The 56380-nt window shown below is 72.5% G+C and carries 56 protein-coding genes and 1 pseudogene (2 of these 57 cut by a window edge); 44 read left to right on the plus strand and 13 right to left on the minus strand.

Annotated features, from left to right (window positions below):
* The 3 genes from AB0B33_RS11785 to AB0B33_RS11795 all read left to right on the plus strand — a co-directional run.
* Nucleotides 1–336: the final stretch of an isocitrate lyase/phosphoenolpyruvate mutase family protein gene (locus AB0B33_RS11785; RefSeq protein WP_360769933.1), read on the plus strand. Its footprint begins 429 nt before the window's first position; only the last 336 of its 765 coding nucleotides appear in the window; its start codon lies off the left edge, out of view; it ends in the stop codon at nt 334–336.
* Nucleotides 337–368: 32 nt separating this feature from the next.
* On the plus strand, nt 369–1382 hold the full coding sequence (locus AB0B33_RS11790; protein ID WP_360769936.1) for an aminotransferase class V-fold PLP-dependent enzyme: 1014 nt from the start codon (nt 369–371) through the stop codon (nt 1380–1382).
* Between the two features lie 88 nt (nt 1383–1470).
* The gene (locus tag AB0B33_RS11795; RefSeq protein WP_360770374.1) at nt 1471–2091 is read left to right on the plus strand and encodes a hypothetical protein; all 621 of its coding nucleotides are present in this window, start codon (nt 1471–1473) and stop codon (nt 2089–2091) included.
* 1 nt (nt 2092) lies between these two features.
* Here AB0B33_RS11795 and AB0B33_RS11800 read toward each other — a convergent pair whose 3' ends face one another.
* Complete coding sequence (locus AB0B33_RS11800) at nt 2093–3022, minus strand: ferritin-like domain-containing protein (RefSeq protein ID WP_360769939.1); 930 nt, start codon at nt 3020–3022, stop codon at nt 2093–2095.
* A gap of 118 nt (nt 3023–3140) precedes the next feature.
* Here AB0B33_RS11800 and rimP point away from each other — a divergent pair, with 118 nt between their 5' ends.
* The 7 genes from rimP (at nt 3141) to AB0B33_RS11835 (ending at nt 9872) form a co-directional block, all read left to right on the plus strand.
* On the plus strand, nt 3141–3674 hold the full coding sequence (gene rimP, locus AB0B33_RS11805) for a ribosome maturation factor RimP (RefSeq protein WP_247021058.1): 534 nt from the start codon (nt 3141–3143) through the stop codon (nt 3672–3674).
* Nucleotides 3671–4717: a transcription termination factor NusA gene (nusA, locus tag AB0B33_RS11810; protein WP_247021060.1), complete on the plus strand. Its 1047-nt coding sequence runs from the start codon at nt 3671–3673 to the stop codon at nt 4715–4717. The genes rimP and nusA overlap by 4 nt, the downstream gene beginning before the upstream one ends.
* 110 nt (nt 4718–4827) lie before the next feature.
* Nucleotides 4828–5112, plus strand: coding sequence for a YlxR family protein (locus AB0B33_RS11815; RefSeq protein WP_360769942.1), 285 nt, complete (start codon nt 4828–4830; stop codon nt 5110–5112).
* Between the two features lie 77 nt (nt 5113–5189).
* Nucleotides 5190–8180: a translation initiation factor IF-2 gene (gene infB / locus AB0B33_RS11820; RefSeq protein WP_247021064.1), complete on the plus strand. Its 2991-nt coding sequence runs from the start codon at nt 5190–5192 to the stop codon at nt 8178–8180.
* Nucleotides 8181–8261: 81 nt separating this feature from the next.
* Nucleotides 8262–8555: a DUF503 domain-containing protein gene (locus AB0B33_RS11825; protein ID WP_155545954.1), complete on the plus strand. Its 294-nt coding sequence runs from the start codon at nt 8262–8264 to the stop codon at nt 8553–8555.
* A gap of 9 nt (nt 8556–8564) precedes the next feature.
* A complete protein-coding gene (rbfA, locus tag AB0B33_RS11830) occupies nt 8565–9050 on the plus strand; it encodes a 30S ribosome-binding factor RbfA (RefSeq protein WP_247021066.1) in 486 nt (161 codons plus the stop codon).
* 3 nt (nt 9051–9053) lie between these two features.
* The gene (locus AB0B33_RS11835) at nt 9054–9872 is read left to right on the plus strand and encodes an alpha/beta hydrolase-fold protein (protein ID WP_360769947.1); all 819 of its coding nucleotides are present in this window, start codon (nt 9054–9056) and stop codon (nt 9870–9872) included.
* On the opposite strand, the gene AB0B33_RS11840 is transcribed toward AB0B33_RS11835, so the two are convergent.
* Both AB0B33_RS11840 and AB0B33_RS11845 read right to left on the minus strand, forming a co-directional pair.
* Nucleotides 9864–10487, minus strand: a complete 624-nt coding sequence (locus AB0B33_RS11840) for a class I SAM-dependent methyltransferase (protein WP_360769950.1) — start codon at nt 10485–10487, stop codon at nt 9864–9866. The two genes, AB0B33_RS11835 and AB0B33_RS11840, sit on opposite strands and share 9 nt — an antisense overlap.
* On the minus strand, nt 10484–11026 hold the full coding sequence (locus AB0B33_RS11845) for a TetR/AcrR family transcriptional regulator (RefSeq protein ID WP_247021073.1): 543 nt from the start codon (nt 11024–11026) through the stop codon (nt 10484–10486). The genes AB0B33_RS11840 and AB0B33_RS11845 overlap by 4 nt, the downstream gene beginning before the upstream one ends.
* Before the next feature lie 167 nt (nt 11027–11193).
* On the opposite strand from AB0B33_RS11845, the gene AB0B33_RS11850 reads away from it, so the two are divergent.
* Nucleotides 11194–11424 carry a hypothetical protein gene (locus tag AB0B33_RS11850; RefSeq protein WP_247021075.1) on the plus strand — a complete coding sequence of 77 codons (231 nt, stop codon included), beginning with the start codon at nt 11194–11196 and terminating at the stop codon, nt 11422–11424.
* A 52-nt stretch (nt 11425–11476) separates the two neighbouring features.
* Nucleotides 11477–12589: an SPFH domain-containing protein gene (locus tag AB0B33_RS11855; RefSeq protein WP_360769955.1), complete on the plus strand. Its 1113-nt coding sequence runs from the start codon at nt 11477–11479 to the stop codon at nt 12587–12589.
* A 201-nt stretch (nt 12590–12790) separates the two neighbouring features.
* Here the strand turns inward: AB0B33_RS11855 and AB0B33_RS11860 are convergent, their stop codons facing one another.
* The gene (locus AB0B33_RS11860) at nt 12791–13822 is read right to left on the minus strand and encodes an SAM-dependent methyltransferase (protein ID WP_247021081.1); all 1032 of its coding nucleotides are present in this window, start codon (nt 13820–13822) and stop codon (nt 12791–12793) included.
* Between the two features lie 25 nt (nt 13823–13847).
* On the opposite strand from AB0B33_RS11860, the gene AB0B33_RS11865 reads away from it, so the two are divergent.
* The 19 genes from AB0B33_RS11865 to AB0B33_RS11955 all read left to right on the plus strand — a co-directional run bounded on the left by AB0B33_RS11865 (nt 13848) and on the right by AB0B33_RS11955 (nt 34778).
* Nucleotides 13848–14837 (plus strand): bifunctional oligoribonuclease/PAP phosphatase NrnA, encoded by a 990-nt coding sequence (locus AB0B33_RS11865; protein ID WP_360769958.1) that lies wholly within the window; start codon nt 13848–13850, stop codon nt 14835–14837.
* Nucleotides 14838–14998: 161 nt separating this feature from the next.
* Complete coding sequence (locus AB0B33_RS11870; protein ID WP_360769961.1) at nt 14999–15856, plus strand: hypothetical protein; 858 nt, start codon at nt 14999–15001, stop codon at nt 15854–15856.
* Nucleotides 15853–16497: an isoprenylcysteine carboxylmethyltransferase family protein gene (locus AB0B33_RS11875; RefSeq protein ID WP_360769964.1), complete on the plus strand. Its 645-nt coding sequence runs from the start codon at nt 15853–15855 to the stop codon at nt 16495–16497. The genes AB0B33_RS11870 and AB0B33_RS11875 overlap by 4 nt, the downstream gene beginning before the upstream one ends.
* A gap of 2 nt (nt 16498–16499) precedes the next feature.
* Nucleotides 16500–19112 carry a PEP/pyruvate-binding domain-containing protein gene (locus tag AB0B33_RS11880; RefSeq protein WP_360769967.1) on the plus strand — a complete coding sequence of 871 codons (2613 nt, stop codon included), beginning with the start codon at nt 16500–16502 and terminating at the stop codon, nt 19110–19112.
* Nucleotides 19109–20299: a cytochrome P450 gene (locus AB0B33_RS11885; RefSeq protein ID WP_360769969.1), complete on the plus strand. Its 1191-nt coding sequence runs from the start codon at nt 19109–19111 to the stop codon at nt 20297–20299. The genes AB0B33_RS11880 and AB0B33_RS11885 overlap by 4 nt, the downstream gene beginning before the upstream one ends.
* Complete coding sequence (locus AB0B33_RS11890) at nt 20296–21423, plus strand: hypothetical protein (RefSeq protein WP_360769972.1); 1128 nt, start codon at nt 20296–20298, stop codon at nt 21421–21423. The genes AB0B33_RS11885 and AB0B33_RS11890 overlap by 4 nt, the downstream gene beginning before the upstream one ends.
* Nucleotides 21420–22085: a thymidylate kinase gene (locus AB0B33_RS11895; RefSeq protein ID WP_360769975.1), complete on the plus strand. Its 666-nt coding sequence runs from the start codon at nt 21420–21422 to the stop codon at nt 22083–22085. Before AB0B33_RS11890 ends, AB0B33_RS11895 begins: the two co-directional genes overlap by 4 nt.
* Nucleotides 22082–22897, plus strand: coding sequence for an LLM class F420-dependent oxidoreductase (locus AB0B33_RS11900; RefSeq protein WP_360769978.1), 816 nt, complete (start codon nt 22082–22084; stop codon nt 22895–22897). Before AB0B33_RS11895 ends, AB0B33_RS11900 begins: the two co-directional genes overlap by 4 nt.
* Before the next feature lie 84 nt (nt 22898–22981).
* On the plus strand, nt 22982–24301 hold the full coding sequence (locus tag AB0B33_RS11905) for an MATE family efflux transporter (RefSeq protein ID WP_247025051.1): 1320 nt from the start codon (nt 22982–22984) through the stop codon (nt 24299–24301).
* A gap of 555 nt (nt 24302–24856) precedes the next feature.
* The gene (locus AB0B33_RS11910; protein ID WP_247021096.1) at nt 24857–26182 is read left to right on the plus strand and encodes an MFS transporter; all 1326 of its coding nucleotides are present in this window, start codon (nt 24857–24859) and stop codon (nt 26180–26182) included.
* Between the two features lie 44 nt (nt 26183–26226).
* The gene (gene truB, locus AB0B33_RS11915) at nt 26227–27132 is read left to right on the plus strand and encodes a tRNA pseudouridine(55) synthase TruB (protein WP_360769982.1); all 906 of its coding nucleotides are present in this window, start codon (nt 26227–26229) and stop codon (nt 27130–27132) included.
* 29 nt (nt 27133–27161) lie between these two features.
* Complete coding sequence (locus tag AB0B33_RS11920) at nt 27162–28145, plus strand: bifunctional riboflavin kinase/FAD synthetase (RefSeq protein ID WP_247021098.1); 984 nt, start codon at nt 27162–27164, stop codon at nt 28143–28145.
* An 86-nt stretch (nt 28146–28231) separates the two neighbouring features.
* On the plus strand, nt 28232–28705 hold the full coding sequence (locus AB0B33_RS11925; RefSeq protein ID WP_086851932.1) for a helix-turn-helix transcriptional regulator: 474 nt from the start codon (nt 28232–28234) through the stop codon (nt 28703–28705).
* Complete coding sequence (thpR, locus tag AB0B33_RS11930) at nt 28705–29208, plus strand: RNA 2',3'-cyclic phosphodiesterase (RefSeq protein ID WP_360769986.1); 504 nt, start codon at nt 28705–28707, stop codon at nt 29206–29208. The genes AB0B33_RS11925 and thpR overlap by 1 nt, the downstream gene beginning before the upstream one ends.
* Before the next feature lie 131 nt (nt 29209–29339).
* Nucleotides 29340–29609, plus strand: a complete 270-nt coding sequence (gene rpsO, locus AB0B33_RS11935; protein WP_003084034.1) for a 30S ribosomal protein S15 — start codon at nt 29340–29342, stop codon at nt 29607–29609.
* Nucleotides 29610–29840: 231 nt separating this feature from the next.
* On the plus strand, nt 29841–32093 hold the full coding sequence (locus tag AB0B33_RS11940; protein ID WP_247021103.1) for a polyribonucleotide nucleotidyltransferase: 2253 nt from the start codon (nt 29841–29843) through the stop codon (nt 32091–32093).
* A 128-nt stretch (nt 32094–32221) separates the two neighbouring features.
* Entirely contained in the window at nt 32222–33586 is a 1365-nt protein-coding gene (locus tag AB0B33_RS11945) for a pitrilysin family protein (RefSeq protein WP_247021105.1), read from the plus strand.
* The gene (gene dapB / locus AB0B33_RS11950; RefSeq protein WP_360769990.1) at nt 33583–34323 is read left to right on the plus strand and encodes a 4-hydroxy-tetrahydrodipicolinate reductase; all 741 of its coding nucleotides are present in this window, start codon (nt 33583–33585) and stop codon (nt 34321–34323) included. The genes AB0B33_RS11945 and dapB overlap by 4 nt, the downstream gene beginning before the upstream one ends.
* Nucleotides 34320–34778, plus strand: coding sequence for a hypothetical protein (locus tag AB0B33_RS11955; protein ID WP_247021108.1), 459 nt, complete (start codon nt 34320–34322; stop codon nt 34776–34778). The genes dapB and AB0B33_RS11955 overlap by 4 nt, the downstream gene beginning before the upstream one ends.
* On the opposite strand, the gene AB0B33_RS11960 is transcribed toward AB0B33_RS11955, so the two are convergent.
* Nucleotides 34764–35729 (minus strand): 4,5-dihydroxyphthalate decarboxylase, encoded by a 966-nt coding sequence (locus tag AB0B33_RS11960; protein WP_360769993.1) that lies wholly within the window; start codon nt 35727–35729, stop codon nt 34764–34766. The two genes, AB0B33_RS11955 and AB0B33_RS11960, sit on opposite strands and share 15 nt — an antisense overlap.
* Before the next feature lie 70 nt (nt 35730–35799).
* Here AB0B33_RS11960 and AB0B33_RS11965 point away from each other — a divergent pair, with 70 nt between their 5' ends.
* Nucleotides 35800–36666, plus strand: coding sequence for a LysR substrate-binding domain-containing protein (locus AB0B33_RS11965; protein ID WP_360769995.1), 867 nt, complete (start codon nt 35800–35802; stop codon nt 36664–36666).
* 413 nt (nt 36667–37079) lie between these two features.
* Here AB0B33_RS11965 and AB0B33_RS11970 read toward each other — a convergent pair whose 3' ends face one another.
* Nucleotides 37080–37598 carry a hypothetical protein gene (locus AB0B33_RS11970; RefSeq protein ID WP_360769998.1) on the minus strand — a complete coding sequence of 173 codons (519 nt, stop codon included), beginning with the start codon at nt 37596–37598 and terminating at the stop codon, nt 37080–37082.
* 245 nt (nt 37599–37843) lie between these two features.
* Between AB0B33_RS11970 and AB0B33_RS11975 the strand changes: the two are divergent.
* Nucleotides 37844–38194 (plus strand): annotated as a pseudogene (locus AB0B33_RS11975) (GtrA family protein); the annotation flags it as partial.
* An 18-nt stretch (nt 38195–38212) separates the two neighbouring features.
* Here the strand turns inward: AB0B33_RS11975 and AB0B33_RS11980 are convergent.
* Nucleotides 38213–38770, minus strand: a complete 558-nt coding sequence (locus AB0B33_RS11980; RefSeq protein WP_247021115.1) for a GNAT family N-acetyltransferase — start codon at nt 38768–38770, stop codon at nt 38213–38215.
* A 59-nt stretch (nt 38771–38829) separates the two neighbouring features.
* Here AB0B33_RS11980 and AB0B33_RS11985 point away from each other — a divergent pair, with 59 nt between their 5' ends.
* Complete coding sequence (locus tag AB0B33_RS11985) at nt 38830–40044, plus strand: crosslink repair DNA glycosylase YcaQ family protein (protein ID WP_360770001.1); 1215 nt, start codon at nt 38830–38832, stop codon at nt 40042–40044.
* A gap of 3 nt (nt 40045–40047) precedes the next feature.
* Here AB0B33_RS11985 and AB0B33_RS11990 read toward each other — a convergent pair whose 3' ends face one another.
* Entirely contained in the window at nt 40048–40728 is a 681-nt protein-coding gene (locus tag AB0B33_RS11990) for a TetR/AcrR family transcriptional regulator (protein ID WP_247021118.1), read from the minus strand.
* A 67-nt stretch (nt 40729–40795) separates the two neighbouring features.
* Here AB0B33_RS11990 and AB0B33_RS11995 point away from each other — a divergent pair, with 67 nt between their 5' ends.
* On the plus strand, nt 40796–41914 hold the full coding sequence (locus AB0B33_RS11995; protein ID WP_360770005.1) for an NAD(P)/FAD-dependent oxidoreductase: 1119 nt from the start codon (nt 40796–40798) through the stop codon (nt 41912–41914).
* Nucleotides 41915–42508: 594 nt separating this feature from the next.
* Here AB0B33_RS11995 and AB0B33_RS12000 read toward each other — a convergent pair.
* Nucleotides 42509–43420: a DUF4097 family beta strand repeat-containing protein gene (locus AB0B33_RS12000; protein WP_360770008.1), complete on the minus strand. Its 912-nt coding sequence runs from the start codon at nt 43418–43420 to the stop codon at nt 42509–42511.
* A gap of 10 nt (nt 43421–43430) precedes the next feature.
* Complete coding sequence (locus tag AB0B33_RS12005) at nt 43431–43934, minus strand: toxin-antitoxin system HicB family antitoxin (RefSeq protein ID WP_247021124.1); 504 nt, start codon at nt 43932–43934, stop codon at nt 43431–43433.
* Nucleotides 43935–44056: 122 nt separating this feature from the next.
* On the opposite strand from AB0B33_RS12005, the gene thyX reads away from it, so the two are divergent.
* The 8 genes from thyX (at nt 44057) to AB0B33_RS12045 (ending at nt 53356) form a co-directional block, all read left to right on the plus strand.
* Complete coding sequence (thyX, locus tag AB0B33_RS12010; protein WP_247021126.1) at nt 44057–44809, plus strand: FAD-dependent thymidylate synthase; 753 nt, start codon at nt 44057–44059, stop codon at nt 44807–44809.
* Nucleotides 44809–45204 (plus strand): ACT domain-containing protein, encoded by a 396-nt coding sequence (locus AB0B33_RS12015; RefSeq protein WP_247021127.1) that lies wholly within the window; start codon nt 44809–44811, stop codon nt 45202–45204. Before thyX ends, AB0B33_RS12015 begins: the two co-directional genes overlap by 1 nt.
* Nucleotides 45205–45332: 128 nt before the next feature.
* Nucleotides 45333–46574, plus strand: coding sequence for an Nramp family divalent metal transporter (locus tag AB0B33_RS12020; protein ID WP_360770013.1), 1242 nt, complete (start codon nt 45333–45335; stop codon nt 46572–46574).
* 4 nt (nt 46575–46578) lie between these two features.
* Nucleotides 46579–47004 (plus strand): hypothetical protein, encoded by a 426-nt coding sequence (locus AB0B33_RS12025; protein WP_360770015.1) that lies wholly within the window; start codon nt 46579–46581, stop codon nt 47002–47004.
* A 78-nt stretch (nt 47005–47082) separates the two neighbouring features.
* The gene (locus tag AB0B33_RS12030) at nt 47083–48576 is read left to right on the plus strand and encodes a serine/threonine-protein kinase (protein ID WP_360770018.1); all 1494 of its coding nucleotides are present in this window, start codon (nt 47083–47085) and stop codon (nt 48574–48576) included.
* Nucleotides 48577–48677: 101 nt separating this feature from the next.
* On the plus strand, nt 48678–49691 hold the full coding sequence (gene dapA, locus AB0B33_RS12035; protein WP_360770021.1) for a 4-hydroxy-tetrahydrodipicolinate synthase: 1014 nt from the start codon (nt 48678–48680) through the stop codon (nt 49689–49691).
* Complete coding sequence (locus AB0B33_RS12040; protein WP_281506255.1) at nt 49688–51385, plus strand: ribonuclease J; 1698 nt, start codon at nt 49688–49690, stop codon at nt 51383–51385. The genes dapA and AB0B33_RS12040 overlap by 4 nt, the downstream gene beginning before the upstream one ends.
* 327 nt (nt 51386–51712) lie before the next feature.
* Nucleotides 51713–53356 carry a substrate-binding domain-containing protein gene (locus AB0B33_RS12045; RefSeq protein ID WP_360770024.1) on the plus strand — a complete coding sequence of 548 codons (1644 nt, stop codon included), beginning with the start codon at nt 51713–51715 and terminating at the stop codon, nt 53354–53356.
* A 7-nt stretch (nt 53357–53363) separates the two neighbouring features.
* Here the strand turns inward: AB0B33_RS12045 and AB0B33_RS12050 are convergent, their stop codons facing one another.
* Complete coding sequence (locus tag AB0B33_RS12050; RefSeq protein ID WP_360770027.1) at nt 53364–55085, minus strand: hypothetical protein; 1722 nt, start codon at nt 55083–55085, stop codon at nt 53364–53366.
* Between the two features lie 144 nt (nt 55086–55229).
* A complete protein-coding gene (locus AB0B33_RS12055; protein WP_360770029.1) occupies nt 55230–55466 on the minus strand; it encodes a hypothetical protein in 237 nt (78 codons plus the stop codon).
* Between the two features lie 132 nt (nt 55467–55598).
* Here AB0B33_RS12055 and AB0B33_RS12060 point away from each other — a divergent pair, with 132 nt between their 5' ends.
* Complete coding sequence (locus AB0B33_RS12060; protein ID WP_360770032.1) at nt 55599–55787, plus strand: hypothetical protein; 189 nt, start codon at nt 55599–55601, stop codon at nt 55785–55787.
* On the opposite strand, the gene AB0B33_RS12065 is transcribed toward AB0B33_RS12060, so the two are convergent.
* On the minus strand, nt 55762–56380 hold the 3' end of the coding sequence (locus tag AB0B33_RS12065; RefSeq protein WP_360770378.1) for an amino acid permease. Its footprint extends 683 nt past the window's final position; the window shows 619 of its 1302 coding nt (coding positions 684–1302); its start codon lies beyond the right edge, outside the window; it ends in the stop codon at nt 55762–55764. The genes AB0B33_RS12060 and AB0B33_RS12065 overlap by 26 nt on opposite strands.

Consider the following 56380-nt stretch of genomic DNA (forward strand, 5'->3'; position numbering starts at 1 on the left):
CACTGGGCGGGCGACCGGTCGATCGCCGAAGCCGAGCGGCGGGTGCGGGCGTACGCGAACGCGGGCGCGGACGGCGTCTTCGTGCCCGGCCTCGCCGAGCCGGCCGACGTCGAGCGGATCGTCGCCGCCGGACTGCCGCTCAACCTGCTGTTCCTGCCCGGGAAGGTCACCGCGGCCGGCTTGGCCGAGCTGGGCGTCGCGCGGATCAGCCTCGGCTCGCTGCCGTACCGGATGGCCCTCGCGGCCGCCGCCGAAACCGCGCTGGCCGTGCGCGACGGCCGTGACCCGCCGCTGAGCCCGCCGTCCTACGCCGAGGTCACCGCGCTGCTGCCGTAATCGGCTTGCCCCGGTCTGCTTGAGTCGGAGGCATGCGTGCCTTCGGAACCGACTTCGCCGTCCCGCCCGGCTACCTGAACACGCCCAGCGTGGGCATCCCGCCCGCGCCGGTGGCCGAAGCCGTCGCGGAGTCGGTCGAGCGGTGGCGGACCGGCGCGACCCGCCCGGGCGAGTTCGACCCGTACGTCACGCGCTCGCGGGCCGGGTTCGCGCGGCTGCTCGGCGTCGACGCCGAGCGGGTCGCGATCGGGGCGTCGGCCTCGCAGCTCGTCGCCAACGTCGCCGCGGCCCTGCCCGCCGGCACCCGCGTCCTCGCCGCCGAGGGCGACTTCACCAGCGTCACGTTCCCGTTCGCGGCGAACCCGGGCGTCACGGTGACCGAAGTGCCGCTGGAGCGGCTGGCCGGGCGGGTCGAGGGTCACGACGTCGTGGCGGTGAGCGTCGTCCAGTCCGCCGACGGCCGGATCGCCGACCTCCCGGCCCTGCGCGCGGCGGCCGAGGCCGCCGGGGCGGCGGTGCTGCTGGACGCCACGCAGGCGGTGGGCTGGCTGCCCCTGGACGTCGCCTGGGCCGACTGGGTGGTCGCGGCGGGGTACAAGTGGCTGCTTTCGCCCCGCGGCAGCGCGTGGCTCTACGTGCGGCCGGACGCGCACGAGCGCACCCGGCCGGTCGCGGCGAACTGGTACGCGGGGGAGGACCCGTGGACGACCGTCTACGGCCTCCCGCTGCGCCTGGCCGGCGACGCGCGGGCGTTCGACCTCTCGCCGGTGTGGCTGGCCCAGGTCGGCGCCGCGGCAGCGCTGGAGTACCTCGATGGGGTGGACTTGGCGCAGGTCCGCGCGCACAACACCGGGCTCGCCGACGCGCTGCTGGAGAAGCTCGGACTGCCCCCGCGCGGCACCGCGATCGTGGCGATCGACGCCGATCCCGGGCGGCTGGCCTCGGCCGGGATCGCGGCGAGCGTCCGCGGCGGCCGGGTGCGGGTCGGCTTCCACCTCTACAACACCGTTGACGACGTCGAACGCGTTTTACACGCATTCGAGTGAACGCCGCGCGGGCGGTGAACTACCGTATGGCCCCGTGGTTGGTGCTCGTTTCACCCCAGGCCCGTCCGACACGGCCCCGCTGGGCGCGGTGCCCCCGCAGCCCCGCCCCCCGGCGCCGGGGCCGCCGGCGCGCGACACCCGGTCCCTGCTGCTCAGGGGCGCCGGGCTGGTCGCGATCGCCGTCGTCGCCGGGCTGCTGTGGTTCCTGATCAGGCACGACTCGACGCCGGACGAGCCGGTCGCGCAGCCGCCGTCCCCGAGCACGGGGGCCTACCAGTTCACCAAGGTCGCCGGCCCGGAGCGCTCGGACGACTGCCCGGCGACCTCCTACGGCAAGACCAAGGAGTTCTTCCAGGACAACCCGTGCCAGTCGCTGGTCCGCGCGCTGTACACGACCGAGACGGGCGGGCAGAAGGCCCTGGTCTCGGTGGTCGTGGTCGGCATGCCGGACTCGTCGAAGGCCAAGGCGCTCAAGGCGCTGACCGAGCAGGACGGTACCGGCAATGTCACGGACCTGGTGCGCGACAAGACCTTCGCCGGCACCGGAACCCCGAGCGTGAGCGGCAAGAACTCGGCGTACGCCTCGAAGGTCGACGGCACGAACACGGTGATCGTGCTCGCCGACTTCTACGAGAAGCACACCGACAAGGCCCTGATCGAGAAGATCGCCGACGACGCCCTGCGCCTGTCGGCCGACCTCCACTCCTGAGCTAGCCGGCCTGGCCCGGCATCGCGATCGCCGTCGGCTTCTCGCCCGCCTCCGAACGCCACGGGGTGCCGCGGCGGGAGGCCGCGACCAGCGCGTGCAGCGCTGTCGTCCGCAAGCCGGCGTCGTCGGTGTGGTTCACCACCGCCAGCCACGCCGACGCGCAGTCCGCCTCGGCTGTCGCGACGACCTGGGACGCCGACTTCGTGTCCGTCACCGGGTTCTTCGGCACGTACGCGGCTTCGGGGGCGACCGGGGTCGCCCCCGAAGCCGCCAGCGTCGTCTGCAGGTAGTCCCGGCGCAGGGCGTGCTCCGCCGCGCCGCTCTTCTCGCCGTCGCCGAAGTCGGCCGGCAGGAACGCGCCGACCAGGCCGTACACCCAGACGGCGGCGTGCTCGGCGGCCAGCGCGGTCTGCAGCGGGTCCACCGCCTCCGCGGGCACCGCGCCCCCGGGTGCGACACCCACCTTCGGCGCGTCCTCGCCCGGGCCCAGCGCGGGGTCGATGCGCTGCAGCGCCGCGCAGCCCGCCGCCACCGCGGCGACCAGCCCGGCGCGGTAGCGCGGCAGGCCACCGACGAGGTCTTCGGCCTGCTTGCGGGCCGCCGCCAGCCGGTCCTTGAGGTCGCCCAGCGCCGCCGGGGCGGGCGGGGCGGCCGACGACGAGGGTTTCGGCCGGTTCAAGCGGTCCACTTCGGACTTGAGCGCGGCCGCGTGCGCCGCACGGGCGGCGGCGAGCTGCCCGGCGGCGTCGTCGCCCTTGGCGAGGGCCTTGGCGGCCGCGGCGTCCGCGTCGGCGGCGGCCAGCAGCGGCTGCAGCGGGTCGGGGGTTTCGTCGTAGCCGGGCCCGCAAGCGGCGAGCGGGACGGCCAGCACGGCCAGCGCCCCCGCGCGGAGGGCGGCACGACGGGTCAGGTCGGTCGGTCTTCCGGTCACGTCGGCCCATCCTGCCAGGCCCCCGGCCGCCCCCGCCGCTCGCGCGGCCCGAGCGGGCGACCGGATAAGCTGGTCCACCACCGACCCGACCACCCAGTCCGAACAAGGAGACCCCCACGTGCCAGGAGAACTCGCCAGCCGGCTCCAGCCGATAGTGGCCGAAGCCGTCACCGCCGCGGGTTTCGACCTCGATTCGTTCGAGGTGCAGCAGGCCGGCCGGCGGCAGCTGGTCAAGGTCGTCGTCGACGCCGACGACGGGGTCGGGCTGGACGAGGTCGCCGAGGTCAGCCGCAAGGTGTCGGCGGCGCTCGACGAAAACGACCACGTGCTGGCGAGCGCCTACACGCTGGAGGTCACTTCACCGGGGCTCGACCGCCCGCTCACCCAGGCCCGGCACTGGCGGCGCGCGCGGTACCGGCTGGTGAAGATCACCCCGGCCGACGGCACGGCCTTCATCGGCCGGGTCGGCCACGCGGGCGCGGACGCCGCCCGCGTCCTCGAAGGGGGCAAGTTCCGCGACGTCCGCTACGCCGACGTGGCGAAGGCGGTCGTGGAGATCGAGTTCAAGCAGCCGCCCGCCGAGGACCTGAAACTGCTCGAAGACGACGCGTCCGGCATGATCGCCGCCGAGACGGAGAAGGGGTCGAAGTGAACGTCGACATCGCCGCGCTGCGGGCGATCGAACGGGACAAGGACATCCCCTTCGAAACGGTGATCGAGGCCATCGAAACGGCCTTGCTCACCGCGTACAAGCACACCGAGGGGCACCAGCCGCACGCCCGCATCGACATCGACAAGAAGAGCGGCCTGGTCCGCGTGCTCGCGCACACGCTGACCCACGACGGCCAGGTCGACGAGGAGTGGGACGACACCCCCGAGGGGTTCGGCCGGATCGCCGCCACCACCGCGCGCCAGGTCATCCTGCAGCGGCTGCGCGACGCCGAGCACGAGAAGACCTTCGGCGAGTTCTCCACCAAGGAGGGCGAGATCGTCGCCGGCGTGATCCAGCGCGACGCCCGCGCCAACGCCCGCGGCATGGTCGTGGTCCAGGTGGGCGACACCGAGGGCGTGCTGCCGTCGGCCGAGCAGGTCGCGGGGGAGTCCTACGAGCACGGCAGCCGGATCAAGGCGTACGTGGTCACCGTTTCGCGCGGCAACCGCGGCCCGCAGATCACGCTCTCGCGCTCGCACCCCAACCTGGTGCGCAAGCTGTTCGCGCTCGAGGTGCCGGAGATCGCCGACGGGACCGTCGAGATCGCCGCCATCGCGCGCGAACCGGGGCACCGCACGAAGATCGCGGTCAAGTCCACCGTGGCGGGCGTCAACGCCAAGGGCGCCTGCATCGGCCCGGTCGGCGCGCGCGTGCGCAACGTGATGAGCGAGCTGGCCGGTGAGAAGATCGACATCATCGACTTCTCGGAGGATCCGGCCCGCTTCGTCGGGAATGCGCTGTCGCCCGCCAAGGTTGTATCGGTCCGAGTGGTGGACGAGCGGGCGAAGACCGCCCGCGTCGTGGTGCCGGACTTCCAGCTGTCGCTGGCGATCGGCAAGGAGGGCCAGAACGCCCGGCTTGCCGCCCGTCTGACCGGCTGGCGGATCGACATCCGCAGCGACGCCGCACCGGCCGACGACGAGGGTGATCAAGACCACGCCGGTCCGACGCGGCCCGCCGCGACAACCGGTTCGGCTGAGTGAAGGTCGAAGCGCTAGACTCAGGAGCGGTTCAACGCCCGCGGCGGGTAGCCGAGCACCAGCCCCACCGGATTTCCCCGGTGCGGACTTGTGTCGGCTGCAAGCGGCGGGCCTTGATCGGTGAGCTGCTGCGCGTGGTCGCGGTGGCCGGGCGGGTGGTCGTCGACGAACGTCGGCGGCTGCCGGGCCGGGGGGCTTGGCTGCACCCCGACCCGGACTGCCTGGCCAAGGCCGAACGGCGGCGGGCCTTCCCCAGAGCCCTGCGGGCGACGGGGGCGCTCGACGCCCGCGAGGTCCGCGAGCACGTCGGGCTCACCACTCCGCACCACGAAACCGGGATGCTCCCGGGTTCGCGAGGAATCAAGGAAGCAGGTCGACCCGTCATGAGTCAGCCGTGAAGCTGAAGCCATGAGCGTCAGACAATAAGGACGAGGTCAGCGGGTATCCGCCTGGCCTCCCCTAGATGAGGAGAGTTGTGCCAGGCAAGGCCCGCGTACACGAGCTCGCGAAAGAGCTCGGCATCACCAGCAAGGACGTTCTCGCGAAGTTGAAGGAACAGGGCGAGTTCGTCAAGTCCGCGTCATCCACGGTCGAGGCGCCCGTCGCCCGCCGTCTCCGCGACGCGTACGCCCCCAAGGGCGCCAAGAAGCCCACCCCGGGCCCGTCGGCGCGCCCCGGCCCGCCGGCCAAGCCCGCCGCCCCGAAGCCCCCCGCGCCTGCCCAGCAGGCTCCGGCGGCCAAGGAGGCTCCGGCTCCGGCCGCGTCGGCTCCGGCCGCGCCCCAGCAGCAGGCGCCCGCGGCGTCGAAGCCGGCCTCGCCGGGGCAGCGCCCCGGTCCGCGGCCCGGCCCGCGCCCGGCGACGCCCGCACCCCAGCAGCAGGTCCCGGCCGCGAAGGCCGAAGCTCCTGCCGCGCCCCAGCAGGACACCCCCGCCGCGCCGCCCGCACCGGGCACCGGCTCGGTCGTCCCGCCGAAGCCGCAGGGCCCCAAGCCCGGCGGCCCCAAGCCCGGTCCGCGCACCCCGCGGGTCGGCAACAACCCCTTCGGCGTCGGTTCCGGCGCTCCGCCGCGCCCGCAGGGCCCGCGCCCCGGTGGCGGTCCCGGCCAGGGCGGCGACAACCGTCCGCCGCGGCCCGGTGGCGGCCAGGGCTCGGGTGACCGCCCGGCCCCGCGGCCCGGTGGCGGCGCCGGTGGCAACCGGCCTAGCCCGGGCAACATGCCCCCGCGGCCGAACCCCGGCATGATGCCGGGCCGCACGCAGCGTCCCGCCGGTCCCGGTGGCGGCGCCCGTGGTGGCCCCGGCGGCGGTGCCCGTGGTGGCCCCGGTGGCGGCGCCCGTGGCGGTCCCGGTGGCGGCGGCGGCGGTTTCCGCGGCGGTCCCGGTGGCGGCGGCGGTGGCGGTGGCTTCCGCGGTGGCCCCGGTGGCGGCGGCGGTGGCGGCGGCTTCCGTCCGGGTGGCGGTGGCGGCACCGGTGCCCCGGCGGGCGGCGGCGGTTTCCGTGGCGGCGGCGGTGGCCGTGGCGGCCCCGGTGGCCGTGGCGGCACGGCGGGTGCCTTCGGGCGTCCGGGTGGTCCCTCGCGCAAGGGTCGCAAGTCGAAGCGGCAGAAGCGCCAGGAGTACATGGACAACATGCAGGCGCCCAGCGTCGGCGGCGTCCGCTTGCCCAAGGGGCAGGGCGAGACGATCCGGCTGCCGCGGGGTGCTTCGCTGACCGACTTCGCCGAGAAGATCGACGCCAACCCGGCTTCGCTGGTGCAGGTGCTCTTCCACCTCGGCGAGATGGTCACCGCGACGCAGTCCGTGTCGGACGACATCCTCGAGCTGCTCGGCGGCGAAATGAACTACACGGTTCAGGTCGTCAGCCCCGAGGAAGAAGACCGCGAGCTGCTGGAGACCTTCGACATCACCTACGGCGACGACGCCGGTGGCGAAGAGGATCTGCAAGTCAGGCCGCCGGTCGTGACCATCATGGGTCACGTCGACCACGGTAAGACCCGACTGCTCGACACGATCCGGAAGACGAAGGTCCGCGAGAGCGAGGCCGGCGGCATCACGCAGCACATCGGTGCGTACCAGATCGAGACCGAGCTCGAGGGCAACCCGCGCCTGATCACCTTCATCGACACCCCGGGTCACGAGGCGTTCACCGCCATGCGTGCCCGTGGTGCCAACTCGACCGACATCGCGGTGATCGTGGTGGCGGCCGACGACGGTGTGATGCCGCAGACGGTCGAGGCGATCAACCACGCGCAGGCCGCCAAGGCCCCGATCGTGGTCGCGATCAACAAGATCGACAAGGAAGGCGCGAACCCGGACAAGATCCGGCAGCAGCTGACCGAGTACGGCCTGGTCGCCGAGGAGTACGGCGGCGACACGATGTTCGTCGAGATCTCCGCGCGGCAGAACATCAACATCGACGGCCTGCTCGAGGCGATCCTGCTGACCGCGGACGCCGCTCTGGACCTCCGGGCCAACCCGGACATGGAGGCCCAGGGTGTCGCGATCGAGGCCCACCTCGACCGCGGCCGCGGCCCGGTGGCCACCGTCCTGGTCCAGCGCGGCACGCTGCGCGTCGGTGACTCGGTCGTGGCGGGTGACGCCTACGGCCGCGTCCGCCGGATGGTCGACGAGCACAACGTCGACGTGACCGAGGCGCTGCCGTCGCGTCCCGTCCAGGTCATCGGGTTCACCTCGGTGCCGGGCGCGGGCGACACCTTCCTGGTGGTCGACGAGGACCGCGTCGCCCGGCAGATCGCCGAGCGCCGCGCCGCTCGTACGCGCAACGCGCTCAACGCGTCGCGCCGCAAGCGGGTCAGCCTCGAGGACCTCGACTCCGCCTTGAAGGAGACGAACAGCCTCAACCTGATCATCAAGGGTGACAACTCGGGTACGGTCGAGGCCCTCGAAGCCTCGCTGCTCCAGCTGGACGTCGGCGACGAGGTCGAGCTGAACGTGGTCCACCGCGGTGTCGGTGGCGTGACCGAGTCGGACATCGACCTGGCGACCGCGTCCGACGCGATCGTCCTCGGGTTCAACGTCCGCGCCCAGGGCAAGGCGACCGAGCGGGCCACCCGCGAGGGCGTCGACGTCCGGTACTACACGGTCATCTACCAGGCGATCGACGAGATCGAGCAGGCCCTCAAGGGCATGCTCAAGCCGGAGTACGAAGAGGTCGAGCTGGGCCGCGCGGAGGTTCGCGAGGTCTTCAAGTCCTCCAAGATCGGCACGATCGCGGGTTGCCTGGTCATGTCCGGCGAGATCCGGCGCAACGCCCGGGCCCGTCTCCTGCGCGACGGCACCGTCGTCGCGGAGAACCTGCCGATCAGCTCGCTGCGGCGGTTCAAGGACGACGTGGTCGAGGTCCGCGAAGGCTACGAGTGCGGTCTGACGCTCGGTTCGTACGGCGACCTCAAGGTCGGCGACTCGATCGAGACGTACGAGCAGCGCGAGAAGCCCCGCGCGTAACGCGTGAGTTCCCCGGGTGTGCGGTTTCGCACCGCACACCCGGGGTCTTCCCATCCCTACGACACCACCTCAAAACTGCCTATGTTCGTCGGAGCCCTTGAGCTCGACATCCTGCTCGGCGACGTCCATTCGCTGAAGCAGAAGCGATCCGTGGTCCGTCCGGTGCTGGCCGAGGTGCGCAAGCGCTTCGCCGTTTCGGTGGCCGAAGCCGGGCACACCGACCTGCACCGCCGGACCCTCATCGGGGTGGCCGTGGTCGCCGAAGGTGGCGAGCACGTGCGTGACGTGCTCGACTCGTGTGAGCGGTACGTGGCGAGCCGGCCGGAGTTCGAGCTGCTCACCGCCCGCCGCCGGCTGCTCGGTCCAGAAGACTAGGAGAAAGACATGGCTGATCCTGCTCGGGCTCGCAAGCTCGCCAAGCGGATCTCGCAGATCGTGGCGTCCGCGATCGAGCACGAGGTCAAGGACGCCCGGCTGGACTACGTGACCATCACGGACACGAAGGTCACCGGCGACCTGCACGACGCCACCGTGTACTACACGGTGCTCGGCGAGAAGCTGGACTCCGTCCCGGACTTCGCCGGCGCCGCCGCCGCGCTCGAATCGGCGCGCGGGATGCTCCGCTCCAAGGTCGGGCAGGGCACCGGCGTCCGCTACACGCCGACGCTGACGTTCGTCGCGGACACGATCCCGGAAGAGTCGAAGCGGATCGAAGACCTCCTCGCGAAGGCCCGTGAGGCCGACGCGGAGGTTGCCCGCCGCGCGACCGGCGCCCAGCACGCCGGCGAGGCCGACCCGTACAAGGCGCCTCGCGAAGAGAACGAAGACGCCGAAGACGACGAGTTCGCGGAAGAGGAGAGCCGGGGCTGACCCGTGCTTTCCCGCCGCACCCTGCTCGCCGGCAGCGCACTCGCGATGCTGGCGGGCTGCTCGCCGTCCGCACCCCCGCCCGGTCCGGCCGCGGTGCCGGTCCCGACCCGCCCGTCCGTGCTGCGCGACCCGGTGACGGTGCAGCGCATGCGGTCGAACGCCCGCGGCACGGACGTCGACCTGGTGCTGATCACCCCGGCCGGGGTCCCGGCGTCGGGGCTGCCGGTGTGCCTGGCCCTGCACGGCCGCGGCGCGCAAGCCCGCACGTTCCTCTCCCTCGGTGTCCCGGACCTGCTGACGGCGGCGGTCCGCGCCGGCACCCCGGCGTTCGCGATCGCGGCGGTCGACGGTGACCACTACTGGGTCGACGTCGGCGAAGGCGACGATCCGCAGCGGATGCTCACCGAGGAGGTCCCGGCCTGGCTGACGGGCCGCGACCTGCTCCCGGCCTCGGCGGTGTTCGGCATCTCGATGGGCGGCTTCGGCGCGCTGCGGCTCGCCCGCGGCCACCCCGATCTGAAGGCGGTGGCGACGGCGAGCGCGGCCCTGTTCGTGGACTGGCCCGATGCCCGCAGCCGCAAGGTGTTCTCCGGTGAGGACAACTGGCGCGCGGAAGAACCCTTGCTGCACACGGCGGATCTCCGCGCGTCCGCGCTCGGCGTCTGGTGCGGCGAGTCGGATCCGTTCCTGGGCGCGGACAAGAAGCTGGTGAAAGCCGTTTCGCCCGCGGTGTCGAAGTTCTCGCCGGGCGGGCACAAGGACGAGTACTGGCGCGGGATCCTGCCGGACGTCCTGGATTTCGTGGGACAGCGGCTACGCTGACGCGCGGGCGAACAGGATCGCCTGCGACACCTTGTTTTCCGGGTTCAGCGACCACTCGGCCTCGACCGAGAACCCGGCCGCGCGCACCCGCCTCGCCAGCCACCACGGCTGCCGGAGGTGGATGTGGACGCGCATCGGGTGCCCGCCGTAGCCCTCGGTCTTCAGCCGGGTCCCGGCGCCGACGTGGTACCCGATCACCAGCAGCCCGGCCGGGCGCAGCACGCGCCGGAAGTGCCCCAGCGCCACCGGGACGTCGTCGTCCGGGACGTGGATAAGCGACCAGGACGCGAGCACGCCCGCCACCGACGCGTCGGGCAGCGCCAGGTCCGTCATCGAGCCCACTTCGAACGCCAGCTCCGGGTGCGCCCGCCGGGCCAGCCCGACCATCGCCGGGGAGAGGTCGACGCCGGACGCGTCGACGCCGAGCGAGGCCAGGTACGCCGTGAAGTGCCCCGGCCCGCAGCCGACGTCCACCGCCGGCCCGTCGACCTCCGCGGCGAACAGCGTCAGCGCGGCCTTGAGGTACGGCTGCTCTTCGAGGGCGCCGGCCACGAACTCGGCGTAGCTCTCGGCGACGGTGTCGTAGGAGGTGCGGGTGTCCGCGAGCCAGCTCACCGCGCGCGCAGCCCGTCGAGGACCATGCCGAGCGCCCGCCGCCAATCCGGGGTGGCGGTCGCCGCGGCGAAGACGATGGCGAGGTCGGGCCCGCGGAAGTCCGTGCGCAGCGCCCCGGCCTCCTGCGCCCGTTCGATGATCCGGTTCATCCGGGAAGCGTTGGCGTGCTTGGCTTTCTCGATCCCCGAGGCCGGGTCGAACGCCCGCGAGCACACTTCGGTGAACCCGCGGTCGGCGACCTGCATGAGCACGCAGCGTTCGAGCAGGAGCACGAAGCCGTCCCAGGGATCGGCGCACCGGAGCGCTTCTTCGGTGATGGCTTCGGCTTCTTCGAGCGTCGGGAGGAAGGCGGCCTCGACGAGGTCGGCCCGGGTGGGGAACCGGTTGTAGAGGGTCCCGATGGCGACCTCGGCCCGCCTCGCGACTTCGTCGAGCGGGGCGTCGACGCCCTTGGCCCCGAAGACTTCCCGCGCGGCGGCGACCAGGGCCTCCCGGTTGCGCCGCGCGTCCGCGCGCAGGGGACGCTCGCCGACGGTCACGCTCCGGAGTATAGCCAAGCCGAACGTCAGTACACGCCCGAGCGGGCCGCCCGGTTGCCTCCTGATCGGAACCTCACAGTGCCCACCGCCGGTGGCGACCAGGAGCACAATGGGGTTCAGCGGGGGCGCAACCCGCACCGAGGCGGTCAGCGAGGGAGGTCGGCGCCATGCACTCCGACCTCTCCCCGGCGGGCCGGACCGGAGTCCTCCTCGTCGGCACCCGCGGGCAGCGGGGCCCGGGGGAGGTGCTGATCAGGATCAGGGGCGGCCTGGAAACCTTCCTTGCCTGGTCCGACACGGAGCTGCCGAAGGGCACGACCGTCCTGGTCGTGGAAACCCGGGGACGGCGCACGGTCGACGTCGTGGCGTGGGACGCCTCGGATCCTGCTTCTCAGTGATCGCGGAAGGACAGCCGTGTTCGGTTATCGCGTTCCGGCCCCCAACGAGGCGATGCTCATCTCCGGGGGCAAGCACAGCCAGGGCACCTCGCCGTTCCGGGTCGTCACCGGCCACGGCGCGTTCGTCATGCCGGTCTTCCGGAAAGTCCGGTTCCTCACGCTTTCCATGTGCGAGGCCGAAGTGACCGAAGTGTGCGTCACGAAACAGGCCATCGCGCTGACGGTCCGGGCGGTGATCGCGTTCAAGGTCGGCAACGACACCGAGAGCATCGTCAACGCCGGGCAGCGCTTCCTCTCCGACCAGGACCAGATGTCCGTGCTGACCGGCCGGATCTTCGCCGGGCACCTGCGGTCCATCATCGGGTCGATGACGGTCGAGGAGATCATCACCGAGCGGCAGAAGCTCGCGACCGAGGTGCTGGACGGCTCGGCGGTCGAGATGGCGAAGATCGGGCTCAGCGTCGACGCGCTGCAGATCCAGTCGATCGACGACATGAAGCTCGGCTACATCGCCGCGATGGCCGCCCCGCACAACGCCGCCATCCAGCGGGACGCCCAGATCGCGCAGGCGGTGGCGAACCAGACCGCGGCGGAGGCGGAGCAGAAGTCCCAGCGGACGCAGGCGGAGTACGCGCGGCAGACGTCGATCGTGCAGGCGCAGTACCGCGCCGAGGTCGACAAGGCGCAAGCGGAGGCGGCGCAGGCCGGCCCGCTCGCGCAGGCACGGGCGCAGCAGGAGGTCATCGACGCGCGCACCGAGCTGGCCCAGCGCGAGGCGGAGCTGCGTCAGCAGCAGCTGGTGGCCGAGGTCATCAAGCCCGCCGGCGCCGAAGCCGAGCGGATCCGCATCCTGGCGCTGGCCGAGGCGGAGAAGATGCGCGTACAAGCGGAGGCGGCGGCGTCGAACAACCGCGTGGCGCTCGACCGGATGCTCATCGACCAGCTGCCGCAGATCGTCAAGGAAGCGGGCCGCGGGCTGTCCGGCGCGAACGTCACCATCCTCAACGGCGCGGACGGCCTCGGCGAGATGGCCGCGGGACTCGTCGGCCAGGGACTGTCCATCTTGGACTCGGTGAAGCGCGGCCTGAGCACGTCACCGTCGACGCCGGCGGCTCCCGAGGAGAACGGTCAGGTGCCGAAGCCGGCCGAGCTCACGCAGTCCTGAGGCGCTTTGTCGACTCAGGAAGCGAGTTTCGCCGCGACCACGGAGGCGGCGCGGGATGGGCTGGTCCATCCTGCGCGCGAACTTTTCCGAAGGCCTGCCCGCGTGGAAGTCCGCCCGGCGCAGTGATCGCGGCGGGTCGTGCGGTCCGCCGCACCATCACCTTCCCGGTCAGCGAGGTCGAGCCGCCAGAAGCTTTTCGGCTCAGGAGGCGGGTTTCACCGCGACGACCAGGTCGCGCAGGATGGCCTGGTCGACCCGGTGGGCGAACTCCTCCCACGGGCCGCCCTCCCGGACGTCGAGGCCGGCCTTCCGCAGCACCTCGACCAGCTCTTCGCGCGGCAGCACCGTGGTGTTCCACGAGATCCCCAGCGCGCCGCCCGGGCGCAGCACCCGGGTCCACACCGGGACCGCGGCAGCCAGGAGGTCGCGTGGGCTTCGCTGCAGGCCCGCCTCGCGGTGGCTCCCGTGCTGCACGCCGTACGGCGCGTCGGTCACGATCACGTCGAACGAGTTCGCCCGCAGCGCCTCGTCGGTGGTCAGCGTGTCCGCGTTCAGGTACACGAGCCGCCGGGTGTCGCCGGCCTTGTACTCCTCCTTGGACAGCGCGTACTCGATGTCGAGCCGCCGGCCGAGGCGGACCTTGTTCCGGCGCAGCTGGCCCGACTCCGCGGTGTGCTTCACGCGCTTGTTCCGCAGCCACGTCTTGATGAACGCCTCGTACGCCTCGAAGTCCTTGCCGTCGACGTCCAGGCCGGTGGCGTGCAGGCCGTACATCATCGCCTGGTTCAGCGTCGTGCCGCGGCCGCACAGCGGGTCCAGCAGGTACTTCGCCTTCGCGGAAAACGGGTCGGCCGTCGCCATCAGCGTCACGTTCACCAGCAGCTTCGTGAACAGCTCGTTGGTCTTGCCCGCGTACTTCTGGATCGTCAGCAGGTCCGAGTCCGCTTTCGCCAGCGGCGTCACGGTGACCGGGCGCAGGACCCCGTCGCCCAGCTCGAACAGGGCGTACAACGAGGACAGGTTGGACAGCAGCGCGAGGTCGCGCCCGGCCAGCGGGGACGAACTCGTGAAGCGCACGTACCCCACGCCGCCGAGTTCGACCTCGTCGATCGCGGACAGTTCGGCGGCCAAGGCCGCGCCGAAGACCGCCAGCTCGGCGCGCAACAGGGCGGTGGAGGAGGCGGCGTAGACCCGGTTGGCCGACGGGTAGACCAGCATCGCGTACTCAGGCATCCCGCAGAGCGTAGCGTGACGCACCGTGACCCCTACTTCGGCGCAGGACATCCGGGACGCGGTGGCGCTGCTCGCCGCGGCCACCGACGTGACGATCCTCGGCCACGTCCGCCCCGACGCGGACGCGCTGGGCAGCGCGCTCGCCCTCGGCCGGGCCCTCGTGCAGCGGGGCGTCAAGGTGCGCGTCTCCTTCGGCGAGCCCGACGAGGCGCCCGAAACGCTGCGGTGGCTCGACGAGGACGGCCTGCTGACCCACCCGGACGACCTCCCCGCCTCCGAACCGCTGCTGATCTGCGTCGACACGCCGGCGCCGAAGCGGCTGGGCCGGCTCGCCGGGCGCGTCGAAGCCGCCGGCGCCGTGCTGGTGGTCGACCACCACGCCACGAACACCTACTACGGCACCTGCCACGTCGTCGACGAATCGGCCGAGGCCAGCGCGATCCTGGTGTTCCGCATCCTGGACGCACTGGGCGCCGCGCTGGACGAGCCGATCGCGCGCGGGATCTACGCCGGGATCGTCACCGACACCAGCGGGTTCCGCCGGGCGAGCCCGGAGACGCACCGGATGGCGGCGCGGCTGCTGGAAGCGGGCGTCGACGCCGAAGCGGTCGTGCGGCGGATCGTCGACGAGCGCCCGTTCGCGTGGCTGCCGATGCTGTCGTCCGTGCTGAACGAGGCCCGGCTCGAACCGGAAGCCGCTCAGGGCAAGGGTTTCGTGCACGCGGTGGTGCGGCTCGACGCGGCCGCCACCGTGCGCGGGGAAGAGGTCGAGTCGGTCATCGACGTCATCCGCTCGGTACGCGAAGCCGCCGTCGCCGCCGTGCTCAAACAGGACCCGACCAACCCGGCGCAGTGGCAGATCTCGTTGCGCTCCATCGGGATCGACGTCTCGGCGGTCGCCGCGGAGTTCGGCGGCGGCGGGCACCGCCAGGCCGCGGGCTGCACGATCCCGGGCACCGCCGAGGAGGTCCTCGCCGGACTGCGCGCCGCGCTGGAGCGGGCGCCGCTGCTCTAGCCGCACGCCCGGCGGACGGTTTCGTGCGGAACGCACTGCCCGTCCGGGAGTTCGGCACTTCGTTGCGCGCTCGCCGCAATCGGGGAGCAAACCCCGCCGCGATCACGCGCGATGCTTCGTTGCCAGCCGGTCGTGTCCGGCTGGGAACGAAGGAGGCGCGCATGAGCGAAGCGAAGCCGCTGACCGGGCCGGTGCGGAAAACGGGTCCAGGGTGGACCGCGGGACTGACCGTGCCGCGGGAACACCCCTTCTTCTTCGACCACCCGCTGGACCACGTGCCCGGCTCGCTGACCATCTGCGGCCTGCTCGACCTGGCGGAATCGGTGACCGGGCCGGCGGGCGGGGCCGAGCGGCTGCTGCTCGACCTGCGCTTCCCGGCGATGGGGACGCTGTCCGGCCCGGTCGAACTCGGCCTGGCCCCGGCACCGGGTGTGCCCGGCCAGTGGTCGCTGCTGGCCCAGCAGGCCGACGCGGACATCTGCGCCGGCACCCTGCGCCGGGTCGCGGGCCTCGGCCGGCCGGCCACCGCCCCGCAACCGGGGGACACGCGGGACTCGCTGTGCCCCCAGGACCTCGTCCACCGCGTCGACGAGGACAACATCGTGCTCGGCGTTCCGGCCGACGCCGGGGACGAGGTCACCGCGCCCGCCGTGCCGCCCCGGCCGGGGCACTACCTCGACCACGGTGGTCCCGCTTTCTCGGCGCGCAGCCTGATCGAGTCGAGCCGGCAGTTCTTCACCGTGCTGGAGCACTGGGCGGCGGGCTGGTCCTACGGCACCACGGTGCTGTGGACGGCTTTCCACGCCGACCTGCCGGCGTCGCCGCCGAGCCCGGCGTACTCGTTCCGCTGGGTCCGCGAGCCGGTCAAGCGCAGCAAGCTGGACGTCTCGTTCGACCTGCTCGACGCCGACGGCGTGGTGGCCGGCCGGTTCGACTACGTCGCCGTCACCGTCAGCGCCGCCGCGTACGAGCGGTTCCGCGCCGCCCGCGGCCGCCTGGCCGGGGAGGCCGCCGCGTGATCGGCCTCGTGCGGGTGAACCAGGTTCCCCGGCTCCTGTACTTCGTCATCGTCGGCGGCCTCGGCGCGGGCCTCGTGCTGCGCCTGCTCTCGGCCGCCGACCCGCGGTCCGCGGTGGCCGCCGGGTTCGTGCTGGTCCACCTGGTCTGGATCGTCGCGGAATCCCGGATCACCTTCACTCCTAACGGCACTTCGCCGCCCGACCCGACCGTGCTGCCCTACGGTTTCGCGCGCACGGTGGTCGTCGTCGCCGGCGCGCTCGGCCCGCTGCCGTGGGCCGGGGGCCCGCTGTGGTGGGCGCTGGCGCCCGCCGCGCTGTTCCTGGGCGGGATCGCGTTGCGGCTGCGGGCGATCGGCGAGCTCGGCCGGTTCTACACCCACCGCGTGCTGCGCCACGACGGCCACGAAGTCGTCACCACCGGGCCGTACCGCGCGGTCCGCCACCCGGCCTACACCGGGATGCTGGCGGCCAGCGCCGGGTACACCGCCTACCTGTTCACCGTGCCCGGCGCCGTCGCGCTCGTGGTGCTCGCCGGGGCGCTGGTGTGGCGGATCCGCGTCGAGGAGCGGATGCTCTTCGACGTCCCGGGGTACCCCGCGTTCGCCGCCGGCCGCGCCCGGCTGGTCCCGGGGGTGTGGTGACCGTGGACCTCCTCCACGACGGCCCGCGGCTGACCGACCCCGGCGTCGTCGGGAACAAGTTCGCCCGCCAGGCCGAGCTCCGCGCCGCGGGGTTCGCAGTCCCCGAGTTCTTCTGCGTCCCGGTGGAGGCGTTCGACGCCGCCCTCGCCCGGGTGCCGGACGGCGAGCCCGCCGCCCGGCGGCGGGCGCTGCTCGGCCACGGCGTACCGGAGCCGCTGGCCGGGACGCTGCTGGCGGCGTTCGACCGGCTCGCCGGCCCGGACGGCGTGGTCGCCGTGCGCGCCTGCGTCGTCGGCGACGGGGAAGACAGCGCGGCCGACCCGTTCGCCGGGATGAGCGACAGCTTCCTCAACGTCGGCCGCGCGGCGCTGCTCGCCCGGGTCGCCGAGTGCTGGGCGTCCGCGTTCACCGACCGGGCGGTGGCCTACCGGCGGCTGCGCGGTGCGGACCCGGGCGCGGCGCGGGTCGCCGTCGGCGTGCAGCGCATGGTGCGGGCGGAACGCTCGTTCGTCGCGTTCAGCCGGGATCCGCGCACCGGGGCCGCGCAGCACCTGATCGCGGCCGCGTACGGGCTGGGCGAAGGCGTCGTCCAGGAACTCGCCGACGTCGACCACTTCGTGCACGACCCCGCGGCCGGCCACGTGTCGCGCACGGTCGTCCCGAAGCACCGCATGGTCGTGCCCGATCCCGCTCGCTCGGGTGCGCCGCTGCTGGCCGGCGTCCCGGTCGGGCTCGTCGCGGCGCCGGTGCTGACCGACGCCGAGGTGCGCGAGATCGGCGTGCTCGCCGAGCGGGTGGCCGAGCACTTCGGTGCCCCGCAGGACATCGAGGGCGCGTTGACGGCGGACGGGACGATCGAACTGGTCCAGGCCCGCCCGATCGTCTTCACCGAGCCGGAGCCGGACCCCGGACCGGCGTCCGACGTCATCTGGACCAACCACAACCTGACCGAGAGCTTCCCGGGCGTCACCTGCGCGCTCACCTACTCGCAGGCCCAGGAGTTCTACGAAGTCTGCTTCCGCGGGTTCTACCGCCGGATCGGCGTGCCCGCCCGGCTGCGGCACCGGCACGCCGGCGACCTCGCGCGGATGATCGGGCTGCTCGACGGGCGCGTGTACTACCAGCTCGACGCCTGGTACCGGCTGCACGCGATGATGCCCGGCTGGGGGCTGCTGCGCCCGACCTGGCAGCGGACGCTGGGCCTGTCCGGCGACGAGCTCGACGAGGCGCCGCCGCTGCCGCGCGACGGCCGGCTGCGGACGGTGCGCGCGCTGCCCCGCGCGGTCGCGAGCCTGCTCGGGCACCCGCTCGCCGTGCGCCGGTTCCTGACGTGGTGGGACGACCTCGCCGCGACCACCGGGCCACTCGACGGCCTCCCGCCGGCGGAACTGGTCCGCCGCTACCGCCGGATCTGGGCGGAGTTCGCCGGGCAGTGGCCGGTCACCCTGCTCAACGGCTACTTCCTGCTCGGCTGCCTGACGCTGACGCAGCGGCTGCTGTCCCGCTGGACCACCGGCGACCCGGCGCTGCTCGTGGGGCTGCTGCCCGGCGGCCCGGAGAACCGCTCGCTGCTGGCCCTGCGCTCGGCGCTGCGGCTGGCCACCCGGTTCCGGCACGACCCGCGGCTGACGGCGGCGCTGGCGGCCGGGACCGACCGGGAGGTGCACGACGGGATCGTCGCCGGCCGCTTCGGGGACGACGTCGCCGAGGCGTTCGCCGAGCACCTGCGCCGGTACGGCGACCGGACCGTGCACGACCTGAAGCTCGAGGTCCGCACGCCGCGCCAGGACCCGTGGCGGCTGATCGGCGTGCTGCGGCCGCTGGTGGCCAGCGGCGAGACCGCCGAGGGCAACCGCACCGCGGAGCGCAACGCCCGCCGTGACGGCGTCCGGCGGCTGCGCCGGGCCTGCTCGAGCCCGGTGCGCCGGATCGCGCTCGGGCTCTGCGTCCGGGTGCTGCGGCGGTTCGTCAAGGCGCGGGAGGACACCCGGTTGTGCCGCAGCCAGCTCTACGGCCTCAGCCGGGACATCCTCTACCGGCTGGGTGACGTCCTGGCCGCCGACGGCCGGCTCGCCGACGCCGGCGACGTCGTGCACCTGCGGGTCGAAGAGGTCCTCGGTGCCGTCGACGGCACCGGCGGCACGGCCGGGCTCGCCGACCTCGCCGCCCGGCGCCGGGCGGAACTCGAAGCCTGGCAAGGGAAACCCGCGCCGCCGGGCTACCTCTCGCCGGACGGGCCTGGGCGCGACGCCGCCCGCAGCGGCCCGCCGCCGGGTGACGTCCTGCGGGGACTGGCCTCCAGCCGCGGCGTCGTCCGGGCCCGGGCGGCGGTCGTGCTCGACCCGACCGCCCCGGTCGAGGACTGCCGGGACCGCATCCTCGTCGCCCGCGAGACCGATCCCGGCTGGCTGTACCTGATGACCGCGGCGAAGGGCATCGTCGTCGAACGCGGCAGCCTGCTGTCGCACACCGCCATCACCGGGCGGCTGCTGGGGATCCCGACCGTGGTGGCGGTACCCGGTGCCACCACCGCCATCGCCGACGGCGGGTGGATCGAACTGGACGGCGCGGCCGGCACGGTCCGGCTGCTGCACACCGAGGAGGAGGCGGCGTGAGCGCGCCCGAATTCCCGTTCACCGAAGGTCCCGGGCTCGAACCGCCGGTGGAGTACGGGGAAATCCTCGGTGCCGGCGCGTTGTGCCCGGTGACGCTGGCGGGCGGCCGGCACGCGGTGCTCGTCACGCGGCACGCCGACGTGCGGACCGTGCTCGGCGACCCGCGGTTCAGCCGCGAGGCCCACGGGGCCCTGTTCGACCGGGAGGCCGGGTCGCTCGCGTTGCTGCTGACCGATCCGCCGGTGCACACCCGGCGGCGCCGCACGGTCGCGGCCGGCTTCACGGCGCGGCAGGCCGAGGCCGCGCGCCCGGGCCTGGCCGCGCTGGCGGCCGAGCTGGTCGCCGGGCTGCGGGCGCGGGGCACCGAAGCGGAACTCGTCGAGGAGTTCGCGGTGCCGTTCACCCTCGCGGTGATCAGCGACCTGCTCGGGGTGCCGGCCGCGGACCGGGGCCGGTTCCGGCCCTGGGTGAACGCGATGATGTCGCGCGGCCACGCCTCGCCCGAAGAGGTCGCCGAGGGGCACCGCGCGATGCACGAGTACTTCACCGCGCTGGTCGACGAAATCTGGGCGGGGGACACCCGCGACGGCATCATCGCCGACCTCGCCCCGGTGCCCGGCCGGGCGGGGGAGCTCTCGCGCGAGGAAGCGATCGTGATGAGCGCCGGCCTGCTCGTCGCGGGCTACGAGTCGACGAGCAACCAGCTCGCGTCCTGCGTCTACCTGCTGCTCACCGAACGCGCCCGCTGGGAATCCCTGGTGGGCGAACCGGCGGCGCTCGACCGGGCGATCGAGGAGATGCTGCGCTGGACGTCGTTCACCACCGGCGGCGGGACCCCGCACGTGGCCACCGAGGACGTGCGGCTGACCGACCGGTTGGTGCGCCGCGGCGAGGTCGTGGTGCCGCTGACCGACGCGGCGAACCGCGACGCCGAGGTCTTCGCCGACCCGGACCGGCTGGACCTGACCAGGGAGCCCAACCCGCACGTGGCCTTCGGCGCCGGGCGGCACCGGTGCCTCGGCGCCGAACTGGCGCGGGCCGAGCTGCAGACCGGCCTGGCGGTCCTGCTGCGCGAACTGCCCGGACTCGAACTCGCGGTGCCCGAAGGGGCGCTGCGCTGGCGGAGGGAGATGCAGGTGAGCGGTGTGTGGGAGCTTCCGGTGCGCTGGGCGGGTGACGCGCGATGAGCGAGCCCGCCGTCCCCGACGTGTACTTCACCGACCGGCAGATCGCGGCGGTCCGGCACGTGGTCGAGCACCGCCTCGGCGGCGAGATCGAACTGGCCTACCTGGCCGGGAGCCTCGCCGTCGGTCTCGGCCACGGGACGTCCGATGTGGACGTCTACGCCGTCGGCGACCACCTGCCCGGCCAGGACCACGGCTACGAGCACGACGGCGTCGTGGTGCACGTGACCAAACTGGACGGTGCGCTGGTGCGCCGGCTGGCCGGGCTCGGCAGCCGGTTCACCGCCACCGGCGCCGACCGGGAGCAGTTCCTGCTCGAGTTCAAGGTGCTCAACGCGCTGGTCCGGCTGACCACCGGGCACCGGGTCAAGGTGGCCCCGGCCTGGCAGGACGCGCTCGCGCCGCTGCGCCGGGACGTCGTGCGGCGGATCCTCGTCGCCCGGCACGCCAACATCTTCGCGGCCTTCGCCGAGGACGTCTGGGGCGCGCTGCTCAGCGGCGACCGCTACACCGCGGCGACGGCGTCCGCGATCGCGCTGGAGAACGCGGCGGAGGCGCTGCTGGCGGCGGCCGACGACCTCTACGTCGGCCCCAAGTTCCTCTTCCGCAGGCTGCGCCGGACCGAGGTGACGGCGCCGTGGGCGGGGGAGCTGTGGCGGCTGCTCAACCAGGTCTTCGACGCCGGGCTCGACGACGTCGAAGCCGTTGCGGCGCACCGGCTCCGGGTCGGCAACCTGCTGCTGTCCTGGTGCGTGACCGAGGGCTGGGACAAGCCTCTCGCGGAACTGCCGCTGCCGGCGGACGCGGAGACGTCGCGGCGCAGCCCCTACTTCGCGCCGGTGCGGTTTTCCGACGGCATCGCGCTGATGAGCGCCGAAGAGGCCTACGCCGTGGACGAATCGGTCGTGGCGGCCTGGCGCGACGCCGACCGCTTCGGCCTCGACGGCGGCGAGCTGTCCCCGGCGCTGCACGGCCTGCTCGCGATCGGCGCGCTGGACGGTCCCGACCGGCCCGGCGCCGAAGCGCGCAACCCGCGGCTGCCCGCGGATCCGGCGGTGGCCGCGCTGATCCGCGTCCAGCCCGGGTACACGGTGCACCCGCAGGTCGCGCCGGTCGCGCGCCCGTGACCGTCCGGAGTGGACCCGTCGTCGCGGTCGTCGGCGCCGACGGGGCGGGCAAGTCGACGCTGACGGCGCTGCTGGCCGAGCGGCTCACCGCCGCCGGCCACGCGGCGGCCCGCGTCGACCGCTGGGACATCGCCGACGCCGGCCGCTACCCCCACGCGAGCTGCCTGACCGGCGACGTCGCGGTGGCGCGCCGGTGCGCGGCGCTGATGCCGGCCGGGCCCCGGCTGCTGTTCCTGCTGTGGGCTTCGGCGCTGGCCCTCGCCGACCGGCCGGGCGAGCCGGGGGAGATCCTGCTGCTCGACGGCCACTGGCAGAAGCACGCGGCGAGCGAAGTCGCGTACGGCGCCGACGTTTCCTGGGTGGAAGCGGTCGGCGCGGGACTGCCCGCCGCGGACGTCACGGTCTTCCTCCGGATCGCGCCCGAAGACGCGTGGGCGCGCAAGGACGGCAAGCCGGTGCCGTTCGAGTGCGGGATGGACCTGTCCTGCTCACGGGAGAGCTTCCTGGCCCACCAGCGGTCGATCACGGGCACGCTGGACCGCTGGGCGGCCCGGGACGGCTGGCTGGTCCTCGACGCCCGGACCCCGGCGGACCGGCTCGCGGCGCGGCTCGTGCCCCGGGTCCTCGCCGTGGCCGATGGGGAAGCGAGGGAGAGCGCGTGAAGATCGGGCTGTGCGCGTTCCCGACCGACTACGGGATCGCGCCGGGCGCGCTCGCCGTCGCGGCGGAGGAACGCGGCTTCGAGTCGCTGTTCTTCTGCGACCACACGCACATCCCGGTGTCGCGCCGGACGCCGTACCCACCCGGTGGCGAGCTGCCGCGGATGTACCTGCGCTCGCTCGACCTGTTCGGGGCGCTCACGGCGGCCGCGGCGGTGACGGCCACGCTGCGCGTCGGCAGCGGCGTCTGCCTGGTGGTGCAACGGGATCCCATCGTCACGGCCAAGCAGGTCGCCACCCTCGACCTGCTCAGCGGCGGCCGGTTCCTCTTCGGCGTGGGCGCGGGCTGGAACCGCGAGGAGATGGCCCACCACGGCACGGACCCGCGGACCCGGATGCGGCTGCTCGGCGAACGCGTCCGCGCGATGCGGGCGATCTGGACCGAGGACGAGGCCGAGTTCCACGGCGAGTTCGTCGACTTCGACCCGCTGTGGTCGTGGCCGAAACCCCGCCGCGTCCCGCCGGTGCTGGTCGGCGGCATGGGCCCGGGCGTGGAGGACCGCATCCTGGCCTGGGGCGACGGCTGGCTGGCCCAGAACGTGACCGCGGACACGATCGATGCCTTCGCCGCCCGCCTCGGCCGGTTGCGGGAGCGGGCGCCGGTGCCGGTGACCTTGTTCAACGCGTCGGCCGACCCGGCGTTGCTGGCCCGCTACGCCGAGCTGGGCCTGGAGCGCGTGCTGCTCCTGGTGCCGGACGCGGGCGCCGACGTCGTGCTCCCGCACCTGGACCACTTGGCGCCGCTGGTGGCGTGACCGACGTCGGATGGCAGGCCCGGAAAGTTCCCCGGTTCCCGCCGGTCAGAACTGTCGGTGGGGGCGGTTAGAGTCCGGTTCGTGGTGAACGTGGAGGAGACCGAGCGGGTGCCGGCGAAGCGCGTGCTGGGCTTGGCCGTGCCCGCGCTGGGGGTGCTGGCCGCCGAGCCGCTGTACGTGCTGGTCGACACCGCCGTGGTCGGCCACCTCGACGCGCTCTCGCTGGCCGGGCTCGCGCTGGGCGGGGTGGTGCTGGCGCAGGTGTCGAGCCAGCTGACGTTCCTGTCCTACGGCACGACGTCCCGCACGGCCCGCCTGCACGGCGCCGGCCGCCGGGCCGACGCGGTCCGCGAAGGCGTGCAGGCGACGTGGCTGGCGCTGTTCGTCGGGTTCTTCGTGCTGGCCGTCGGGCAACTGCTGGCGTGGCCGATCGCCCGGGTGCTGTCGGGAAGCGACGAGATCGCGTCCGCGGCCGTGTCGTGGCTGCGCATCGCGCTGTTCGGCGCGCCCTTGATCCTGGTCACGATGGCGGGCAACGGCTGGATGCGCGGGGTCCAGGACGCCGCGAGGCCGCTGCGGTACGTGCTGGCGGGCAACGGGATTTCGGCCGTGCTGTGCCCGGTGCTCGTGTACTGGGCGGGGCTGGGCCTGGAGGGCTCGGCGATCGCGAACGTCGTCGCGCAGGTGATCTCGGCGGCGCTGTTCTTCGCGGCGCTGGTCCGCGAGAAGGTGGCGTTGCGGCCGGACTTCAAGGTGATGCGCGCCCAGCTCGGCCTGGGCCGCGACCTGGTCCTGCGCAGCCTGGCGTTCCAGGCGTGCTTCGTCTCGGCGGCGGCGGTCGCGGCCCGCACGTCGACGGAGGCGGTGGGCGCGCACCAGGTGGTGCTGCAGCTGTGGACGTTCCTGGCGCTGGTCCTGGACTCGGTGGCGATCGCGGCCCAGTCGCTGGTGGGCGCGGCGTTGGGCGCGAACTCGGCCCGCCAGGCGCGAGGGGTGGCCAACCAGATCACGGCGTACGGCCTGCTGCTGGGGTGCTTCCTGTGCGTGCTGTTCGCGGCGCTGTCGTGGGTGCTGCCGCACGCGTTCACGTCGGATCCGGGCGTGCTGGCGGAGATCCCGCACGCGTGGTGGTTCTTCGTGGCGCTGCAGCCGATCGCCGGGGTGGTGTTCGCTCTGGACGGGGTGCTGCTGGGAGCGGGGGATGCGGCGTTCTTGCGCAACGCGACGCTGGGTAGCGCGGCGCTGGGGTTCTTGCCGCTGATCTGGGCGTCGCTGGGCTTCGGCTGGGGTCTGACGGGGATCTGGACTGGGCTGTCGTTGTTCATGGTGATCCGCTTGGCGTTCGTGGTGGCGAGGTGGCGCTCGGGCAACTGGGCGGTGACGGGAGCGATCCGCCCGGCTTGAGCCGCGGCTCGCGCGGCCGGCCGCGGCCGCATTGGGTTCCCGAGCCTCGCGGCGACCGCCCCGCCGTCCGGGGCGTTCGGCCCCGCCCAGGGGTCGCGTGGTGGCCCCGAGCCCCGCAGCAGTTGGCCGCCCGGGTCGCTCGGCGATCCCTCAGCCGTGCGGCCCCCACCCGTCACCCGCCGGCAGCGGGCTCCGGGCGCACCGGGGTCCCGAGCCCCGCCGGCCGCCCACCTGGGTCGCCCGGCACCCCAAGCCGCTCGGCGGCCGGTTGCCCACTCGGATCGCGCGGCAGCCCCAGCCGCGCGGCACTCGTCCGGGTCGCTCGGCGCTCCCTAGTCGCGCACCCACCCGCCGCCGCCCGGCCGACCCCGCCCGTTCACCCGTCCGAGCGACCCCACCCAAACACCCCCTGACCACCTGTGACGCCCCCGACCCTGTGGCGAAAACCACCCGGATAACGGCTATGTTTCGCCGTTGCTTAGGCGATACAAGTAGTAGGGACGGCAGCGCGGGCGTCCCGCGCCCCCGAACACCGCCGAACCCCTGGAGGTCCTTGTGCCGCCCGCCACCGGCCGCGCCACTGCCCGGTCCTGGCTCGTCTGGCTCGCCGCCGTCACCGTCTACCTCCTCGCGGTCTTCCACCGCACCTCCTTCGGTGTCGCCGGGCTGCAGGCGGCCGAACGGTTCGGGGTCGGGGCCGCCGCGCTCGGCACCTTCACCGTCCTCCAGGTCGGCGTCTACGCCGCCATGCAGATCCCGACCGGTGTGCTGGTCGACCGCTACGGTCCCCGCCGCGTCCTCATCGTCGCCGTGCTGATCCTCGGTACCGGGCAGCTCCTGCTCGGCATCGCGCACACCTACGGCCTCGGCCTGCTCGCCCGCGGTGTGCTCGGCCTCGGCGACGCGCTCACCTTCGTCAGCGTGCTGCGCCTGGTCGCCGCCCACTTCCCGGGCCGCCAGTACGCGCTGCTGACGTCGTTCACCGCCGCCGTCGGCTACATCGGGAACCTCGCCGCCACCGTTCCGCTGTCGCTGCTGCTCGACGTCTCCGGCTGGACGCCCACCTTCCTCGCCGTCGGCGCCCTCACCGTGCTCTACACGCTGGTCGTGGCGCTGCGGGTGCGGGACGTGCCGCACGGCGAAACACCGCCCGTCCGCGAAGAGGTCCGGCCGCGCCAGCTCGCCCACCAGGTCGCCGAGGCTTGGCGGACGCCGGGGACGAGGCTGGGTTTCTGGGTGCACTTCAGCACGATGTTCGCCCCGAACGCGCTGACCCTGCTGTGGGGCGTCCCGTGGCTGGTGCAGGGCCAAGGGCAGACGAAAGCCGCCGCGAGCGCGCTGCTCACCGTGTTCGTCTTCGGGTCGATGGCCGGCGGCCCGCTGCTCGGTGGCGTGATCGGGCGGCACCCGTCGCTGCGGATGCCGCTGGTCGGCGGGTACATCGGCGGCGCCGCGCTGCTCTGGGCGGTGCTGCTGAGCTGGCCCGGCACCGTGCCGGTGCCGGTGCTGGTGCCCGCGTTCGCCTTCCTCGCCCTCGGCGGCCCGGCGTCGATGATCGGCTTCGCACTCGCCCGCGACTACAACCCGCTGTCCCGCGTGGGCACCGCGACCGGCGTCGTCAACGTCGGCGGTTTCGTGGCCACGACGATCGCCGCGCTCGCGGTCGGCGTGCTGCTGCAGTGGACCGGCGGGAGCTTCCGGCTGTCGCTGCTGGCGATCGTCGCGATCCTCGCGCTCGGCACCTCCCGGATGCTCGTCTGGTGGCGCCGCACCCGCGCCCACCTCTTCCTGGCCGAGGCGCGCGGCGAGGAGCTGCCGGTGCGGATCACCCGCCGCCGCTGGGACGCCGCACTACCGGAGACGCCGATCGTCGCCGCCTGAGCGGCCTGATCGTTCCCCGAGGGACGGCAGCTAGGGTTTGCCGCGTGTCGAGCCCCAAACCGCCCCGCCGCCCCGCCCCGCCGCCCGGTCTCCTGATCGTCGACAAGCCCGCCGGGATGACGTCGCACGACGTCGTCGCCCGCGCCCGCCGCATCATGGGCACGCGCAAGGTCGGGCACGCCGGCACGCTCGACCCGATGGCGACCGGCGTGCTGGTGCTCGGCATCGAGCGCGCGACCAAGCTGCTCGGCCACCTGGCGCTGGACCGCAAGACCTACCTGGCCACCCTGAGCCTCGGCAGCAGCACCACGACCGACGACGCCGAGGGCGAAGTCCTCACCGAGGGCGCGACGGACCACGTGACCGACGACGACATCGCGAGCGGCGTCGAGAAGCTGACCGGCGACATCCAGCAGGTGCCGAGCGCGGTCAGCGCCGTCAAGATCGACGGCAAGCGCGCTTACGCCCGCGTCCGCGCCGGCGAGGACGTCGTGATCCCGGCCCGCCCGGTGACTGTCTACCGCTTCGACGTCCTGGGCATCCGCCACGAGGACGACCACGTCGAGGTCGACGCCGTCGTCGAGTGCTCGTCCGGCACCTACGTCCGCGCGCTGGCCCGCGACCTCGGCGCGGACCTCGGCTGCGGCGGGCACCTGAAGGCGTTGCGGCGCACCACGGTCGGCCCCTTCACCCTCGCCAAGGCGCGCACCCTCGACCAGCTCGAGGAGGCGCCCGAACTGAGCCTGGACCTCGACGCCGCCGTCGCCGCCGCCTTCCCGCGGCGCGACCTCGACGCGGCCACGGCGAAGGCGGTCCGGCACGGGCAGCGCATCCCCGCGGCCGGGCTCGAAGGCACCTACGGGCTCTTCGGGCCCGACGGCCGGGTACTCGCGCTGGCCGCCGACGAAGAAGGCGTGTCCCGCGCGGTGGTGGTGTTGCTGCCCGCCTAGGGTGGGCCTTACAGAGACGGGAGTGCGACGTGCTGCGGTGGCGTGGGCTGGGGGACCTCCCCGGCGGCTGGGGCCGGTGCGTGGTCACCATCGGCGTGTTCGACGGGGTGCATCGCGGGCACCAGGAGCTGATCAGCCGGACCGTGGCCGCGGCGGCCGAACGGGGGCTGCCGAGCGTCATGCTGACGTTCGACCCGCACCCGTCGGAGGTGCTGCGCCCCGGTAGCCACCCGGCGCAGCTGACCACGTTGCGGCGCAAGGCGGAAATCGTCGAGAGCCTCGGCGTCGACGTCTTCTGCGTGCTGCCGTTCACCTTGGAGCTGTCCCGGCTCGCGCCGGAGGAGTTCGTGCACGAGGTGCTCGTCGACCGCCTGCACGCGGCCGCGGTGATCGTCGGCGACAACTTCACCTTCGGCGCCAAGGCCGCCGGCGACGTCGCGATGCTGCGCACCCTCGGCCGCCGGTTCGGTTTCGCCGCCTACGGCGCGGAACTGCAGGGCAAGGAACTGTCCGAAGAGGACCAGGCGTCGATCACCTTTTCCAGCACGTACGTCCGTTCGTGCATCGACGCGGGTGACGTCCTCGCCGCGGCGGAGGCGCTCGGCCGCCCGCACCGCCTGGAGGGCATCGTCGTGCGCGGCGACGGCCGCGGCCACGAGCTCGGCTACCCGACGGCGAACCTGTCGACGCCGCGCTTCGCCGCCGTCCCGGCCGACGGCGTGTACAGCGCCTGGTTCACCCGCTCGGCGGACCCGTCGCGCCGGCTGCGCGCCGCGGTCTCGGTGGGCACCAACCCGACGTTCTCCGGGCGCGAGCGGACCGTCGAGGCGTTCGTCCTCGACGTCGACGAGGACTTCTACGGCCAGCACGTCGCGATCGACTTCGTGACGCGGCTGCGCGACCAGGTGCGCTTCGCCGACTCGGCCGGGCTGGTCCAGCAGATCGACGACGACGTGATCGAGACGAGAAAGGCACTCGAGGTGCCCCCGGACGCCCCGACCGGGGGCGAATAGGGGATTTCGCGTTCACGCACGTGAGGGCGATGGCAAGATGCTCACGGACGGTGTGCGCGGGCAAGGCTTAGGGGAGAGCGGGACTGGTGGAGGACCACAAGATCGTCCAGCGGAACATCGCGTTGCAGCGCGAGTGGTACGGGGAGCCGCTCGGCGACCGCGTGCGCCGGCTCGTCGTCGCGTTCGACGTTTCGCAGGCGTTCTTGGCCGAGGTCCTCGGGATCAGCGCCCCCATGCTCAGCCAGGTGATGAGCGGGCGGCGGGCGAAGATCGGCAACCCGGTCGTGCTGGCGAGGATGATCATGCTGGAGCGCAAGATCCTCGTGCCCGAGGTCGCCGCCGGCAACCGCGACGCGATGCTGGCCGCGATGGAGGACGTCCGCGACTCGCGCCCCACCGTCGGCCGCGACAACATCCCGGTGGTCAACGAAGACGCGAAGGTCCTCGCGTACCTGCGCGACCTGGCCGAGGACGAAGACCTGGGCGAGGCCGCCAAGCGCCTCGACGACGAGTTCCCGGCCATCGCCGACCTGCTCCGCCGGGCGGGCCACGGCTCCTGATGCCGGTCCTGTTCAGCGCGCTGTTCCCGCCGGACGACGTCGCCGCCGCGGTCGCGGACGCCGTGGGCGAGCCGGAACCCGGCCTGCGCTGGGAGCCGCCGGAGCGCTGGCACGTCACGCTGGCCTACTACGGGCCGGACGACGTCGAGGCGCGCGGTGCCTGGCTGGCCGGGCGCCTGGCCGGGCGGACCGGCGTCGACGTCCGGCTGGAAAAGGCCGCGACGTTCCCCGGGGTGCTGTGGTTGACTGTCGCCGGAACGGAGCTGACGCCGCTCGCGCACGCCGCGGGTGCCGACGCCGAAGCGAGGCCGTACGCGGCCCACCTGACGCTCGCGCGGTTCCCCCGGGAAGAACCTGGGCTCGCCGCGCGTTGGACCGAAAAGCTGGCCGGCTTCACGAGCCGGAGCTGGCGAGCCGCCGAGGTGGCGCTGGTCACCAGCGAGCGCGAGCCGGGAGGTCCCCGCTACCGGGTGGCGCGCGTCTTCGAGCTGGACGGCGCCTGAAGCCGCTGTTCAGCGGGCTGGTAACCTCACGACCGGGTCCGGCTGCAGTCCGTGGCGGCCGTGACCGTCTTCCCGGCGTCCATTCCGCGTCCGGGGCCGCACGGCACTGATTATTTCGAGGAGCAACACAAGTGGCGCTGTCCACCGAAGAGAAGAAGTCGATCCTGGCCGAGTACGGCGTGCACGACTCGGACACGGGATCCCCCGAGGCCCAGGTCGCGCTGCTGACCAAGCGGATCGTCGGCCTCACCGAGCACCTCAAGGCTCACAAGCACGACCACCACTCGCGTCGCGGGCTCCTGCTGCTGGTCGGCCGCCGCCGCCGGCTGCTGAACTACGTGATGAAGGTGGACATCGAGCGTTACCGTGCGCTGATCCAGCGCCTCGGCCTGCGCCGATAGCTGCACCCCGAGGGGGAGTGACCACATCGGTCGCTCCCCCTCGGTCTGAAAGAGAACGAACGGCGCGAGCGCGCACGAGGGTCCGTCCGCCGGTCCTCGGTAGTGGCTCCCGGGAAGCGTCCCGGGGGCTTCGATCGAAGACCGGCCTCATTCCTCGAGCGTCCTCAGGCGAAACGGGTCCCAGGGTGGGAGACTCGCGCCGACTGAAGGAACCAAAGAGGAGAAGCATCTATGACCGACTCCACCGGAGTCACCGTGCACGAGACCGAAGCCGTCATCGACAACGGCAAGTTCGGCACTCGCACCGTTCGTTTCGAGACGGGCCGCCTGGCCAAGCAGGCCGCCGGCGCCGTCGTCGCGTACCTCGACGAAGAGACCATGCTGCTCTCGGCGACGACCGCGTCGAAGCACCCGAAGGAGCACTTCGACTTCTTCCCGCTGACCGTGGACGTCGAAGAGCGCATGTACGCCGCGGGCCGCATCCCCGGCGCGTTCTTCCGCCGCGAGGGCCGCCCGTCGACCGACGCGATCCTGACCTGCCGCCTGATCGACCGGCCGCTGCGCCCGTCGTTCGCCGACGGTCTCCGCAACGAGATCCAGGTCGTCATCACCGTCCAGAGCCTCAACCCGGACGACCCGTACGACGTGCTGGCCATCAACGCCGCTTCGGCGTCGACCCAGATCGCCGGCCTCCCGTTCTCCGGCCCGGTCGGCGGCGTCCGCGTCGCGCTGATCGAGGGCCAGTGGGTCGCGTTCCCGACCTGGTCGCAGCTGGAGAAGGCGACCTTCAACATGGTCGTCGCCGGCCGCATCGTCGGTGACGACGTCGCGATCATGATGGTCGAGGCCGAGGGCACCGAGAACACGCTCGACCTGATCGCCGACGGCGGCAAGGCGCCCGACGAGGTCGCGGTCGCCGAGGGTCTCGAGGCCGCGAAGCCGTTCATCAAGGTCCTGTGCGAGGCGCAGCAGCGCCTGGCCGACGCGGCCGCGAAGCCGACCGGCGAGTTCCCGGTCTACCCGGCCTACCAGCAGGACGTCTACGAGGCCGTCGCCGCCATCGCGACCGACGACCTGGCGAACGCCCTCCAGATCGCCGGCAAGCAGGACCGCGACGCCGCGACCGACCAGGTCAAGGCCGCCGTGCTGGAGAAGGTCGGCCTGGGCGAGGGCGAAGCCTTCGCGGGGCGCGACAAGGAGATCGGCGGGGCGTTCAAGGCCCTGACGAAGAAGATCATGCGCCAGCGCGTCCTCACGGAGAAGATCCGCATGGACGGCCGCGGCCTCACCGACATCCGGTCGCTCGCGGCCGAGGTCGCCGTGATCCCGCGGGCGCACGGCTCGGCGCTGTTCGAGCGCGGCGAAACCCAGATCCTGGGCGTCACCACGCTGAACATGCTTCGCCTGGAGCAGCAGATCGACTCGCTGTCCCCGGAGACGCACAAGCGCTACATGCACCACTACAACTTCCCGCCGTTCTCCACCGGTGAGACCGGCCGCGTCGGTTCGCCGAAGCGCCGCGAAATCGGCCACGGCATGCTCGCCGAGCGCGCCCTGGTGCCGGTGCTGCCGAAGCGGGACGAGTTCCCGTACGCGATCCGCCAGGTCTCCGAGGCGCTGGGCTCCAACGGCTCGACGTCGATGGGCTCGGTCTGCGCGTCCACGATGAGCCTGTACAACGCCGGCGTGCCGCTCAAGGCGCCGGTCGCGGGCATCGCGATGGGCTTGGTCTCGGACGAGGTCGACGGCGAGACCCGTTACGTGGCGCTCACCGACATCCTCGGTGCCGAGGACGCACTCGGCGACATGGACTTCAAGGTCGCGGGCACCAAGGACATCATCACCGCGCTGCAGCTCGACACGAAGCTCGACGGCATCCCGTCGGAGGTCCTCGCGGCCGCGCTGAAGCAGGCGAAGGACGCCCGGACCACCATCCTGGAGGTCATCGCCGAGGCGATCGACAGCCCGGACGAGATGAGCCCGTACTCGCCGCGCGTCACCAGCGTCAAGATCCCGGTCGACAAGATCGGCGAGGTCATCGGCCCGAAGGGCAAGATGATCAACTCGATCACCGAGCAGACCGGCGCCGACATCTCCATCGAGGACGACGGCACGATCTACGTGGGCGCTTCGGACGGCCCGTCGGCGGAGGCGGCGATCGACCTGATCAACGCCATCGCCAACCCGCAGCTGCCCAAGGTCGGCGAGCGCTTCCTCGGCACCGTGGTGAAGACGGCCGCGTTCGGCGCGTTCGTCTCGCTGCTGCCGGGCAAGGACGGCCTGGTGCACATCTCCAAGCTGGGCAACGGCAAGCGGATCGCCAAGGTCGAGGACGTCGTCAACGTGGGCGACAAGCTCCGCGTCGAGATCGCCGACATCGACAACCGCGGCAAGATCAGCCTGATCGTGGTCAAGGAGGACGACGCGAAGCCCGCCGAGGGCGACGCGCCGGCCGCCGACGCCGAGACGGCCGACGCCAAGTAACACCATTCGACGCGAAGGCCTCCTGATCCGCGGTGCCGGGTCGTGGGTGTTCAGGACGGTTAGAACCGCCTTGAACACCACGACCCGGGCGGGCAGGGGGCCTTCGCGGCATCGTGAGTAAGGAACCCATGGCACGGCAGGTTTCCGGGCACGAACAGCCCATCGGCACCACCCGCACGCTCGAGTCCACCCCGGACGGTGCGGTCGTCAAGCGCAGCGTGCTGCCCGGTGGCCTGCGGGTGATCACCGAGCACGTCCCCGCGTCCCGTTCGGCCACGGTCGGGCTGTGGGTCGGCATCGGTTCCCGCGACGAGCCGGTGGCCGTCGCCGGCGCCGCGCACTACCTCGAGCACCTGCTGTTCAAGGGCACGAAGAACCGCGACGCCACGCAGATCGCCGAGGAGATCGACGCGGTCGGCGGCGAGTTCAACGCCTTCACGGCGAAGGAGCACACCTGCTACTACGCGCAGGTGCTCGACGCCGACCTCCCGCTGGCCGTGGATCTGGTCACCGACGTCGTGTTCGAGGCGCTGTGCACCGACCGCGACATGGACATGGAGCGCAGCGTCGTCCTCGAAGAGATTTCGATGCGCGACGACGACCCCGAAGACCTGCTGCACGAGACGTTCGTCAGCGCGGTCCTGGGTGACCACGCGCTCGGCCGCCCGGTGCTCGGCACCGAGAAGTCGATCGTGGAGATGTCGCCGGTCGCGCTGCGGAACTTCTACAAGCGCCGGTACACCCTGCCGCGGATGGTCCTGGCCGTGGCCGGGAACGTCGACCACGGCCAGGTGCTGCGGCTGGTCCGCAAGGCGCTGAAGGACCGGCTGACCGGGACGGCGACGCCGGTCGCGCCGCGTGAGGGCCGGGCCCGGATCAAGACCCCGCCGAAGCTGGCCCTGCACACCGACGACACCGAGCAGGCGCACGTCATGCTGGGCCTGCGGTCCCTGTCGCGCCACGACGAACGGCGCTTCGCGCTGTCGGTGCTCAACGCGGCCCTCGGCGGCGGCATGAGCTCGCGGCTGTTCCAGGAGATCCGGGAGCGGCGCGGGCTGGCCTACCAGGTGTACTCCTCGGTCGCGAGCTACGCCGACACCGGCCACATGGCCGTGTACGCGGGCTGCCAGCCGGAGAAGCTCGGCGACGTCGCCGGCGTCATCCGCGAGGTGCTCGACAAGGTCGGCGTCGACGGTCTGACCGAAGCCGAGGTGGCCCGAGCGAAGGGCCAGCTGCGCGGCGGGATCGTGCTGGGCCTGGAGGACACGTCGTCGCGGATGTCGCGGATCGGCAAGACCGAGCTCAACTACGGCCGCTACCTGGGTGTCGACGACACGGTCGCGCGCATCGACGCCGTCACCACCGAGGAAGTGTGTGCCCTCGCTCGCACTTTGTTCGCGCGCCCGGGCGGGGTCTCGGCGGCGGCGGTCGTCGGGCCGTACGCTCACGCCGACGACCTTCCTGACGACCTCCACGAGGTGATCGCTTCATGACCATCAACGTCGGTGTGCTCGGTGCCCGGGGCCGCATGGGCGCGACGGTGGTGAACGCCGTCGAAAGCGCGGGCGACATGAAGGTCGTCGCGGCGCTGGACGCGGGCGACGACTTCGCGGCGCTCGCCGACGCGCAGGTGGTCGTGGACTTCACCCACCCCGACGCCGTCATGGACAACCTGAAGTACCTGGTGGCGCACGACATCCACGCGGTCGTCGGCACCACCGGCTTCAGCGAGGAGCGGCTGGCCGAGCTGCGGGCGCTGCTTGAGCCGAAGCCTTCGCTGGGTGTGCTGATCGCGCCGAACTTCGCGCTCGGCGCGGTTCTCGCGATGCGCTTCGCGGCCCAGGCGGCGAAGTTCTACGCGTCGGCGGAGATCATCGAGCTGCACCACAACCGCAAGGCCGACGCGCCTTCGGGCACCGCCGCGCACACCGCCCGGATGATCGCGGCGGCGCGCGCGGAGGCCGGCGTGACGCCGGGCCCGGACGCGACGACGGCCGAGCTGGACGGTGCCCGCGGCGCTTCGGTCGAGGACGTCCGCGTCCACTCGGTCCGCCTGCCGGGACTGGTCGCGCACGAGGAGATCCTGTTCGGCGGCGAGGGGGAGACCCTGACCATCCGCCACGACTCCCTCGACCGGACGTCGTTCATGCCGGGCGTGCTGCTCGGCGTCCGCACGGTGCTGACGCGCCCCGGCCTGACGGTCGGCCTGGAAAACGTCCTCGACCTGTGAGGGCCCGCAACGTGGCGCTGCTGCTGACGGCGGCGCTGGTGGTGTACCTGGTCCTGCTGGCGGACCGCGCGTTCGCGCTGTTCGCCTCGGGGACGCCCCTGGGCATCGCGCTCGGCGTCGGCGTCCTGCTGCTGCCGATCCTCGGCGTCTGGGTCGTGGTCGTGACCTGGCGCAACGGCCTGCAGATCCAGCGCCTGTCACGCCGCCTGGACGCCGAGGGTGCGCTCCCGGACGTGTCCGACCTGCCGCGCCGTCCTTCGGGCCGGGTGGACCGCGACGCGGCGGACGCGTGGTTCGAGCAGCGCCGCGCCGAGGTCGAGGCGGACCAGGAGAACTGGCGGGCCTGGTACAAGCTCGCGTACGCCTACGACATCGCGGGTGACCGCCGCCGGGCGCGTGAGACGATGAAGACCGCCGTGGAGCTGGAAGCCGCCGAGCGCTCAGGTGCCGAGTAGCTCCGTCGCGAAGACTTCCTCGACCTGCCGGCGACGGGACGACAGCCCCTGCTCGTGGTGGTACCGCAGGTAGGTTTCGAGCGTCGCGCGGTTGGCGGAAATCCCGTAGGGCCACCAGTTTTCACCGAACTCGGCGAGCGTTTCGTCGACCAGCGCGTCGGCCCACGGCACCATGGTCTGCACCTGGTAGAGCCGCTGCCCGCGGCGGTACCGCTCGGCGGCGGCGTCCTTCGCGGCTTCGAACATGGCGTAGACACTCCGGGCGAGGCCGGGATCGTCGGCCAGGAGGTCCCGCCGGACGACGACGGCGTGCATGATCGGGAAGATCCCGGTGCGGCGGTGGTAATCGCGTTCGCGCGCGACGTAGTCGGGGAACAGGCGGGTGACGTTCGGGGAGCCGTCGAGCACGCACTGCGGGACGTTGGCGGAGAACAGCGCGTCGATCTCACCGGCGTCGAGCAGATCGCTCAACGTCCTCCCGTCCCCGGCCTGGGTGACGTCGAGGCCGGCCGGGTGCGGGTGGGGGATGAAGCCGAAGGGCGCCGACGGGCGGTCGAGCCCGCCGATCACCCAGCGGTTCTCCTCGGGCTTGAAGCCGTACTCGTCCATGAGGATGCCCTTGGCCCAGACGCCCGAGTCCTGGCCGTAGGTGCCGAATTCGCCGATGGTCCGGCCGGTGAGATCGCCCGGCCCGGCGATGCCCGAGTGGGTGTTGACGAAGACGCAGGAGTGCCGGAACACGCGGTTGGGGAAGATCGGCAGCGCCACGAAGGGCGTGCCTTTCTCGAGCAGGCGCAGGTAGAACGTGAGCCCGAGCTCGGCGACGTCGTATTCGCCGCCGCGGATCATGCGCTCGAAGATCTCGGGCAGCGTGTCGGCGGTTTCCACGGTGGTGGTTTCGAACAGCTGCCGGGTGGTGTCGTACGGGAAGCACCCGATCTTGAGGTCCATGCCCCCGATCCTCGGTCCGCGAGCCATCGGGCGTCCAAGACCGGCTGCGTCAGCTCGATACCCTGGAAGTATGGACTTGCGCGTGCTCCGGTACTTCGTCGCGGTGGCCGAGGAACGCCACGTCGGCCGCGCGGCGAGCCGCCTGCACATGGCACAGCCGCCGCTGAGCCGCGCGGTCCGCGGGCTGGAGGACGAGCTGGGCGCGACGCTGTTCGACCGCACCCCGAAGGGCGTCACGCTCACCGCCGCGGGCGCGGTGCTGTACGAGGAGGCGACGGCACTGCTGGCCCAGTCGGCCCGCATCCGCGACCGCGTGACCGCGGCGGCGGGCACGGCGACCCTGGTGGTGGGGACGTTGGCGGACACCGCCGAGCAGGCCGGCGCCCGCCTGGTGGCGCTGTTCCGCGACCGCCACCCGCACGTCGACGTCCGGGTGCACGAGACGGACCTGGCCGACCCGACGGCGGGGTTGCGCACGGGCCTGGTCGACGTGGCCCTGACGCGGACTCCGTTCGACACCGGGGGAATCAGCACCCACGTCCTACGCCCGGTCCGCACCGGCGTGGTCCTGCGCGACGATGACCCCCTGGCCGGCCGCCCTTCGGTGTTCTCCGCGGACCTGGCCGGCCGCCGCTGGATCCGCCTCCCGGACGGAACGGACCCGCTGTGGGCGGCCTACTGGACGGGCGGCGAGCCCCGGGAAGCCGCCCCGGTCGTCCGGACGATCCAGGAGTGCCTGCAGGCGGTGCTGTGGAACGGGATTTCGGCGTTCGCGCCCCTCGGCCAGCCGCTCCCACCGGGCCTGCGCATCGTCCCGGTACCGGACCGCCCGCCGAGCGACCTGGTGGTGGCCTGGCCGAAGTCCGGCGGCGGCCCGCTGGTCCGCGGTTTCGTGCGCGTGGCGGCGTCGTTGGGGCCGGCGGACTGGACGCAGTGACGCGGGCCAGCCCCCTCAGCGCGAGCGAACCGGCGGCCCTGCCCACTTCCGGCGCGACCGGATCTGTGACGTGTCCACGCCTGGCGTGATCGGATCGGCGGCCCTGCCTGCCCTTGATGCGACCCGAACCTGCGGCGCTGTCCGCCCCTGGCGCGATCGGCCCGCCAACCCTTACGCGGCCCACCGCCAGTGCCCTGCCCACCCCTGGCGAGCCCCATCCGCCAAGCCTGCCGTCGTCGGGCCTGCGCCCCTGCGGCGAGGTGAGTCCCGCGAGTTCGCCCACATCGCGGCGACGCCCGACCCGGTGAGCCACCTGGGCCGGCCCTGCCCGCCCCGAGCGCGCCCGGACCGCTTGCTGTTCCCATCACCGGCGCGCCGCACCCCAGCGGCCCGCCGAGGCACTCGACTCACACTCAGTGGTGCAGCCACCCGGCGAACACCGCAGGGGAAGCCGCGATCAGGCTGAACCGGATCCACCTTCCGGCCAGCCCGGTCGTCAAGAACGTGGCCAGCCGCATCCGCACCAGCCCGGCCAGCACGCTCGTCGCCATGAACGGCGGCAACCCCACCAGCGAACTGACCCCGTAAGTCCCGGCCATCCAGTGCGGGTGCCGGTGGCAGCGCTCCCGCAACCGCTCGACCCACCCGCGAATCCGCTTCGTCCGCAACTGCCACCGCACCCGCCGCGGCGTCAGAGGCCGCTCGCGGTGCAGCCGGTCGTGCAGCGGCTTCGGCAGCTTGATGGTCCCCCGCGCGGCGAGGTAGTACAGCGTCTTCCCGGCGATCTGCCCGACGGCGACCGCCGCCCCGAGCCACAGCCAGTGCAGGCCGGGCTGGCTCGCGCAGAGCCCGATCAGGAACACCTCGGCGTTGATCAGCGGCACGATGGCCGAACCGAACGCGACGCCCAGCGTCAGCAGGATCCAGCTCATCGTGTCACCTCCCGAAAATCGCTCGCGTTCTTCACGTTATCAGTTCGAAATCCGGAAACACGGGGGTTGGCCCCCGTCTTCGGCCGGGGGTCCGCACCAGAAGATCACCTGCCGGACGGCTCCCGGTCACCTCCCGCTGGAACGCTGACGACGTGGCCGCCGAGCAACCCCGTACGCCCGCTGACCGCTTCGGCGCCTTCTGCCGGGCCGTCGTCCGGGTACTGCCGCTGGGCCTGTCGCGGATCGTGGCTCCGACGTTCCTCGGCTTCTGCCTCATCAACGGTCTGACGTTCGGCGTCGACCTCGGGTTGCTGACGATCTTCCACGGCCTGCTCGGCTGGCCCGTGTGGCTGGCGATCACGGTCGCCTACGGCTGCGCGTTCGGGCTAAGCTTCGCGCTGAACCGGACGTTCAACTTCCATTCCCACGCCGCCGTCGGAATCCAGCTCGCCCTTTACATCGTGGCGATCGCCGTCAATTACGCCGCGTTTTTGCTGGGTGTGGGCGCGGGACTGACGGCGCTGGGCGTCGAGTACCACGTCGCACGGCTGCTCGCGGGCGCCTGTGAGGGCGTCTTCATGTACGCCGTGCTGCGCTGGGTGATCTTCCGCGACTCAGGTGAGCGCGAGCTCGAGGGTGCCGGTGAGCCGGACCTCGCGGAGCAGCCGCTCGCCGGTGTCGAGCGTGCGGACCGTGCCGTCGGGGTTCCAGCCGGCCCGCCGGTAGAAGGCGAGGGTGGCGTGGTCGCCCTGGGCGACCCAGGCGATGCCGCGGCCGGCGCCGTCGGCCCGCAGGCCCGCGGCGGCCGTCGCGAGTAGCCGGCCGGCGTGGCCGCGCCGTCCCCACCGCGGCTCGACGAGCAGGGTGGCGATCAAGCCGGTGGAGCCGGCGTCCTCGGGCAGGCTGCCGTCGGCGGCGGCGACCTCTTCTTCGGGCGCGCGGCCGGCGACGCAGAACCCGACGGTGAACTCGCCCTCGGTGGCGACGTAGACCAGGCTGCCGGGGTAGTCGATGGTCTCGGTCCAGGTGCCGGCGAGGTCGGCGGCGTCCAGTTCGGCGAGCGCCTGCTTGCCCAGCAGGTCCTCGTAGGCGGCGTGCCAGGTGTCGCGTTGGATGCGGGCGATCTCCGCGGCGTCGGACAGGTCGGCGGGGCGGACGGCGGCGTCGCTCATGGGCCGAATCTATCGGGTCGCCGAAAACTGTCGGTGGTGGCTGGCACCATGAGCTCACCATGCAAACGATCAGCGTCTCGACGGCCCGGAAGACCTTCCTGGCCGCACAGGGCTTCACCGACCCGCGTCCCTCCGGCGAGCCGTCCCGGCGGCACCTGAAACGCGTGCTTTCGCGCGTCCAGCTGCTGCAGCTCGACTCGGTGAACGTCGCGGTGCGGGCGCACTACATGCCGGTGTTCTCCCGCCTGGGCGCGTACGAGCCCGCGCTGCTGGACGCGGCGGCGTGGGCGCACTCGGCGCGTCAGCCGCGCCTGCTGGTGGAGACGTGGGCGCACGAGGCGAGCCTGCTGCCGATCGAAGACTGGCCGCTGATCCGCTCGGGCGCGAAGCGCGACGGCTGGTGGAAGCACTACGGCCCGCTGATCGAGAAGTCGCCGGGGCTGGTCGAAGAGATCCTTTCGGTGGTCAAGGAACTCGGCCCGATCGGCGCGGGCGGCATCGAGCGCGAGGTCGAGGCGGACGCGCAGCGGCGGGGGCCGGGCTCGTGGTGGGAGCGGTCCGAGGTCAAGCGCGTCTGCGAGTACCTGTTCGGCATCGGCCAGCTGACCACGGGCACGCGCCGGTCGTTCGAGCGGCTGTACGACCTGACCGAACGGGTGGTCCCGCCGGACGTCCTGGCCCGGACGGTTTCGGCGGAGGAGGGCGCGCGCGGCCTGATCGAGCGTTCGGCGCGCGCACTGGGCGTCGCGACGGAGACGGACCTGCGCGACTACTACCGCCTCGGCCCGGCCCCGGCGCGCCAGGCGGTGGCGGAGCTGGTCGAATCCGGTGTCCTGGAGCCGGTTTCGGTGCGCGGCTGGAAGGTGGTGGCGTACCGGCACGCCGAGGCCCGCACGCCGCGGTCGGTGACCGGCCGGGCGCTGCTGTGCCCGTTCGACCCGCTGATCTGGGAACGCGCGCGCACCGAGCGGCTCTTCGGGTTCCACTACCGGATCGAGATCTACGTCCCGGAGCCGAAGCGCGTGTACGGCTACTACGTGTTCCCGTTCCTGCTGGACGGCGAACTGGTCGGGCGGGTGGACCTGAAGGCCGACCGCGCGGCGGGTGTCCTGCGGGTGCAGGGCGCCTTCGCAGAGGAGGGCGCCGACGTGGCGCGCGTGCTCCCGGAGCTGGCCGCGGAGCTGCGGCACATGGCGGAGTGGCTCGGCCTGTCCGGCGTCGCGGTGGGCACCCGCGGCGAGCTGGCCCGGCCCCTGGCGAAACTGGTGCGCTGACGGCTATTCCACCGCATGGACCGTGCCGATCCCGGTCAGGATGAGGTCGACGCCCGCCAGGAACTGTTCGCGGTCGTCGTGGTCGCGCATCTCGTCGGCGACCGCGCGCGCGAAGGGGTACTCCTCGGCGTCGAGCGCCTCCCACGCGGTCGAGACGGCGTCGAGGAACTCGCCGCGGCCGGCGCCGGGGTGCACGACGCGCGCGTTCGCGGCGTTCTGGCCGGCGGCGCCGAGGACGTAGTGCACCAGCGCCGAAGTCGCCGTGAACCAGCTGCCCTTCGGCACGCCCAGGTCGCGGACGTGCCGTCCGAAGCTCTCGAAGATCTTCGGCGTCACCGAACCCGACGGCCCGCGCGAAAGCTGCGCCGAGAGCTGCGGGGCGAGCCACGGGTGGCCCTCGATCGCGTCGAACAGGCCGAGCGCGACGGCGCGGACCTCGTCCTGCGGTGACCCCGCGGGCTCGGCGCGCCCGGCCCTCAACGCCGCCGAGACCACGGCGCCGGTCGCTGCGTCGAGCAGTTCGCCCTTGTTCGCCACGTGCCAGTAGATCGCCCCGGGGCCGGTGGCGAGGCGCTCGGTCAGCGCGCGGAACGTCAACCCGCGCTCGCCGTCGGCGTCGAGCAGTTCGACCGCCGTCTCGATGATGCGCGCCCGCGAGAGGGCTTCTGTGCGCCGTTGTGCCATGCCTCATCTTGACATGTCTGGAACGCCGTTCCAATATTGGAACCACGTTCCAGAAGGAGGAGTCGCGATGTCCATCCCCGTCACGATCGTCGGCGCCGGCCTCGGCGGGCTCACGCTCGCCCGCGTGCTGCACGTCCACGGCATCCCGGTCACGGTCCACGAAGCGGAGAGCTCGCCGTCCGCGCGCACGCAGGGCGGCATGCTCGACATCCACGAGCACAACGGCCAGCCGGCGCTCGAGGCAGCGGGCCTGACCGACGGCTTCCGCGCCCTGATCCTGGAGGGCTGCGAAGCTACGCGGATCCTGGACCGGACGGGCAAGGTCCTGCTCGACGAGCCGGACGACGGCACCGGCGCCCGCCCCGAGGTCCAGCGCGGCGAGCTGCGCGGCCTCCTGCTCGACTCACTGCCCGAGGGAACGGTCCACTGGGACCACAAGGTCACCGCGGCCCGGTCCCTGGGCGACGGCCGCCACGAGCTGACGTTCGCCGACGGCACGACGGCGACCACCGGCCTGCTGGTCGGCGCGGACGGCGCGTGGTCCCGCATCCGCCCCCTGGTGTCGGACGCGGTCCCGGAGTACGTCGGCACGTCGTTCGTGGAGACGTACCTGTTCGACAGCGACACCCGCCACCCGGCAACCGCGAAGGCGGCCGGGGGAGGAGCGCTGTTCGTGCCGGAGCCGGGCAAGGGCATCCAGGCGCACCGCGAAACGGGCGGCACGCTCCACACGTACGTGGTGCTGGCGAAACCGCAGGACTGGTTCACCGACTTCACCGACCCGGACGCGGCCAGGGCCCAGATCGCGGCCGAGTTCACGGACTGGGCCCCGGAACTGACGGCCCTGATCACCGACGGCGAGACGGCACCGGTGCTGCGCCCGATCAACGCCCTGCCGCCCGGCCACAACTGGCCCCGCACCCCGGGCGTGACGCTCCTGGGCGACGCGGCCCACCTATCGGTCCCGAACGGCGAAGGCGCCAACCTGGCGATGCAGGACGGCGCGGAACTGGGCCGAGCCATCGCCGCCCACCCGGACGACCCGGAGGCCGCCTTGGCCGAATACGAGCGGGAGTTGTTCCCCCGCAGCGCAACGGAAGCAGCGGAGGCGGAGCGTGATTTCGAGACCTGCTTCGGCGAGCGGACCCCGCACAGCCTGATCGACCTGTTCACGGGCCAGGGATAGGGTTCGGCGCCGGTCCACAGTGGACTCAGTGGGGTGCGTGCCGCCGATGCCACGGTCAGGCCCGCGTAGCCGCCAACCGCGACCGTCGCGTCGACATCGCAGCCCCGGGGAACAGTCGCCGCGCCCGCGACTTCGCCGCCGAACGCCGCAACCGCTGTTTCCGGGACCGCCGGCTGTACCCACCGACTCGGCCCCGACCCGCCGCGCTCGGTGCGGTGACATGCTGCCCGCCGCTCCCACGGTCGTGGCGGCGGCCGCGGCAACCGATGGCGTTGCCTGCAGCTGCGGCCCCCTGGCCACCGCATATGGCGGCCGTCGCCTGCCGTGACCGCCGCACCGACGACATGCCCGTCGCCGCGACGACGGCCCGCGGCCGCTCCGGATACCGCGCCGTCGCGTCCCGTCCAACGACCGCTCCCGCCGGAGAGCTGCCCCAACCGCATCGCCACCGCCGCATCGCCCCGGCCACATCGGCACCCCACCGCATCGCCTCAGCCCCATCGCCGCAGCGACACCCACGGCGACCCATCTCCCCGCGCGCGCAGACGGGCCGTTCCCGGCACCCCCGCCGGGAACGGCCCGTCTCCCCCTTGCTCAGCCGGCCGCGCGCGTCACCACGGCGTTGCCGGAACCCGTCCGCGCCCGGACCCTCAACTTCACGTCACCCTCCGGCGCCGCCTCCAGCACTTCCAGCTCGCTGGAAACCCGCCCGCCACTCGACGTCAGATCGATCTCCGCCGCCGTGCCGCCGCGGATCCCGATCCGCACCTCGCCCGAGCCCGTGATCAAGTCCAGTGAGCCCGAAGCCGCATCGGCCACCGACAGGTCGCCGCTTCCCGTACGGGCCATCACCTCGCCCGAAACCGCGCCCAGCCAGACGTTGCCCGTTCCGGTCGCCAGCGTGGCCGAGCCCGCCACCGACGACGCCTCGACGTGGCCGCTGCCGCTGCGGAGCTGGAGGCCGGCCAGGGTCGGGCCGAGGGTGATGCCGCCGCTGCCGGTGCGGATCGTGGCCGAGCCGTCCGCGCGGTCGAGCTTGACCTCGCCCGAGCCCGTCAGCAGGTCGACGCGGCCGGCCGAACCCGTCACCGTCACGTCCGCCGCGCCCGCGCGCACCTCCACGTGCGAGCCCGCCGGGGCGTGCACCTTCACCGACAGCGCGACGTTCCGCAGCTGCCACGCCTTCGGGGCCTGGACGACCAGGCGATTGCCCAGCTTCTCGATCCGGCTCTGCCGCACCGCCTCGGCGGGGGAGCTCGCCGGGTCCACGCCCAGCTGGTCGCCGAAGCGCTCGCCGACCCACGACAGCAGGTTGTTCACCCCCGCCACCCACGGCTGCTGCTCGCCCTGGTCGTGCCGCAGCTCCACCCGCGCGCCCGAGTCGCCGTCGAGGACGACCTCGACGCGCCCGATCGTCACGCTGACGTCGAGCTCCAGCGGGCCTTCGGCCTCGAAGTCGTCGACCCGCACCAGCTCGTCGGCCGGCGTCGTCTGTTCCTCGCTCATTTCCGTCCCCTCAGCCTTCGACCCAGCCGTGCAGACGCGACCCGGATCGGTCGTCCTTGCCGTGGTGCTGCTTGTGCCCGCCGCCCCCGAGCGCGCCCTGCACCGCCTGGGAAACGAACGTGTTCAGCGAGACACCCTGCGCCGCCGCCGCGCGCTCGGCCTGCCCCTTGATCTGCTCGACCAGGCGCAGGGTGATGCGGGTGATGTCGCCGCCGTCGATCGGTGGTGGCGGTGTGGTGTCACGTGGTGTCGCGCGTGGTGCCGGCTCCTCGGCGGCGCCGGTGACGACCACGCGGACGTCGCGCCCGTCCAGCCGCACGTCCACGACCTGGCCCGGCAAGGCGGCCGTGACCTCGGCGGCGAGGTCGGCGAGGGCGTTCATCAACGTCAGGCGGACGGCTGGTTCGAGCGCGGAGGACAGCAACGCGGCCGCTCGCCGGGTCTGCTCGTCCCCGGCGGCAGCCGTGTTCGCGAGGTCCTCGCGAAGGTTGGCGATGTACGGCGTCAAGTCCATGACACCACTATGACGTCAGCCGTGGTGTCAGTCAAGGAAGCCGATGGTGTCACGCGTCGCCCGGGACTCCCGCACGGCCCGCGGATAGGCTGCCGGGGGAGTCGTGGACAAGGAGTGCTGACGTGACCGAAACCGTGTCACCCAGGGTGCAGCTGATCGCGAAAACGGAGTTCTTCCCGCCCGAGGACGTCCCGTGGTCGACCGACGCCGACGGCGGCGAGGCGCTGGCCGAGTTCGCCGGCCGGGCCTGCTACCAGTCGTGGCAGAAGCCGAACCCCGCCACCGCGACCAACGCCGGCTACCTCGAGCACATCATGGACGTCGGCCACCTTTCGGTGCTGGAGCACGGCTCGGTGACCTTCTACATCACCGGCATCTCGCGGTCCCTGACGCACGAGCTGATCCGCCACCGCCACTTCTCCTACTCCCAGCTCTCGCAGCGCTACGTCCCGGAGCGCACCGCCGCCGTCGTCGAGCCGGACGTGATCGCGAACGACCCGGTGCTGCACGAGAAGTTCCTCGCCGCGACGCAGGCGAGCGTCGACGCCTACACCGAGCTCCTCGCCGGCCTGGAGGAGAAGTTCGCCGACGTCCCGAGCGCGACGCTGCGCCGCAAGCAGGCCCGCCAGGCCGCGCGGGCGGTGCTGCCCAACGCGACCGAGACGCGCATCGTCGTCACCGGCAACTACCGCGCCTGGCGCCACTTCGTCGCTATGCGCGCGACCGAGCACGCCGACGTCGAGATCCGTGAGCTCGCCGTCGAATGCCTGCGCCAGCTGCAGAAAGCGGCCGCGAACGTCTTCGCGGACTTCACGATCTCGACGCTGCCGGACGGCACCGAGATCGCCACTAGCCCGAAGGTGTTCGAAGGCTGATGAAACGACTCGCGATCGACGTCCGGCCCGGTGACTACGCCGTCGTCCGGCTGCCCGCGGACGCCCCGGTGCCCGCCGAGCTCTTCGAGCCCGGCGAAGCCTTCGTCTCGGTGACCCGCACCCCCCAGGAGCTGTCGGTGATCTGCCCGGCCGGCCGCGAGCCGGCCGGCAGCACGGCGGCGGAGGACGGCTGGCGGCTCCTGTCCGTCCGCGGCCCGCTGGAGTTCACGCTGACCGGCATCATCGCCGCGCTGGCTTCGGAGCTGGCCGCGGCCGGGGTCGCGCTGTTCTCGATGTCGACGTTCGACACCGACCACATCCTCGTCCGCGCCACCGATCTCGAGCACGCGGTGACGGCGCTGCGCGAATCCGGGCACGAGGTCGGGCACGCCTGACGCTTTTCGACGGGCGATCACCGGGTACTCCGGGCACGACGGTGGGAGCCGTCACCCTTGAAATCGAAAGTTCGGCATGCCTAAACTTCGATTTGGGGTCCCCGACATCCGGTTGAGAGGCAGGCGCCGTGGCAGTGACCGAGGCCGTGCGGCCGAGACTGGCCACCCGCCTGCGCACGGGCTCGGCCCTGCTCGGGCCCGCGTTCGTCGCCGCGATCGCGTACGTCGACCCCGGGAACGTCGCCTCCAACATCAGCGCCGGTGCCCGCTACGGCTACCTGCTGGTCTGGGTGATCGTCGCGGCGAACCTGATGGCCGTGCTGGTGCAGTACCTGTCGGCGAAGCTGGGCCTGGTCAGCGGGATGTCGCTGCCGGAGGCCCTGCGCGCCCGGCTGTCCGGGCCCGCGCGGCTGGCCTACTGGGCGCAGGCCGAGGTCGTCGCCATCGCCACCGACCTGGCCGAGGTCGTCGGCGGCGCGATCGCCCTCACCCTGCTGTTCGACCTGCCGCTCGTCGTCGGCGGCCTGATCACCGGCGCGGTTTCGCTGACGCTGCTGGCGGTCCAGGACCGCGGCGGCCAGCGGACGTTCGAGCGCGTCGTCACCGGTCTGCTGCTGGTCATCGCCGTCGGCTTCCTGGCGAGCCTGTTCGTCGAGCCGCCGTCGGCCGCGGACACCCTCGGCGGCCTGGTCCCGAAGTTCGACGGCGCCGGCAGCGTCCTCATCGCCGCCGCGATGCTCGGCGCGACGGTCATGCCGCACGCCGTCTACCTGCACTCCGGTCTGGTCCGCGACCGCCACGGCCTGCCGGACGTCACCACCCGCCGCCGCCTGCTGCGCGCGACCCGCGCCGACGTCGGCCTGGCGATGCTCCTGGCCGGCGCGGTGAACCTCGGCATGCTCCTGCTGGCCGCGACGAACCTCCAGGGCCAAGCCGGCGTCGACAGCATCGAAGGCGCGCACACCGCGGTCGCCGGAGCGCTCGGCCCGGGCGTCGCGCTGCTGTTCGCGATCGGCCTGCTGGCCTCCGGCCTGGCCTCGACGTCGGTCGGCGCGTACGCGGGCGCGATGATCATGCAGGGCCTGCTGCACAAGCGGATCCCGCTGGTCCTGCGCCGGCTCGTCACCCTCACCCCGGCGATCGTGGTGCTGGCGCTGGGCACCGACCCGAGCGCCGCGCTGGTCGTGTCCCAAGTGGTGCTGTCGTTCGGGATCCCGTTCGCCCTGGTGCCGCTGATCCGCCTGACGGCCGACCGCACGCTGATGGGCGAAAACGCCAACCACCGGCTGACGACGGTGGCCGCCTGGGTGATCGCGGCGATCATCATCGCGCTGAACCTGGTCCTCATTTACCTGACCTTCGTAAGCTGAGCCGGTGACCCGGGTCTACGCCCTCAACGCCGAATGCGGCGCGCGGGAGAACCACGCTCGTGACCTTGCCCGCCATTTCGACGGCTGGCCCACCTCTGTCTTCTCCGACGGCGCCGGCTGGTGGTGCGGAGTGGCGCCCGAAGGCCCGTCCGGGGTCGCCCCGGCCGAAGACGCGGCGACGATGACCGCGGCGGGCCGGCGGCTGTACTGGCAGCTCCGGACCGCTCCACCGGTCTACCGCTACGCCCTCGCCGGGGTCGGCACCGGCGGGTTCCGCGTCTACACCGACCTGGTGACCGAGGACCTGACCGCCTTCCCCGGCCTGGTGGTTTCCGAAGACATCTGGACGGCGACCGGCGGCCGCGCCGAGTTCAGCGTCTTCGCGCCCGGCTACCGGTGGCTCCCGTACCGCGGCGAGACTCACCGCTGAGTCACGAATTCCGCGGAACCCGCGGCGCCCGGCGACGGTCCGACTAGCATCTGCGCGACCGCCGCCAAAAGGAGCACCGTGACCGACGAACAGACCCGTCCGTACCCACCCCAGGCGCCCGTCACGCCTGGTCAGCGGGTCGTCGCCGGCCGCTACCTGCTGCTCGGCGAACTCGGCCGCGGCGGCATGGGCGTCGTGTGGCGGGCGCAGGACCAGGTCATCGGGCGGCAGGTCGCCGTCAAGGAACTGCGCCTGCCCGACGCCGAGTCCGCCGCCGTCTTCTCCGAGCGCGCGCTGCGGGAGGTGCGCACCGGCGGCCGGCTCAACGACCCCGCGGTCGTCACCGTTTACGACGTCGTCACCGACGGCGGCACCACGTTCATCGTCATGGAGCTCGTCGAAGCGCCGTCGCTGGCCGACCTCGTGCGCCAGCGCGGCCCGATGCCCGGCGCGCAGGCCGCGCTGATGGGGGAGCGGGTGCTGGCCGCGCTGCAGGCCGCGCACACCGCCGGGATCGTGCACCGCGACGTCAAGCCGGCCAACATTCTGGTCGCGCCGGACGGCCGCGTGAAGCTCACCGACTTCGGCATCGCGCACGCCGTCGACGACCCGCGCCTGACCACCAGCGGCATGATCGTCGGCTCGCCCGCGTTCATGGCGCCCGAGCGCGTCGAAGGCCGCGAAGCGCTGCCCGCGTCCGACCTGTGGTCCCTCGGCGCGACGCTGTTCTTCGCCGTCGAAGGCACGATCCCGTTCGAGCGCGCCACCACGGCGGCGACGCTGCACGCGATCATGACCGAAATCCCGTACCTGACCCGCGGCCACGGCCCGATCGCCGCGGCGATCCTCGGCCTGCTCGTCGCGAACCCCGACGCGCGGCTGTCCGCCGCCCAGGCGCAGAACCTGCTGACCACGGCGCAGGGCGTGCGCCCGACCCCGCCGAACGGCACCGCGATGCTGGCCGGCCCGGCGACGCGGACGGCCCCGCAGCCGCCGCCGAAGAAGAACCTCCGCGCGCTGTGGCTCTCGCTGGCCGCGGTGCTCGTCGTCGGTGCCCTGGTCGGCGGGTTCTTCGCGGGCAAGGCCTACCAGACCCCGGCGGTCGACCAGCAGAAGCAGCCGACCATGACCTTCGGCCTCAACGGGCAGCTCCGCACCGCCATCGGCGGCTACTACCGGTGCTTCAACACCCCGGTGCAGGACGGCTCGATCATCAGCGACGACGACAACAAGACCGACTGCGACAAGAGCCACACGCTGGAGGTCTACGAGATCGGCGGCCTGCTGTCGGTCGAGAACTGGAACTCCGACGACGCCAAGGTGGCCGCCTACCCCGGCCAGGCCGCGGTGACGGCGAGCGCCGAGGCGGCGTGCGCGACCGCGTTCCGCTCGTCGATCGTGCCCGAGCCCAAGCGGCAGGACCTCACCTTCCGCGCGCTCGTGCCGACCCAGGCGGCGTGGGAAAGCGCGCCGTCGAAGAGCGGCGAGGAGCCCACCCGCGAGTTCTACTGCGTGCTCGCCCGGTCCGACGGCGGGCCGATCACCGCGCCGATCGTGACCAAGGTCAAGTAGAAGTTCCGCGACGAGCGGCCGGGTCCCGGAAATCCTCCGCACTTCGCCGGAGGTGACCAGGTCGGCGCGGTTTTGTCGGGGGGACGGGGTACCGTCTGGGCATGTCCAACCCACCTACCGCAGCGCCCGGACGGCCGTTCGGGCGCGTGCTCACCGCGATGGCCACCCCCTTCGACGCCGACGGGTCACTGGACCTGAAGCGGGCGCAGGAGCTCGCCGAGCACCTCGTGGAGCTGGGTAACGACGGCCTGGTCGTCAACGGCACCACCGGCGAGAGCCCGACCACGACCGACGACGAGAAGCAGCAGCTGATCCGCGCCGTGGTCGAGGCCGTCGGCGACCGCGCGACGATCGTGGCCGGCGCGGGCACCAACAACACCGCGCACAGCATCGAGCAGGCGAAGCAGGCCGAGGCGGCGGGCGCGCACGGCCTGCTCGTGGTCACCCCGTACTACTCGCGGCCGAGCCAGGCCGGGCTGTACGCGCACTTCACCACGGTCGCCGACAGCAGCGGGCTGCCGGTGATGCTCTACGACATCCCGCCGCGCTCGGTCGTCCCGATCGAGGTCGACACGCTGCTGCGGCTGGCCGAGCACCCGCGGATCGTCGCGGTCAAGGACGCCAAGGGCGACCTCATCGCCGGCTCCGAGGTCATCGCGAACACCCACCTCGCGTACTACTCGGGTGACGACGGCCTGAACCTGCCGTGGATCTCCGTCGGCGGCACCGGCGTGGTGAGTGTGATCGGTCACGTCGTCGCGGGCCGGATCCGCGCGATGATCGACGCCTACGAGAACGGCGACACGTCCACCGCGCGCACGAACCACCGCGCGATGCTGCCGGTGCTGCGCGCGATGTCGCGGGTCGGCGGGGTCGCGTTCAGCAAGGCGGCGCTGCGGCTGCGCGGCTTCGACATCGGCCACCCGCGCCTCCCGATCGCCCCGGCGACCGAGGAGCAGGTGGTCGCGATCGCCGCCGATCTGGCCCAGGGCGGCGTGCCGCTGGGCGACACGGCGGCCCAGGACTGGCATGGTGAGCGGGTGGCACAAGCAGACTCGAGGGCCGCCTACGTGGCGCCGACCTCGCACACCAGCGTTGGGACCCTGCCTCGGTGAGCTCACTTCCCCCCGGTCCAGGCCCCACCAACGCCCCGCCCGCACTCCCCGAGGGAGCCCTGCGCGTAGTCGCGCTGGGCGGCATCGGCGAGGTCGGGCGCAACATGACCGTCTTCGAATTCGGCGGCCGGCTCCTCATCGTCGACTGCGGGGTGCTCTTCCCCGAGGACGACCAGCCCGGCGTCGACTTGATCCTGCCCGACTTCCGCGCGATCGAGGACCGCCTCGACGACATCGAAGGCCTGGTGCTCACCCACGGGCACGAGGACCACATCGGTGCCGTCCCGTTCCTCTTGCGCCTGCGGCCGGACCTGCCGATCTACGGCTCTCGGTTCACCAACGCGCTGCTCGCGGCCAAGGCCAAGGAGCACCGGCAGCGGCCGAAGCTGATCGAGGTCCGCGAGGGCGAGCGCCGCGACGTCGGCGTGTTCAACCTCGAGTTCTTCGCGGTGAACCACTCGATCCCGGACGCGCTGGCCGTGGCCATCCGCACCCCGGCCGGCGTGGTCCTGCACACCGGCGACATCAAGCTCGACCAGCTCCCGCTGGACGGGCGCCTCACCGACCTGGCCGGCTTCTCGCGGCTCGGCGACGAGGGCGTCGACCTGTTCTGCGTGGACTCGACCAACGCCGAGGTCCCCGGGTTCGTCATGCCCGAGCGCGACATCGGCCCGGTCCTCGACGACGTCATCCGCCGCGTCGACCAGCGCGTGATCGTGGCCTGCTTCGCCAGCCACGTCCACCGCGTCCAGCAGGTGCTGGACGCGGCGCACCGGCACGGCCGCCGGATCGCGTTCGTCGGCCGCTCGATGGTCCGCAACATGGGCATCGCCGCCGAGCTGGGCTTGCTCAACGTGCCGGACGGCCTGCTGGTCGACCTCGACCAGGCGAGCAACCTGCCCGAGAGCAAGGTCCTGTTCGTCTCGACGGGCTCGCAGGGCGAGCCCCTCTCGGCGCTGTCGAGGATGGCGCGCGGCGAGCACCGCCAGATCTCGATCCGCGCGGGCGACACGGTCGTGCTGGCCAGCTCGATGATCCCGGGCAACGAGACAGCGGTGTTCGGCGTGGTCAACGGCCTGACCCGGCTCGGCGCGAACGTCGTCCACCAGGGCAACGCGAAGGTCCACGTGTCCGGCCACGCGTCGGCGGGCGAGCTGCTGTACCTGTACAACGCGGTGCGCCCGAGCAACGTGATGCCGGTCCACGGCGAATGGAAGCACCTGCGCGCGAACGGCGAGCTGGCCATCCGCACCGGCGTGGCCGCGGAGAACGTGGTCATCGCCGAGGACGGCGTGGTCGTCGACCTGGTCGACGGCAAGGCCACCCGCACCGGCCGCGTCGAGGTCGGCCACGTCTACGTCGACGGCCTCTCGGTCGGCGACGTGGGCGAGTCGACCCTGTCGGACCGCTTGGTCCTCGGCGAGGGCGGCTTCATCGCGATCAACGTGGCGGTGGACTCGAACACGGGCCGGCCGGTCAGCCCCCCGACGGTCGCGGGCCGCGGCTTCTCGGACGACCCGAAGGCCCTCGACGCGGTCGTCCCGCTGGTGGAGATGGAGCTGGCCCGCACGGAGGCGGAGGGGATCACCGACACCCACCGCATCGCCCAGGCGGTCCGCCGCGTGGTCGGCCGCTGGGTGGCGGACACCTACCGCCGCCGCCCGATGATCGTCCCGACGGTCATCCCGGTCTGAGTTTTTTCGCTTCGTGAAGGCCACCTCGGATCATCGAGGTGGCCTTCACGGCGTTCAGCGGGCTTTGGCCAGCAGCAGCGCCAGCGTGGCGGTGACACCCTGGCGGAGAAGCGCCCGCCGAGCCCGGCGCTGTTCGGCACGTGTCGGCTTCATGGGGTCAAGTGTTTCGCCTGACGCGGGCCCGGACATCCCGCTATCGGCCGGACCGGGTCCCTCCCATGGATGAGCTTGTCCCTAGGGGCCTGTTACGCCGTCTGGACCACGAGATGCCGCTTTGCCGCGGGATAACCTTGGTCCCCACTCGCCTCGCGCAGAGAGGCCGCGCCGATGGGACGTCACTCGCCGGATGGGCGGCGCCGGCTGCTCGTGCCCGCCCTCGCGATCGGGCTCGTGCTCGTCCTCGGTGGCGCGGCCTGGGTGACCGTGTCGGTCGTCGGCCGGAAGCCCGGGTGTGACCAGCCCGCGAACGTGCTCGTGACGGCGTCCTCGGACATCGCGCCCGCGTTGTCGCTCGTCGCGCGGGGTCTGGACCTCGCGTGCGGCAGCGTCGAGGTCCAGACCAGGGAGGCGACGCAGGCCGCCGAGCGGCTCGCCATGTCCGACGGCAGCCCGCGCCCGCAGGTGTGGGTGCCCGACTCCACGCTCGCCCTGCGCCGCGCGCACCAGCTCGGCGCCGCCGACGTGCCCGAAAGCGGGGCGTCGGTGGCCAGTTCGCCGGTGGTGCTCGGCGTCGCCGCGGACGTCGCCAAGGGCCTCGGCTGGCCCGACCGCACGCCGACGTGGGCGGAGGTCCTGGCCGGGCCCGGGGTCGTCCCCGGCATGCCCGACCCGGCCCATGACGCGGTCGGCGCGCTGGCGCTGCTCGGCCTGCGTGACAGCGTGAAGGCCGCGCCCGAGCCCTCGGCCGCGTACGTCGCGCTGCTGCGGCGGTTCTCGGTCAACGCGCTCGGCGCCGAGACGGACCTGATCGCGCGGCTGCCGGGCTCGAGCGACGGCAGCGGCACGGCCGCGGTGACGGCGTTCCCCGCGTCGGAGAACTCCTTGCTGCGCCACAACATCGAGGACACGTCGTCGCCGCTCGTCGCCGTCTACTCGACCGCGGTGCCCACTTTGGACTACCCGTTCGCGGAACTGGGCGGCATCACCCCGAAGCAGCGCCCGATCATCGACGCGCTGCGGGAGGCACTGCTCGGCGGCCCCGGCGCCGACGCGATCGCGAAGACGGGCCTGCGCGCGGCGGGCGGCCAGGCGCTGCGCGACCACACCGACGACCCCCGCGTGGCGCCGACGGGCTTCAAGGCCACGAACCTGCCGCCGGCCACCACCGTCGACGAACTCCTCAACCAATGGGCGGGCGTCAACCTGAGCGCGCGCGTGCAGGTGCTGCTCGACGTCTCGGGTTCGATGAACGCGCAGGTGCCCGGCACGTCGCTGAACCGGATGCAGCTGACGGTGGAGGCGACGCAGAAGGCGTTGCACCTCTTCAAACCGGCGACGCAGCTGCGCATGCTGGCGTTCTCGACCAAGCTCGACGGCGACAAGGACTACCGCGAGATCCTGCCGATGGCCCCGGTGGCCCAGCACCTGGCCGGCGGCGCACTGGACAAGCTCGCCCAGCTGAAAGCAACCGCGGACGGCGGAACCGGCTTGTACGACAGCGTTCTGGACACCTACCGCACCGCCCGCCGCGAGTGGGAGCCCGGCCGCCTCAACCTGGTGATCGTGATGACGGACGGCCGCAACGAGGACCCGCACAGCATCAGCCGCCCGGACCTGCTGGCCGAGCTGGCCGAACTCCAGGACCCCCGCCGCCCGATCCCGCTGATCGGCGTGGGCGTCGGCCCGGACGCGGACAAACCGGAGCTGGACCAGATCACGGCGGCAACGGGCGGCCAGGCGTTCGTGGCCCCGGACCCGACGAAGATCACGGACGTGTTCTTCGGAGCCCTGAGCCGCATCGCCGGCGGCTGAGCGGCGGTCACCACCCGGCGTGCAGGAGGCCCAAATCGAAGCTCCGCGCCGGAAGACCGCGGTCGTCGACGCCGAACCGGTGGACGGCTTTCGCCTCCGCGGAGAGCCCACGGCGTTCGTAGAACCCGACGACCCGGTCGATGTCGATCGCCTCGACGCCGAGCGCCTCGATCAGGATCTCGTGCGCCGACTCCGGATCGTCCGCCTGCTCGCAAGCCAGCACCCGGGAATCGAGGTCCCTGACCGCGGCTCGCTGTGCGTCGAGCGCGGGATCGTCGCTTTCCGCCAGTTCGCTCAGCAGTCGCAGGTACTCCCGCCGGCGCGCATTGCCGTCCTCGATCCCGTTGTGGAAGACTTGTGCGTTCGCCTGGATTTGTTCTTCGGACGCACCGGATGGGAACAGCACCCGGGTCGTGATGGCCTCGTATTCCCGCATCGCCTCGGGTGATTCCACGCCCTCCAATGCGGCCAGAAGCGCTCGCGCGGCGCCGGCCTTGAATTCTTCCTCGGCCAGCTCCTCCACTCGATCGAATCGCTCCTGCTGGACCAGCAGTCTCATGAGCTGATCGACCGCCAAGTCGTCCCGATGCGGTGCTGCTTCGAGCACCGAAGTGGCACCGGGCAGGTCTCCGGCCAATTCCAGCAACTCGGCGAGCGGGCGGGCGGACTGCCAATGGCCCAGAGTCAGCGCGCGGTGGTGCAGAAAGGCTGCCATGCGGTCGCGCCACAGGTTGCCCAATCGGCTCGCGACGACGTGAAGGCGTTCCGGCTCGTCGGTCAGGGCGTGAATCGCGCGGAAGACCGCTTCGGGTGGGAACGAATTCTTCCGCTCTTCGCCGACCTGCTGCTCCAGGTAATCGGCGACACGGAACTTCACCGGGCCTTCTTCGGCAGCCCCCGGTCTCCGCCGCACGCGGGTCAGCGGTCCGGGCAGCCCACGGGCCGGTGAGCAGACGACTTCCAGTGCACGCTCGAACCAATCGTCCGGCAAGGTGTCGAAGTCGTCCGGCGGGAAGTAGCTCGCCGCTGCCTGGCGCAGCAGCTCTTCGGGGATCGGGGTGGGGTAGTCGAATCTCCTGAGGTCAACGGCCGCGTCCAAAACCGCTTTCGCCGGGCGAGGGGCGTTCCGGTAGCGCTCCATCAGCTTCGGCGCGCCCGAAAGGAACTGGACGACTTTCCCGTGGGCGTCTTCCGCGGTGGCCAGCCGTGGATCACCTTCCGAAGCAGCGCGGAGGGCACGCATGGCCTTTTCGTCGAAGCGGTCGGGGACGCTGATGTCGGTCCCGTCCAGCAGCTGGCGCGCCTGCGCGTGCGCGTCCGGCTCGTTCGGCGGTGGCTGCCTGGTGAGCCGCCACCAGTGGTCGGGCCACGTCGTACCCAGCACGAGCACCGGCCCCGACGTGGGAGTCCGCAGCAGCTCGCGGAGGCCGGCCGCGATCCGCTCCCCGGTGCTGGGCAGCAGGTAGAACTGGATCTCGTTCAGCCAGAGCACCGTGTGCGGTGGGATGCCGGAGTCCAGCACGGAGAGCAGGGCTTCCGGGCGATCCGGATCGATCGGGTGCCAGAGCCGCCACGGGGCAGGCAGCGACTTCACCGCTTCCCAGCAGGCGCGGGTCTTCCCCGTCGACGATTCGCCGACGAGGACCGCCATCGAGCTGGTGCCCCGTCGTGCCGAAGAGACGGCTTCGCGCAGCGACTCGTCATGCGGGCGGGCGATGTACGTGGGCAACGGGGAGAGCCCCGCGGCGGCGGCGCCGGCGTCGATCGAGCGGTGGACTTCCAGGTCGAACGGGTCCCAGTGCGGGATCGGGCGGCCGAGTGCCGGGCTCGCCGGTTGCGGAACCGGGCGGGACTGCTCGACCAGCGTGGCCCATTACTGCCGGCTCGGCTTTTCGCCGGCCCAGTGGCTGTAGAGCTCGACGAGTCTCCACAGCTGGTCGTAGTCCTTCGGCACCCGCGGGGAAGTCCGTGAGAACCAGCCGCTCACGGTTTGCTTGGCCAGCCCGGCCTGCTTCGCGGCGGTGCCTCGCGAGTCGTCCTTACCCGTCTTCTTCCTGGCCGCTCGTGCCCGATTCTCCAGCGATTCGAGTTGCCGCAGCAACTCACCCATCCCCGTCCCCCCACCCTCGCGGACCCCGTCGGACACGTCGGACGAAGCGCTCTGCCAGGCGGTCCAGTCTAATCCCGTCCCCGCGGTCCGACCAGGACCGTGATGGGCCCGCGAGTCACGCAGGCTGAAGGCGTGAACAACTCGTTGATCTTCATGGCCGTCTTGCCGCTGATGCTCCGGGGGATGCGCTACGCCGTCCTCCTGATCGGGCTCGCTCTCGCCCTTCGCAGCCCTGAAAACGCTTCGGCGACCGAGCTGTATGGAACCTTCGCCAAGCTCGCCGGGGCCGAACCGGTCAGGCGGCGGATCGCCGGCGGATGAGGGCGTAAACGCCCAGGATCACCGCCAGGCTGATCAAACTCAAATACAGCTGGGACCGCGCATCCGAGTCCACGAACAGCATCGACGCCACCACCGCCAGCGTCAGCACCAGCGTCACCCAGCTCAGCCACGGGTACCCCCACATCCGCAGCTTCAGCTTCTCCGGCGCCGAAGCCTCCAGCGCGCGCCGCATCCGCAACTGGGACCCGCAGATGATCGCGTACACGAACAACGCCACCGCGCCCGCCGAATTGATGATGAAGTAGAAGATCTTGTCCGGGGACACGTAACTCATCACCACCGCCACGTAACCGACCGAAGTGGACACCAGGATCGCCTTCCACGGGACGCCCCGCTTGTTCGTGTCCGAGATCCACGACGGCGCCCAGCCGTGGCGCCGCAGCGCGAACAGCATCCGGGATGCCGTGTACAGCCCCGAATTCAGCACCGACAGGGCCGCCGTCAGGACCACCGCGCTCACGATCGTCGACGCCGCCGGGACGCCGAAGCGGCCGAACGCCGCCGCGAACGGGCTTGTCTCGCTGGGGATTTCGCGCCACGGCGTGATCATCACCAGCAGGGTCACCGAACCC

It is taken from the genome of Amycolatopsis sp. NPDC049159 (genome assembly GCF_040648295.1).
In the GTDB taxonomy this organism is placed as follows: domain Bacteria; phylum Actinomycetota; class Actinomycetes; order Mycobacteriales; family Pseudonocardiaceae; genus Amycolatopsis; species Amycolatopsis pretoriensis_A.

Bases quoted from the DNA above. Each gene is read 5' to 3' on its own strand.
- AB0B33_RS11790 (WP_360769936.1), top strand. From the start codon at position 369: ATGCGTGCCTTCGGAACCGACTTCGCCGTCCCGCCCGGCTACCTGAAC.
- AB0B33_RS11825 (WP_155545954.1), top strand. From the start codon at position 8,262: ATGTTCGTCGGAGCCCTTGAGCTCGACATCCTGCTCGGCGACGTCCAT.
- rbfA (WP_247021066.1), top strand. From the start codon at position 8,565: ATGGCTGATCCTGCTCGGGCTCGCAAGCTCGCCAAGCGGATCTCGCAG.
- AB0B33_RS11850 (WP_247021075.1), top strand. From the start codon at position 11,194: ATGCACTCCGACCTCTCCCCGGCGGGCCGGACCGGAGTCCTCCTCGTC.
- AB0B33_RS11855 (WP_360769955.1), top strand. From the start codon at position 11,477: ATGCTCATCTCCGGGGGCAAGCACAGCCAGGGCACCTCGCCGTTCCGG.
- AB0B33_RS11860 (WP_247021081.1), bottom strand. From the start codon at position 13,822: ATGCCTGAGTACGCGATGCTGGTCTACCCGTCGGCCAACCGGGTCTAC.
- AB0B33_RS11870 (WP_360769961.1), top strand. From the start codon at position 14,999: ATGAGCGAAGCGAAGCCGCTGACCGGGCCGGTGCGGAAAACGGGTCCA.
- AB0B33_RS11890 (WP_360769972.1), top strand. From the start codon at position 20,296: ATGAGCGAGCCCGCCGTCCCCGACGTGTACTTCACCGACCGGCAGATC.
- thpR (WP_360769986.1), top strand. From the start codon at position 28,705: ATGCCGGTCCTGTTCAGCGCGCTGTTCCCGCCGGACGACGTCGCCGCC.
- AB0B33_RS11940 (WP_247021103.1), top strand. From the start codon at position 29,841: ATGACCGACTCCACCGGAGTCACCGTGCACGAGACCGAAGCCGTCATC.
- AB0B33_RS11945 (WP_247021105.1), top strand. From the start codon at position 32,222: ATGGCACGGCAGGTTTCCGGGCACGAACAGCCCATCGGCACCACCCGC.
- dapB (WP_360769990.1), top strand. From the start codon at position 33,583: ATGACCATCAACGTCGGTGTGCTCGGTGCCCGGGGCCGCATGGGCGCG.
- AB0B33_RS11960 (WP_360769993.1), bottom strand. From the start codon at position 35,729: ATGGACCTCAAGATCGGGTGCTTCCCGTACGACACCACCCGGCAGCTG.
- AB0B33_RS11965 (WP_360769995.1), top strand. From the start codon at position 35,800: ATGGACTTGCGCGTGCTCCGGTACTTCGTCGCGGTGGCCGAGGAACGC.
- AB0B33_RS11970 (WP_360769998.1), bottom strand. From the start codon at position 37,598: ATGAGCTGGATCCTGCTGACGCTGGGCGTCGCGTTCGGTTCGGCCATC.
- AB0B33_RS11980 (WP_247021115.1), bottom strand. From the start codon at position 38,770: ATGAGCGACGCCGCCGTCCGCCCCGCCGACCTGTCCGACGCCGCGGAG.
- AB0B33_RS11985 (WP_360770001.1), top strand. From the start codon at position 38,830: ATGCAAACGATCAGCGTCTCGACGGCCCGGAAGACCTTCCTGGCCGCA.
- AB0B33_RS11990 (WP_247021118.1), bottom strand. From the start codon at position 40,728: ATGGCACAACGGCGCACAGAAGCCCTCTCGCGGGCGCGCATCATCGAG.
- AB0B33_RS11995 (WP_360770005.1), top strand. From the start codon at position 40,796: ATGTCCATCCCCGTCACGATCGTCGGCGCCGGCCTCGGCGGGCTCACG.
- AB0B33_RS12000 (WP_360770008.1), bottom strand. From the start codon at position 43,420: ATGAGCGAGGAACAGACGACGCCGGCCGACGAGCTGGTGCGGGTCGAC.
- AB0B33_RS12005 (WP_247021124.1), bottom strand. From the start codon at position 43,934: ATGGACTTGACGCCGTACATCGCCAACCTTCGCGAGGACCTCGCGAAC.
- AB0B33_RS12015 (WP_247021127.1), top strand. From the start codon at position 44,809: ATGAAACGACTCGCGATCGACGTCCGGCCCGGTGACTACGCCGTCGTC.
- dapA (WP_360770021.1), top strand. From the start codon at position 48,678: ATGTCCAACCCACCTACCGCAGCGCCCGGACGGCCGTTCGGGCGCGTG.
- AB0B33_RS12045 (WP_360770024.1), top strand. From the start codon at position 51,713: ATGGGACGTCACTCGCCGGATGGGCGGCGCCGGCTGCTCGTGCCCGCC.
- AB0B33_RS12055 (WP_360770029.1), bottom strand. From the start codon at position 55,466: ATGGGTGAGTTGCTGCGGCAACTCGAATCGCTGGAGAATCGGGCACGA.